General features: G+C 67.9%; 45 protein-coding genes (2 of these 45 running past the window's edge). 20 read left to right on the top strand and 25 right to left on the bottom strand.

All coding sequences use genetic code 11. The features are described from left to right. From ACFXNW_RS23300 to ACFXNW_RS23290, 3 genes are all read right to left on the bottom strand, one after another. Positions 1 to 257: the start of a lycopene cyclase family protein gene (locus tag ACFXNW_RS23300; RefSeq protein ID WP_379419879.1), read on the bottom strand. It extends 853 nt beyond the left edge of the window; only the first 257 of its 1,110 coding nucleotides appear in the window; it begins with the start codon at positions 255 to 257; the stop codon falls past the left edge of the window. A 248-nt stretch (positions 258 to 505) separates the two neighbouring features. Next, positions 506 to 1,486 (bottom strand): zinc-binding dehydrogenase, encoded by a 981-nt coding sequence (locus ACFXNW_RS23295; protein WP_379419878.1) that lies wholly within the window; start codon positions 1,484 to 1,486, stop codon positions 506 to 508. Positions 1,487 to 1,543: 57 nt separating this feature from the next. Further along, positions 1,544 to 2,230 carry a TetR/AcrR family transcriptional regulator gene (locus ACFXNW_RS23290; RefSeq protein ID WP_379419877.1) on the bottom strand — a complete coding sequence of 229 codons (687 nt, stop codon included), beginning with the start codon at positions 2,228 to 2,230 and terminating at the stop codon, positions 1,544 to 1,546. 91 nt (positions 2,231 to 2,321) lie between these two features. Here ACFXNW_RS23290 and ACFXNW_RS23285 point away from each other — a divergent pair, with 91 nt between their 5' ends. Continuing rightward, positions 2,322 to 3,797 (top strand): MFS transporter, encoded by a 1,476-nt coding sequence (locus ACFXNW_RS23285; protein ID WP_379419876.1) that lies wholly within the window; start codon positions 2,322 to 2,324, stop codon positions 3,795 to 3,797. A 61-nt stretch (positions 3,798 to 3,858) separates the two neighbouring features. On the opposite strand, the gene ACFXNW_RS23280 is transcribed toward ACFXNW_RS23285, so the two are convergent. Together ACFXNW_RS23280 and ACFXNW_RS23275 are read right to left on the bottom strand one after the other, a co-directional pair. Beyond that, complete coding sequence (locus ACFXNW_RS23280) at positions 3,859 to 4,731, bottom strand: hypothetical protein (protein ID WP_379419875.1); 873 nt, start codon at positions 4,729 to 4,731, stop codon at positions 3,859 to 3,861. Between the two features lie 109 nt (positions 4,732 to 4,840). Beyond that, on the bottom strand, positions 4,841 to 6,337 hold the full coding sequence (locus ACFXNW_RS23275) for an NAD(P)/FAD-dependent oxidoreductase (protein WP_379419874.1): 1,497 nt from the start codon (positions 6,335 to 6,337) through the stop codon (positions 4,841 to 4,843). Positions 6,338 to 6,564: 227 nt separating this feature from the next. Between ACFXNW_RS23275 and ACFXNW_RS23270 the strand changes: the two genes are divergently transcribed. Continuing rightward, positions 6,565 to 8,049: a cytochrome P450 gene (locus ACFXNW_RS23270; RefSeq protein WP_379419873.1), complete on the top strand. Its 1,485-nt coding sequence runs from the start codon at positions 6,565 to 6,567 to the stop codon at positions 8,047 to 8,049. Between the two features lie 87 nt (positions 8,050 to 8,136). Here ACFXNW_RS23270 and ACFXNW_RS23265 read toward each other — a convergent pair whose 3' ends face one another. Then, entirely contained in the window at positions 8,137 to 9,009 is an 873-nt protein-coding gene (locus tag ACFXNW_RS23265; protein ID WP_379419872.1) for a tat pathway signal sequence, read from the bottom strand. Between the two features lie 121 nt (positions 9,010 to 9,130). After that, positions 9,131 to 9,328, bottom strand: a complete 198-nt coding sequence (locus ACFXNW_RS23260; protein ID WP_379419871.1) for a hypothetical protein — start codon at positions 9,326 to 9,328, stop codon at positions 9,131 to 9,133. A gap of 274 nt (positions 9,329 to 9,602) precedes the next feature. Here ACFXNW_RS23260 and recC point away from each other — a divergent pair, with 274 nt between their 5' ends. The 6 genes from recC (at position 9,603) to ACFXNW_RS23230 (ending at position 21,549) form a co-directional block, all read left to right on the top strand. Continuing rightward, complete coding sequence (recC, locus tag ACFXNW_RS23255; protein WP_379419870.1) at positions 9,603 to 12,977, top strand: exodeoxyribonuclease V subunit gamma; 3,375 nt, start codon at positions 9,603 to 9,605, stop codon at positions 12,975 to 12,977. After that, positions 12,974 to 16,372, top strand: coding sequence for a UvrD-helicase domain-containing protein (locus ACFXNW_RS23250; RefSeq protein WP_379419869.1), 3,399 nt, complete (start codon positions 12,974 to 12,976; stop codon positions 16,370 to 16,372). Before recC ends, ACFXNW_RS23250 begins: the two co-directional genes overlap by 4 nt. A gap of 49 nt (positions 16,373 to 16,421) precedes the next feature. Further along, entirely contained in the window at positions 16,422 to 18,332 is a 1,911-nt protein-coding gene (gene recD, locus ACFXNW_RS23245) for an exodeoxyribonuclease V subunit alpha (protein ID WP_379419868.1), read from the top strand. Between the two features lie 249 nt (positions 18,333 to 18,581). After that, entirely contained in the window at positions 18,582 to 19,763 is a 1,182-nt protein-coding gene (locus ACFXNW_RS23240) for an NAD(P)/FAD-dependent oxidoreductase (protein ID WP_379419867.1), read from the top strand. Beyond that, the gene (locus ACFXNW_RS23235; protein WP_379419866.1) at positions 19,760 to 20,674 is read left to right on the top strand and encodes an RNA polymerase sigma-70 factor; all 915 of its coding nucleotides are present in this window, start codon (positions 19,760 to 19,762) and stop codon (positions 20,672 to 20,674) included. Before ACFXNW_RS23240 ends, ACFXNW_RS23235 begins: the two co-directional genes overlap by 4 nt. 377 nt (positions 20,675 to 21,051) lie before the next feature. Continuing rightward, a complete protein-coding gene (locus ACFXNW_RS23230; protein ID WP_379419865.1) occupies positions 21,052 to 21,549 on the top strand; it encodes an Rv3235 family protein in 498 nt (165 codons plus the stop codon). A gap of 71 nt (positions 21,550 to 21,620) precedes the next feature. Here the strand turns inward: ACFXNW_RS23230 and ACFXNW_RS23225 are convergent, their stop codons facing one another. The 8 genes from ACFXNW_RS23225 to ACFXNW_RS23190 all read right to left on the bottom strand — a co-directional run bounded on the left by ACFXNW_RS23225 (position 21,621) and on the right by ACFXNW_RS23190 (position 31,018). Further along, a complete protein-coding gene (locus ACFXNW_RS23225; RefSeq protein ID WP_379419864.1) occupies positions 21,621 to 23,759 on the bottom strand; it encodes an MMPL family transporter in 2,139 nt (712 codons plus the stop codon). Further along, positions 23,756 to 24,952 (bottom strand): peptide synthetase, encoded by a 1,197-nt coding sequence (locus ACFXNW_RS23220; RefSeq protein ID WP_379419862.1) that lies wholly within the window; start codon positions 24,950 to 24,952, stop codon positions 23,756 to 23,758. Before ACFXNW_RS23220 ends, ACFXNW_RS23225 begins: the two co-directional genes overlap by 4 nt. A gap of 35 nt (positions 24,953 to 24,987) precedes the next feature. After that, positions 24,988 to 26,034, bottom strand: a complete 1,047-nt coding sequence (locus ACFXNW_RS23215; protein ID WP_379419860.1) for an NAD-dependent epimerase/dehydratase family protein — start codon at positions 26,032 to 26,034, stop codon at positions 24,988 to 24,990. Beyond that, the gene (locus tag ACFXNW_RS23210; RefSeq protein WP_379419859.1) at positions 26,031 to 26,318 is read right to left on the bottom strand and encodes a hypothetical protein; all 288 of its coding nucleotides are present in this window, start codon (positions 26,316 to 26,318) and stop codon (positions 26,031 to 26,033) included. The genes ACFXNW_RS23215 and ACFXNW_RS23210 overlap by 4 nt, the downstream gene beginning before the upstream one ends. Next, the gene (locus ACFXNW_RS23205; protein WP_379419858.1) at positions 26,315 to 27,994 is read right to left on the bottom strand and encodes a fatty acid CoA ligase family protein; all 1,680 of its coding nucleotides are present in this window, start codon (positions 27,992 to 27,994) and stop codon (positions 26,315 to 26,317) included. The genes ACFXNW_RS23210 and ACFXNW_RS23205 overlap by 4 nt, the downstream gene beginning before the upstream one ends. After that, the gene (locus ACFXNW_RS23200; protein ID WP_379419857.1) at positions 27,991 to 28,914 is read right to left on the bottom strand and encodes a hypothetical protein; all 924 of its coding nucleotides are present in this window, start codon (positions 28,912 to 28,914) and stop codon (positions 27,991 to 27,993) included. The genes ACFXNW_RS23205 and ACFXNW_RS23200 overlap by 4 nt, the downstream gene beginning before the upstream one ends. 2 nt (positions 28,915 to 28,916) lie before the next feature. Continuing rightward, positions 28,917 to 29,966: a 3-oxoacyl-ACP synthase III family protein gene (locus ACFXNW_RS23195; RefSeq protein ID WP_379419856.1), complete on the bottom strand. Its 1,050-nt coding sequence runs from the start codon at positions 29,964 to 29,966 to the stop codon at positions 28,917 to 28,919. Between the two features lie 368 nt (positions 29,967 to 30,334). After that, positions 30,335 to 31,018, bottom strand: coding sequence for a TetR/AcrR family transcriptional regulator (locus ACFXNW_RS23190; RefSeq protein ID WP_379419855.1), 684 nt, complete (start codon positions 31,016 to 31,018; stop codon positions 30,335 to 30,337). A 130-nt stretch (positions 31,019 to 31,148) separates the two neighbouring features. On the opposite strand from ACFXNW_RS23190, the gene ACFXNW_RS23185 reads away from it, so the two are divergent. Continuing rightward, positions 31,149 to 32,717: a succinic semialdehyde dehydrogenase gene (locus ACFXNW_RS23185; RefSeq protein WP_379419854.1), complete on the top strand. Its 1,569-nt coding sequence runs from the start codon at positions 31,149 to 31,151 to the stop codon at positions 32,715 to 32,717. A gap of 37 nt (positions 32,718 to 32,754) precedes the next feature. Beyond that, positions 32,755 to 33,582: an SDR family NAD(P)-dependent oxidoreductase gene (locus ACFXNW_RS23180; RefSeq protein WP_379419852.1), complete on the top strand. Its 828-nt coding sequence runs from the start codon at positions 32,755 to 32,757 to the stop codon at positions 33,580 to 33,582. Between the two features lie 270 nt (positions 33,583 to 33,852). On the opposite strand, the gene ACFXNW_RS23175 is transcribed toward ACFXNW_RS23180, so the two are convergent. After that, the gene (locus ACFXNW_RS23175) at positions 33,853 to 34,650 is read right to left on the bottom strand and encodes a putative protein N(5)-glutamine methyltransferase (RefSeq protein ID WP_379419851.1); all 798 of its coding nucleotides are present in this window, start codon (positions 34,648 to 34,650) and stop codon (positions 33,853 to 33,855) included. Between the two features lie 135 nt (positions 34,651 to 34,785). Further along, positions 34,786 to 35,640 carry a YdcF family protein gene (locus tag ACFXNW_RS23170; protein WP_379420096.1) on the bottom strand — a complete coding sequence of 285 codons (855 nt, stop codon included), beginning with the start codon at positions 35,638 to 35,640 and terminating at the stop codon, positions 34,786 to 34,788. 204 nt (positions 35,641 to 35,844) lie between these two features. Between ACFXNW_RS23170 and ACFXNW_RS23165 the strand changes: the two genes are divergently transcribed. Further along, positions 35,845 to 36,699, top strand: a complete 855-nt coding sequence (locus ACFXNW_RS23165; protein ID WP_379419850.1) for a bifunctional 5,10-methylenetetrahydrofolate dehydrogenase/5,10-methenyltetrahydrofolate cyclohydrolase — start codon at positions 35,845 to 35,847, stop codon at positions 36,697 to 36,699. A gap of 143 nt (positions 36,700 to 36,842) precedes the next feature. Here the strand turns inward: ACFXNW_RS23165 and ACFXNW_RS23160 are convergent, their stop codons facing one another. Then, positions 36,843 to 37,607 (bottom strand): glycosyltransferase family 2 protein, encoded by a 765-nt coding sequence (locus tag ACFXNW_RS23160; protein WP_379419848.1) that lies wholly within the window; start codon positions 37,605 to 37,607, stop codon positions 36,843 to 36,845. A gap of 104 nt (positions 37,608 to 37,711) precedes the next feature. On the opposite strand from ACFXNW_RS23160, the gene ACFXNW_RS23155 reads away from it, so the two are divergent. After that, the gene (locus ACFXNW_RS23155; protein WP_379419847.1) at positions 37,712 to 38,923 is read left to right on the top strand and encodes a hypothetical protein; all 1,212 of its coding nucleotides are present in this window, start codon (positions 37,712 to 37,714) and stop codon (positions 38,921 to 38,923) included. A 35-nt stretch (positions 38,924 to 38,958) separates the two neighbouring features. Here the strand turns inward: ACFXNW_RS23155 and ACFXNW_RS23150 are convergent, their stop codons facing one another. Next, the gene (locus ACFXNW_RS23150) at positions 38,959 to 40,761 is read right to left on the bottom strand and encodes an SLC13 family permease (RefSeq protein ID WP_379419846.1); all 1,803 of its coding nucleotides are present in this window, start codon (positions 40,759 to 40,761) and stop codon (positions 38,959 to 38,961) included. A 165-nt stretch (positions 40,762 to 40,926) separates the two neighbouring features. On the opposite strand from ACFXNW_RS23150, the gene ACFXNW_RS23145 reads away from it, so the two are divergent. The 8 genes from ACFXNW_RS23145 to ACFXNW_RS23110 all read left to right on the top strand — a co-directional run bounded on the left by ACFXNW_RS23145 (position 40,927) and on the right by ACFXNW_RS23110 (position 49,451). After that, complete coding sequence (locus tag ACFXNW_RS23145; protein WP_379419845.1) at positions 40,927 to 42,315, top strand: M20/M25/M40 family metallo-hydrolase; 1,389 nt, start codon at positions 40,927 to 40,929, stop codon at positions 42,313 to 42,315. Further along, positions 42,312 to 43,877, top strand: coding sequence for a YfcC family protein (locus tag ACFXNW_RS23140; protein WP_379419844.1), 1,566 nt, complete (start codon positions 42,312 to 42,314; stop codon positions 43,875 to 43,877). Before ACFXNW_RS23145 ends, ACFXNW_RS23140 begins: the two co-directional genes overlap by 4 nt. A gap of 114 nt (positions 43,878 to 43,991) precedes the next feature. After that, positions 43,992 to 44,474, top strand: a complete 483-nt coding sequence (locus tag ACFXNW_RS23135; protein WP_379419843.1) for a cation:proton antiporter regulatory subunit — start codon at positions 43,992 to 43,994, stop codon at positions 44,472 to 44,474. A 9-nt stretch (positions 44,475 to 44,483) separates the two neighbouring features. Beyond that, on the top strand, positions 44,484 to 45,674 hold the full coding sequence (locus ACFXNW_RS23130) for a cation:proton antiporter (protein WP_379419842.1): 1,191 nt from the start codon (positions 44,484 to 44,486) through the stop codon (positions 45,672 to 45,674). 103 nt (positions 45,675 to 45,777) lie between these two features. Continuing rightward, complete coding sequence (locus ACFXNW_RS23125) at positions 45,778 to 46,560, top strand: ESX secretion-associated protein EspG (protein ID WP_379419841.1); 783 nt, start codon at positions 45,778 to 45,780, stop codon at positions 46,558 to 46,560. 138 nt (positions 46,561 to 46,698) lie between these two features. Next, positions 46,699 to 47,577, top strand: a complete 879-nt coding sequence (locus ACFXNW_RS23120) for a VOC family protein (protein WP_379419840.1) — start codon at positions 46,699 to 46,701, stop codon at positions 47,575 to 47,577. After that, complete coding sequence (locus tag ACFXNW_RS23115; protein ID WP_379419839.1) at positions 47,574 to 48,821, top strand: carboxylesterase/lipase family protein; 1,248 nt, start codon at positions 47,574 to 47,576, stop codon at positions 48,819 to 48,821. The genes ACFXNW_RS23120 and ACFXNW_RS23115 overlap by 4 nt, the downstream gene beginning before the upstream one ends. Before the next feature lie 6 nt (positions 48,822 to 48,827). Further along, positions 48,828 to 49,451, top strand: a complete 624-nt coding sequence (locus ACFXNW_RS23110; protein ID WP_379419837.1) for a GNAT family N-acetyltransferase — start codon at positions 48,828 to 48,830, stop codon at positions 49,449 to 49,451. Here ACFXNW_RS23110 and ACFXNW_RS23105 read toward each other — a convergent pair. The 6 genes from ACFXNW_RS23105 to ACFXNW_RS23080 all read right to left on the bottom strand — a co-directional run. Next, a complete protein-coding gene (locus ACFXNW_RS23105; RefSeq protein WP_379419836.1) occupies positions 49,440 to 50,390 on the bottom strand; it encodes an Lrp/AsnC family transcriptional regulator in 951 nt (316 codons plus the stop codon). The two genes, ACFXNW_RS23110 and ACFXNW_RS23105, sit on opposite strands and share 12 nt — an antisense overlap. A 294-nt stretch (positions 50,391 to 50,684) precedes the next feature. Further along, the gene (locus tag ACFXNW_RS23100; protein WP_379419835.1) at positions 50,685 to 51,815 is read right to left on the bottom strand and encodes a TerD family protein; all 1,131 of its coding nucleotides are present in this window, start codon (positions 51,813 to 51,815) and stop codon (positions 50,685 to 50,687) included. A 276-nt stretch (positions 51,816 to 52,091) separates the two neighbouring features. Further along, entirely contained in the window at positions 52,092 to 54,869 is a 2,778-nt protein-coding gene (locus ACFXNW_RS23095; RefSeq protein WP_379419834.1) for a DUF5682 family protein, read from the bottom strand. Continuing rightward, positions 54,866 to 55,978, bottom strand: coding sequence for an AAA family ATPase (locus ACFXNW_RS23090; RefSeq protein WP_379419833.1), 1,113 nt, complete (start codon positions 55,976 to 55,978; stop codon positions 54,866 to 54,868). Before ACFXNW_RS23090 ends, ACFXNW_RS23095 begins: the two co-directional genes overlap by 4 nt. Before the next feature lie 14 nt (positions 55,979 to 55,992). Further along, positions 55,993 to 57,441 carry a VWA domain-containing protein gene (locus tag ACFXNW_RS23085; RefSeq protein ID WP_379419832.1) on the bottom strand — a complete coding sequence of 483 codons (1,449 nt, stop codon included), beginning with the start codon at positions 57,439 to 57,441 and terminating at the stop codon, positions 55,993 to 55,995. Then, positions 57,438 to 57,671, bottom strand: the final stretch of a protein-coding gene (locus tag ACFXNW_RS23080; protein WP_379419831.1) for a hypothetical protein. The gene runs 1,158 nt beyond the window's last position; the window shows 234 of its 1,392 coding nt (coding positions 1,159–1,392); its start codon lies off the right edge, out of view; its stop codon occupies positions 57,438 to 57,440. Before ACFXNW_RS23080 ends, ACFXNW_RS23085 begins: the two co-directional genes overlap by 4 nt.

The raw sequence follows: 57,671 nt of genomic DNA, 5'->3' as shown, positions 1-57,671 counted from the left end.
TCGGTGTCGAGCACGGCGTAGCGGCGATCGATATGGTGCGTACGGATACCTCGAGCAATGGGGCGATCGACGGTTGCCGCGATGATCCGGCGATCGAGCCATACCGGCAGTTCGTCGGCCCAGGCGGCGTAGGTCGCAGTCCAGCTCCGCTTGGGCGCCGGATCCACTACCGCGACCGACAACCCCCGGATCAGGCACCGATGCGCCAGCGCCCGACCCGCCGGGCCCAACCCGCATACGAGAACATTCAGGGTCATCGCTGCACCCTGCCGGAGGTCGTGCAGTCGGACGCCGCATGCGGCGCCACTCGACGGTGCGCGCCATCCGGACACCATGCCGTGGTGAACCGGGCGGTGTCGGCGCGGACGGGCACGGCGGGTCCTTCCCTATCAGTGGCGATGGCAGCCTACTGAGCCGCGCGCACGCGGCGGGAGGTCGGGGCTCGGGCGCGACCTCCCGGTCGTGCGGTGAGCTTCCAGTACGCGTGCGCTCCCGCTGCGTCCGGTCAGGGTTCGAGCACAACCTTGCCGGTGGTGCCGCGTGTCTCCAACGCATGATGCGCTGCTGCCGCCTCCGCCAGAGGAAATCGGCTCACCGCCGGCGCCCATCGACCGGAGGCGGCCTCGGCCATCGCCCGCTTCTCGAGCACGCGGATGTCGCCACCGATCCGCTGGAGCATGGGCGGGCCGACGACCGTCTCGGAACGGATGCCGCGCCGGTCGGCCTCGACTTCGGAAACCTGCGGGGGTTCGCCGCTGGACCATCCGTAGATCAGGTGCTCGGCTCCGGGGCCGAGCAGGTCGAGCCCTGCCGCAGTGGTCGCCCCGCCGACCGAATCGAACAACACGGTCGCCGATCGGCCGCCGAGATGTTCACGGACCTGATCCGGCCAGCCAGGCTCGCGGTAGTCGATCGCGATATCGGCGCCGTTGTTCCGGACGAGCTCGGTTTTTGCCGGCCCGCCCGCGAGGCCGACGACCGTCGCGCCCGCATTCTTCGCGTATTGCACCAGCAGGGTGCCGATACCGCCGGCCGCGGCGGTGACGACCGCGAGGTCGTCCGGTCCGAGTTCGGTGAATTGCAGGATGCCCATGGTGGTGCGTCCGGTACCGATGATCGCCACGGCGGCGGCCGCATCGAGGTTCGCCGGGATGTCGTGCAGCCTGTCGACCTCGGTCACCGCGAGTTCGGCGTAGCCGCCCGGCACCATGCCCAGGTGCGCGACCACGGCCTTGCCCAGCCAGGCGGGATCGACCTCGGCGCCGACTCGGTCGACGATGCCCGCCACCTCGCGGCCGGGAATCGTCGGGAGGTCGGGCACGGGAAACGGCCCGGGCTCACCGCGACGCAGCGCGGTATCAACGAGATGCACGCCGGCGGCGGCGACCGCTATGCGCACCTGACCGGCGCCGGGCACCGGATCGGGAACGGTCTCGTAGCTCAGGTTCTCGGCCGGGCCGAAGGTGTGCAGACGGATGGCATGCATGGTGGCTCCCTGTTGATCGTGATCGGAACCAGCCTGCAACCTGAAGTGCCATTCAGGTCAATGCGGCGCGTCGCCCGCGGTTGCCGCGGCCCGTGCGGCGAAACCGTCGCAGAGGGCGTCCAGGCCGAGTTGCAGCAGATCGACCTGCGCGAACCGGCCGTCGTCGGCGCCTTCGAGATCGGCCAGCGCGGGCGGCACCGGATGTAGCGGGTTTCCGGCCAGCAGCGCGCGCAGTCCGTTCTCGTCGTCGGAGTCGAGCCCCTTACTGGTCAGCAGCGCCGAACTGATGTGCGGGAGGGTGGCGCCGGAGATGTAATTCCATACCGCGAACGACATCTGGGTGGCGGCATGGGTGGAGACGTTCAGTTCCCGGAATCCCTCGACCAGCCACGCCAGGCAGTCCATGCTGCTCGGCCCGAAGCTGTAGCGCGGCACCGCGAACGTCAGCAGTACCCACGGATGCTGCTGGTAGAGGTTCCAGTCGATCTCGGCGGCGATCCGGACGCGGTCGCGCCAGGTCCAGTTCCGTTCGGCCGTGGACGGGTACGGGTAGCGGCCGGCGACCTGGTCGGTCATCGCGGCGATGAGCTCGTCTTTGTTGGTGACATGCCGGTACAGCGACATGGCGCCGACGCCGAGGCGGTCGGCGATGCGGCGCATGGAGAGTGCGTCCAGGCCATCGCTATCGGCGAGTTCGATCGCGACGTCGACGATCGCATCTTTTGTGAGCTTCGGCTCGGTCATCCCATGACTGCCTTTCGATGTCCGGCCATGATGCGTACACTGTACCCGGACTTCATGCGTACGTCGTACGCGCCAGGGAGAGGAATCGTTGATGACGAACATGGAGGCGGTGCGGCCCGCCCCGGACGCGAGCCTGGGCTCGCGGCGGGCCTGGCTCGGCCTCGCGGTGCTGGTGTTGCCGGTGCTGCTGGTGTCGATGGACGTCTCGGTGCTGTTCCTTGCCCTGCCCACCTTGACCGTCGATCTGGACCCCTCGGCCTCCGAGCAGCTCTGGATTCTCGACATCTACGGGTTCCTGATCGCCGGACTCCTGATCACCATGGGCAATCTCGGCGACCGGATCGGCAGGCGTCGCATTCTGCTGGCCGGTGCGGCCGTCTTCGGTATCGCCTCGGTGATCGCGGCTTTCGCGCCCAGCGCCGCGGTGCTCATCGCGGCTCGCGCGCTCATGGGCATCGGCGGTGCGACTCTGCTGCCGTCGAGCCTGTCGCTGATCTCGACGCTGTTCGCCGATGCCAAACAGCGCGCCACCGCGATCGGCGTGTGGACAGCCTTCTTTGCCGGTGGTTCTGCGGTCGGACCGATCATCGGCGGGGTGCTGCTGCACCACTTCTGGTGGGGATCGGTGTTCCTGATCAACGTGCCGGTGCTGCTGATCCTGTTCGCGCTCGGCCCGATCCTGCTGCCCGAGCATCGCTCGACCTCGCTCGGCCCGCTGGACCTGCCGAGCGTGGCCTTGTCGATCGGCGGCATCCTGCCGCTGGTCTATGCGGTCAAGCATGCGGCCGAGCACGGCATCGACACCACGGCCCTGGTCATCGGGTTGATCGGTGTGGTCGTGCTGACCTTGTTCGTGCGCAGGCAGCGGCATCTGAAGGAACCGCTGCTGGATCTTGCGCTGTTCGGGCGTGGGCAGTTCTCGGTGGCTATCGGATCGAGCCTGGCCGGGATGATGTCGCTGGCCGCGATGAGCTATCTGGCCAGCATCTACCTGCAGTCGGTCACCGGCCGCGACCCGCTGATAGCTGCGCTGCTCGGGATTCCGATGGCGATCGCGGTGTTCATCTTCTCCATGACGGGTGCGCAGGTGGGGCACCGGTTCGGGGTCCGGCTCACCTTCGCGATGGCGTTGTTCGCCTCGGCGATCGGCAATCTGATGCTGCTCGGAGTCGGTGTCGACGGCGGGTTGGCGTGGTACGTCGCCGGATCAGCCATCGCCGGTATCGGCTACGGAATCACCTTCACACTGGTATCGGAGGTGGCCGTGTCCTCGGTGCCGCCGGAGCGGGCGGGTTCGGCCGTCGGCATCTCGGAGACCAGTTTCGAACTCGGCAATGCGCTGGGCCTGGCGCTGCTGGGGTCGCTGGCGGCGGTGGTGTTCCGGTCGGGCGGGAGCTTCGAATCGACATTGGGGGAGACGCTCGCGCGCGACGGTGATCAGCCCGCGATCGTCGACGCCGCGCGGGAGTCGTTCGTGAACGGGATGCACGCTGCGACGACGGTCGGCGCGGTGATCCTGGTGGCGATGGCGATCATCGTCCTGGTGGCGACACCCAAGGGTCGCTGACCGCATCGACAATCCAGCCCCTGGCATCGAAATGCCAGGGGCTGGATGTGTTTTCGCAGAGTCAGGAGTTGACGACCCCGCCCGGTGCGGGCTGGACCCCGGTCGGCTGACCGTGCGGCGGGGCCGCGAGCGCGTCGGCGGCACCGATCGCGGCACCGGCGGCGGCACCGATGGCGGCGGCGGGCACCGCGATCACCGCGGCACCGATGGCGGCACCGAGCATCGGTCCCGCGACGAGCCCGGCCGGCAGGAACGGCACACCGGCGACCAGGCCGGCGACGGCGCCGACTACGGCCGAGGTGGCGGCCAGCGGAGTGCTCGCGCTCGCACCGGCGACAGCGCCGACCGCGGCAGAGCCGATGGTCTGGCTCGCCACCCGGTCGGAGCGGCTGCGTTCCATTCCGACGGAGTCGAGGAACGTCGCCAAGCCGGCCTCGGCGGTGGCGGCACCATCGTTGACCTGAGCGGCCTGCTGCGAGTCGAGCCAGGCCGGCGATTCGATGGCGACGTCACCGAAACGCAGCTGGCCCGGCGGTGGTGCGATCGGCGCGACCGGCTGCACCTGGGTCGGTGCGTGCAGATCGCCCAGCGGTGCCAGGTAGGCCTTATCGGGCACCGGTCGCGACCAGGCGAGGGTGGTGTGCGCGCCGGGCGCGGCCGCGGACTGCTGTGCGGCACCTGGTGCTGCTGTCATCGCCTCGGGGGCTGTCGCGACGCCGGGCTCGGCGACCTCGGTCGCGACGACCTCTGCGGCGAGAGCGGAGAAGCCGAGAGACGCAGCAGGCGAGTGGTCGGTCACCGTCGCCGGCTGGTCGGTAGCCGTGGCGGTGCCCGTGCCGACGAGCGCCATGACGAGTGGAACCGCGCCCGCCACGACGATCGACCCGACCTTCTGCCGCTGCGGGTTCGTCATCCTGTGCTTGGCTGTGGCCATGATTGCCTTTCATCCGGAGTGAGTCCGATGTCTGTTCGACATTCGGACTCGGCGCATCCCCGGATGGGTGGATTCACGAGCCGTTCGGATCTGCGGCTATTGCCGAAAGTTAGCCGGTCGCGCTGGTCCTGTCCGCTTCGACCGCAGCGGCCTCGGGCTTCCCGTCGGTGGCGGCGTCGCTCTTGGTCGACGCGCCGCCGGCACCGGGCTTCCAGTTGTTCGCGGAGGGGTCGCCGAGTGCCGACATCACCACCTCGGCTTCGCCTTCGTCCTCGCCGTTCATGGCCTCCAATGCCAACCGGGCGAACACCCACTGTTCGGTGGCGGCCATCTGCCCGCGGGTGCGGCCGAGGAAGGTGACGAACCACTGGATGACGGTGATGATCCGGCTGCGGTAACCGACCAGGTAGTACAGGTGCAGGGCCAGCCAAGCCAGCCAGGCGATGAACCCACCGAACTCCAGCTTGCCGACCTGGCAGACGGCGCTGAACCGCGACACCGTGGCCATGCTGCCCTTGTTGAAGTATTTGAACGGCTTACGTTCTTCGGGCGCGTGCCCCTTCAGGCCGGCCTTGATCTGCTTAGCGGCGTACGTCGCGCCCTGGATCGCGCCCTGCGCCTGTCCCGGCACGTTCGGCACCGACATCAGGTCACCGACGACGAAGACGTTGGAATGACCCTTGATCGTGAGGTCCGGCTCCACCACGACGCGGCCCGCCCGGTCCACTTCGGTGCCGTCGGAGCGATCGGCGAGCATCTTGCCCAGCGGGCTGGCCTGCACACCGGCCGACCACACCTTGCACGCGGATTCGATGCGCCGGATCGTGCCGTCGGGGTCCTTCACCGAGACGCCGTGCGCGTCCACATCGGTGACCATGGCGTTGAGCTGGATCTCCACGCCCATCTTCTCCAGCCGCCGCTGCGCCTTGCCGCCCAGCTTGGGGCCCATCGGGCCGAGTACGGCGCCCGCGCCTTCGACGAGCACCACCCGAGCGTCGCGCGGGTCGATGTTGTGGAAGGTGCCTTCCAGGGTGCGGTCGGCCAATTCGGCGATCTGCCCGGCGAGTTCGACACCGGTGGGGCCCGCGCCGACGACGACGAAGGTCAGCAGGCGTTCGCGCTCCTCCTGGGTGGTCGCCAATTCCGCCTGCTCGAACGCGCCGAGGATGCGGCCGCGGAGCTCGAGCGCGTCATCGATGGTCTTCATGCCGGGGGCGAAGGTGGAGAACTGATCGTTGCCGAAGTAGGACTGCTGCGCGCCGGTGGCCACGATCAGGCTGTCGAATTGGGTGACCGTGTCCTGGTTGAGCAGTCGGGAGGTCACCGTCTTGGCTCGGAGGTCGATATCGATGACCTCGCCCATCAGGACCTGGGCGTTGTTCTGCTTGCGCAGCACCAGCCGGGTCGCGGGCGCGATCTCGCCGACCGAGAGGATGCCGGTGGCCACCTGGTAGAGCAGGGGCTGGAACAGATGCGTCGAAGTCTTGGAGATCAGGGTGACATCGACATCGGCGTTCTTGAGGTGCTTGGTCCCGAACAAGCCGCCGAAGCCGGAACCGATCACCACCACCTGGTGACGACGGTTCTCCACGGTTTCAGTGCTCATCGTCGCTGCTCCTCGACAGACTGGGGTTGACCCCGCCGAACGTTTCTGACATGGCACACGGTAGTCGGCGCCTACGCCATCGTCACGACGAGATCCCCGTTCGCCGCGCGTGTCGGCGCGATCTCACACCATTGTCCGCTGTACGAAGTGAAGCCGGATTCCGGTGAATCGCCCGGAGAACGCCGGAAAAGAATACGATGGAGGTTCCTCGCCCAGGGAGGTCTGCCATGGTCGCAGTGGACCGTAGCGCCGTCGAAAAAGCTCGCGTGCGTGTCGAATCGGAGAATTCCGGGCTGATCGAGATACCGCGCGCGCATCCGATCGATCGGGCGCTGAGCCTGGTGCCCGCGCGCCGCCGCGTACTCGCCAACCCGCCCAACGGCAGCACCGCGACCGCGGTGGACGGCGATGCCGGGCTGCCTTATCTCGGCCGGGCGCTGCAGTACATGCGCTGGGGCCCCGCCGAAATGATGGACCGCTATCGGCGGTACGGGCCGGTCACCCTGAACAGCTCACTCGGTATGGAGCGAGTGCTGGCGGCAGGGCCCGACGCCATCGATGAGGTGCTCGGCCGCCGTCGCCGCGATTTCGGCCAGGGCTGGGACTATTTCATCGGCCCGTTCTTCCGGCGCGGCCTGCTGCTGCTGGAATTCGATGAGCACATGTTCCACCGCCGGATCATGCAGCAGGCGTTCACCAGGGATCGGCTCGAGGCGCATCTGGCGTCGCTGACACCGGTGGTGCGCGAGGTCGTCGACCGCTGGGTGCCGCCCGGGCACGGGGCGAGCCGCACGATCAAGCTGTTCCCCTCGGTCAAGGAACTGACCCTCGATATCGCCGGTGAAACGTTCATGGCCGCCGATGTCGGCCCGCAGCGCCGCCGGTTGACCGATGCGTTCGTCGATTGCACCCATGCCGGGCTCGCCATCATTCGTCATCCCATGCCCGGCGGCCGCTGGCGGGCGGGTCTGCGCGGACGCAAGGTGCTCGAGGACTACTTCACCGCGATGCTGCCGCAGAAGCGGCGCAGCGAGGAGCCGGATTTCTTCTCGGGACTGTGCCACGCCCGCGACACCGACGGTTCGGTGTTCAGCGACGCCGACGTGGTCAACCACATGATCTTCCTGATCATGGCCGCCCACGACACCACCACGACGACCACCACCGCCGTCGCGTACTACCTGGGCAAACATCCCGAATGGCAGGAGCGGGTGCGCGCCGAGGTGCGCGCGGCCGACCGGGAGGGCGCGCCGCCGACTATTTCCGAACTGGAAAGCATGCGCGATCTGGACCTGGTGGTGAAGGAGAGCCTGCGGCTGATGCCGCCGGTGCCGGGCCTGGTGCGGCGCGCGGTGCGCGATACCGAGATCTGCGGGCGCTACATTCCGGCGGGCACCCCGGTCGACCTGGCATACCAGGTGAACCATCTGCTGCCGGAGCTGTGGACCGATCCGGAGATCTTCGATCCGGAACGCTTCGCCGAACCGCGCCGCGAGGACAAATCGCATCGGCTGGCCTGGATGCCGTTCGGTGCGGGCTCACACAAGTGCATCGGGATGCATTTCGGCACCTTCGAGGTGAAGACCGTCGTCGCGGCGCTGGTCCGTGACTACGAATGGTCGATCCCGGATCCGTATCGCATGCCGTGGGGGTTCACGACCATCCCATTCCCGCGCGACGACGCACCGATGCGATTGCGGCGAATCACCTGAGCTGTGCGCCCCGAGTCATTCGCCCGCGAGCTCGAGCCGCGTGCTCCGCGCGGTTCACCACCCGGAGCGCGCGCTCGACCGTTACCGCTAGCGTCCGGAGAGCAGCATTTCGGCGACCTTGGTGTCGGTGTCGGCACCGTCGGTGTAGCCGCCCGCGTCACCCATGGACGTCATGATCGACAGGCTGTAGCGCTCGCCCGGCCCGGCGAAGCCGACCGAGTTGACCACCCAGCCACCCTGTTCGGCCGACCATCCGTTCTTCAGGCCGGGCCGCATCGCCGAGCCCGCGCCCCACACGCCCCAGTGCTGGTTCATATCGACCTTGCGCATCCGGTCGATGAGGTAGTTGCGGTCGTCGGGGTGCATCCGGTCGAGCACATGCGACATGAGACGGTCCAGGTCGGCGGCGGTGCACTTCTGGAACGACCAGTCGGGGAACAGCGCGGTGCTGGTCGGCTGCGGAACCAGGGTGGTCATGCCGTTGGCGCGGAAAGCGTTGTTGTAGGCCATCCGGTCCAGGCCCGCGTATTTGTTCCACAGGATGTCGGTGGCCTGGTCGTTGGAGGTGGCCAGCATGGACTCCATCAGGGCGCGATCCTCAGGAGGCAGCCCGATCGCGCCCACGCGTGCGCGGTTGAGCAGGTCGGCGGCGATGGCGAGCTTGATCGTCGAGGCGGTCCACACCGCATTCTCGGCGTGCTCGTTGGCGTACACGCCGCCGGACACCCGGTCGCGCAGCACGTAGCCGGTGACGCCGGGCCGGTTCTTCAGATAAGCGTTCACGTTGGCGATCCGGCTGCTCATATCGCAGTCGAAGCCGGGCAGGCACGCTTGGGTATGTGCCGGTGGCGCGGCGGCGGCGGTCGGCAGGATGGCGGGCACACCGGGAAGCGCGATGGCGGCGGCGGCGAGGACACAGGCGGATGCGGCGACGCGGGGAACGGCCCCGGTAGCGGCCATGGGGAAACGCACGAGGGACCACACTGGCATATCCGTGCGCTCGACGCACGTCTTGAGCTCAGCGGCCGCTTGTGGTAGCGGATTCGTTGTTACTGTGCGGCAAGAGATTTCGCCGCGCTGATCAGCGCTGCAGGGCCTGCTGCTGCGCGGTGACACCCTGGTTGAGGCGATGGCAGTGCTCGAACGCCTCCGCATGCGCATCACGCGGCCATGAGTGTAGAACGACGGTGCGCCCGTAGCAGCGCGAGTTGACGAGCTCCCAGCGGTCACCGATGCGGCGGACGGTGAACCCGCCTCTCGGTACCAGGGGAATCACCATCGCATCCATGAAACGCGAACCAGCCTTTCGGTACAGTCTCCCGTTCCTCCCCGGGGAAGGACTGTGGCACAGCGTGCGGCCCATCCCTGGATGACACGGCCGAAAGTTCATCGTGTATGTGGCCTATGTCACGCAGGGGTGCGGCGGGCCCCTGCGGTTGCGCGTCGGTCGCTGGGCGTATAACGGGTGCACGAAGCGCCGAGGTGCTCGACCCGGGGCCGGTGGTGTGTGGCCGGGCGCGCCGAGGCGGACCGCATCGGAGGAGAGGGCGCGCATGCCGCTGCACATTCATCGCGGCGAACGCGCCGACGTGCTGGCCGACGCGCTGGCCACGCTGTTGTCGGACCCATTGCCCGATCCGTTCGCCACCGAGGTCGTTGCCGTACCCGCCAAGGGTGTGGAACGGTGGCTGACACAGCGGCTTTCGGGTGTTCTCGGGGTGTCGGCGCCGTCCGGGAGTGATGGGGTCGCCGCCAATATCGCGTTCCCGTCGCCGGCTGCGCTGGTGGCCGAGGCGCTGGCCGCGGCAGGTGGGATCGCGCCCGCGGACGATCCGTGGGCGCACGACCGGGTGGTGTGGACGTTGCTGCGGGTGATCGACGCGTCCCTGACCCAGCCGTGGTGTGCGGTGCTGGCCAGGCATCTCGGGGTGCGTGAGGGCGAATCGAGCCACCGTGCGGGCCGCCGCTACGCCACCGCGGCACATCTGGCGGCCTTGTTCGACAGCTACGGCGCGCAGCGGCCACAGCTCATCGCGGACTGGGTGGCAGGCGATGACACCGACGGTGCGGGCCGCCCGGTACCGGAGGACCTGCGCTGGCAGCCGGCGCTGTGGCGGCAGTTGCGGGCCGAGATCGGTACGCCGAGCCCGGCCGAGCGACTCGGGCCCGCGTGCGAGTTGCTGCGGGCCGAACCGGGCACCGTGCAGCTGCCGGAGCGGGTGTCGCTGTTCGGGCCCACCCGGTTGGCCGCCGACCAACTGGCGGTGGTGTCGGCGCTGGCCGAGCATCGCGACGTCCATCTGTGGCTGACGCATCCGAGCCCGGTGATGTGGACGGCATTGGGGAACATCGCCCCGGCGCTCTCCCGCGCCGAGGACCGCACCGCCGCCGCTGTTGCGCATCCCTTGCTGGCCGGTCTGGCTCGTGACGTTCGGGAGTTGCAGCAGCGGTTGCCCGTAGCGGCGACCGATCGGCGGCATGGTTCGGGCGGAGCCGCGGATGACGGCTCGTCGGGGCCGCGCCCATCAGGTCGAGCAACTTTGCTGCAGATGGTGCAGGACGGCATCCGTGCCGATCGGTGGCCGGCTGCGCCCGCCGCCGCCGACGGCACCGTCCAGATCCACGCCTGCCACGGCCCGGCTCGGCAGGTGGAGGTGCTGCGTGACTGCCTGCTCGCGATGTTCGCCGCTGATCCCACCCTCGAGCCGCGGGATGTGCTGATCATGTGTCCCGAGGTCGAGGCGTACGCTCCGCTGGTGCGTGCGGCGTTCGGTCAGCGTATGCCGGGATTGGTTGAGCCGGTGGATGATTCGGGGCATCCCGGTCACCCGGCGCATCGGTTGCGGGTGCGGCTTGCCGATCGGGGGCGTGCGGTCACCAATCCGCTGCTGGGGGTGATCTCGGTGCTGCTCGAACTGGCCGACGGGCGCGTCACAGTCACGCAGGTGCTGGATCTTGCCGCCTCCGAAACCGTCCGCCGTCGTTGTGGTTTCGATGACGACGATATCGAGCGGCTTCGTGAGTGGGCCGCTGAGACCGGCGCGCGCTGGGGGATCGGTCTGCGGCAGCGGCAGGCGTTCGGCCTCGCCGATTTCGCGCAGAACACGCTCAACAGCGCGGTCGACCGGATCCTGCTCGGTGTCACCGCGGGCGAGACCTCCGACGACTGGCTCGACCTGGCGTTACCGCTCGACGATGTGGACAGCAATGACGTCGACCTGGCCGGGCGGTTCGCCGAATTCGTCGACCGGCTCGCTGTCGCGCTGCGGGATCTGCGCGGTCCGCGTCCGGCCGACGACTGGGCGACGGTCCTGGCGCGCGCACTCGATCTGCTGACCGACGTGCCGGAGTCACAGGCCTGGATTCGCACCGAGGCGCGCCGCGAACTCGCCGCGGCCACCGCCTTCGCCGACGACGTCCCACTGCGGCTGGCCGACGTGGAGGTGCTGCTGGCCGGACGGCTCGCCGCCCGCCCCACCCGAGCCAACTTCCGTACCGGCGAGCTGACCGTGTGCACCATGGTCCCGATGCGTTCGGTGCCGCACCGCGTGGTGGTGCTGCTCGGCCTCGACGACGACGTGTTCCCGCGCGCCGGTGCGGTCGACGGCGACGATGTGCTTGCCCGCAACCCCCTGCTCGGCGAACGCGATCACCGGGCCGAGGACCGCCAGCTGCTGCTCGACGCGATCATGGCGGCGGGCGAGCGGCTGGTGCTGCTGCACACCGGCTCCGACCCGGTGTCCGGGTCGCATCGGCCGCCTGCGATCCCGGTGGCCGAGCTGCTGGACGTGCTACGCGCGCATGTCGGGCCCGAGGGGATGGCAGAGGTGGCGACGCGGCATCCGCTGCAGTCGTTCGACCGCAGGAACTTTCAGGCGCAGCGGCCGTTCAGCTTCGACACGGTGGCGCTGGCGGGCGCTCGGGCCGCGGGGAGTCCGCCGCATCCACGTCCGCCGTTCCTGCCCACACCTTTGCCCGTTGCGGAGCCGGTGGATATCGGCCTGGCCGAATTGATGTCGTTCGCTGAACATCCGGTACGCGGATTCCTATGGCAGCGGCTGGGATTACGGGTGCCCGATCAGGACGACGATATCGCCGACCGACTGCCCATCGAGCTGGACGGCCTCGCGAAATGGGATCTCGGCGAACGCATGCTGGCCGCCCGGCTCAACGGTTCCGATCCGGGCGGTCTGCGGGCCGCGGAGTGGCGCCGGGGGACGCTGCCACCATTCGGCCTCGGCGCCGCCGTCCTGCACGAGGTGGAGCACACGGTCGACACATTGGTGCGGGTCGCGTTGCCGGAATACGAGAGTGCGGCGCGGGCGGTCGATATCGCGCTCGATCTCGGCGGCGGGCGGCGGCTGACCGGAACGGTGCCCGAGGTGCGCGGCGACACCCTGGTGCGCACGACCTACTCCCGGCTGGCGCCCAAACACCGGATCGCGGCGTGGGTATCGCTGCTCGCTCTTGCGGCCTCCGAGGATCGGCCGTGGCGCGCGGTGAGCATCGGTCGTGGCCAATTCCGCCGTCCTGCTTGGCGTTCGGAGCTGACCGCCCCGTCTGCACCCGAGGCATTGGCCATCCTGCGCGAGCTGGTCGCGCTGCGTGATGCCGGGCTGACCGAACCACTTCCGATCGCCACCGCGGCCACCGCCGCGTATGCCGAGCGGCGCTACCGGGGCGGCACCGCCGAGGAGGGGCTGGCCGCCGCCGAACGTGAATTCTTCGGCGGCCCCAATGGTCCGGGCCCCTACGGCGAGCACACCGATCGTCATCTGCGCTACATCTGGGGGCAGGCACCGCGGCTCGACGATCTCACGGCCGCGCCCGCACCACCCGGCGAACCGAGCGAGAGCACCCGGTTCGGTGCGCTGGCACGGCGGCTGTGGGCGCCGCTGCTGCGGGCCGAGGAACAGGGCATGCCATGACCACACACACCCCGCCCGTCGCCGCGCCACAGCTCGATACAGCGTTCGATCCGGTCGGGCCGTTGCCCACCGGCACGACTGTCCTCGAGGCCAGCGCTGGTACCGGCAAGACGTATGCGATCGTCGGGCTCGCGGTCCGCTATGTCGCCGAGGCAGGCATCGACATTTCGCAGTTGCTGCTGGTGACATTCAGCCGGGCGGCCACCCAGGAGCTGCGGGAACGGACCAGGAACCGCTTCGTCGCAGTCGCGGCCGCGCTGGCCGATCCGGTGACGGCGCGCACCGACGGCGATGAACTGATCCGGCACCTCGCCTCCGTCGCCGAGGACGAGGTGTGGCGCAGGCGGGCCCGCTTACTGGCGGCCCTGTCGGATTTCGACGCGGGCGCCATCGCGACCACACACAGCTTCTGCCAGCGCATGCTCGACGAACTGGGCCTGGCGGGGGAACACGATCTGCGTTCACGTCTGGTCGAGAATGTCGACGAACTCGTGGCGACGGTCGCCGACGACCTTTACCTGCACAGATACGCGCGCACCGAACCGCCGTTCGCCATCAAAGAGGCGCACACGCTGGCGTTGGCCGCGGTGCGAGACAGACACGCCCAGCTGGTCCCGGACACCGAGGATCTGGCCGGGGAGCGGGTGGCGTTCGCGTCGGCGGTCCGCACCGAAACCGAACGCCGCAAACGCCTGGCGGGCCTGCGTGATTTCGACGATCTGCTGGTGCTGCTGCATGAGGTCCTTACCGATCCCGAGCACGGACCGCGGGCCTGCCTGCGTATCCGGGAACGATTCCGGGTGGCGTTGGTCGACGAATTCCAGGACACCGACCCGCTGCAGTGGGACATTCTGCGGCGGGCATTCCACGGCCACACCACCATGGTGCTGGTCGGTGACCCGAAACAAGCCATCTACGCCTTCCGCGGCGCCGAGGTGCTGAGCTATCTCGACGCTGTCGGCCACGCCGGGTCCCGCCGGGAACTGAGCGTCAACTGGCGCAGTGACGCCGGGTTACTCGCCGCGGTCGACCAGGTGATGGGTGGCGCGGCACTCGGGCACGAGGCCATCACGGTGTACCCGGTCGCCGCGACCCGGCCGTGGTCGCGATTGTCCGGGTCCGGTGACATGCTCACGCCGTTGCGGTTGCGGGTCATGCCGCGCACCGGCGCCGGGCCGCTGAACAAGACGGGCTTTCCGACGGTGGGCCGGATGCGGGCCAAGGTCGCCACCGACCTCGCAGCCGACATCGTGAAGTTGCTGGAATCCGGGGCGATGATCGATACCGGGGCGGGGACGGTGGTGAAACCGATCGTTGCGCAGGACTGCGGCAACACCGGCGCCGCCGGGCACGCGGCGATGAGCACTGCGCCGGGCGTGCGGCAGATCAATCCTGGTGATATCGCGGTGCTGGTTCGCACTCGATCTCAGATCGACGTCGTCCGCGCAGCTCTCGACAGCGTCGGTGTGGCGTCGGTATTGGCAGGTGGCACAAGCGTATTCGCGACCGAGAGCGCCACCGACTGGCTGTGGGTGCTACGTGCACTGGAACAGCCGCATCGCAGCGATCGGGTGCGGTTGGCGGCCTGCACGCCGTTGCTTGGTATCACCGCGAGCGACATCGATAGCGGTGGCGCTGATCTGGTTGGCCGCATCAGTGCGCAGTTGCGTGACGCGGCGCGCCTGTTCACCCGCGCGGGGTTCGCGGCCGTCTTCGAGAAGCTTTCCGCCGAAGCCGAGCTGGCGCCGAGGCTGCTGGCGGTGGAGAACGGCGAACGCAGGCTCACCGATCTGCGCCATATCGCCCAATTGCTCGATCAGCTGGCGCTGACCGAAGGCTACGGCCTGACCGCCCTGACCCGGTGGCTGGCTGATCGGGTGCGCGATCCGGCGTCCGGCGCCGTCGCCGACCGCAGCAGACGGCTGGATCGAGACGCGGCGGCGGTGCAGATCGCGACTGTGCATGCCAGCAAGGGACTCGAATTCCCCGTCGTCTACCTGCCGTTCGCGTGGGACAGCGCCAGGAATCCGAAGGCCGCGACCTTGTTGTTCCATGACGATGAGGTCCGCGTCCTCGATGTCGGCGGGCCGGACGCCGCGGGCTATGGCGAGCGCAAGCGTCGCGCTGAAGCCGAGGAATCGGGGGAGGAGCTGCGACTGCTGTACGTCGCCCTGACCCGCGCCATGTGCCAGGTGGTGGCCTGGTGGGCACCGGCGTTCACCACCGATAACGCGCCGCTGCACCGGATGCTGCTCGGTCGTTCCGGCGGCACGGAGCAGGTGGCGCTTCGGGTTCCGGTGCCACCGGATGCCGCTGTCGTGGAACGGCTCACGGCGTGGGCCGGTGCGGCGGGGCCATCGGTGGCGGTGGAGGTCGTCGACGGCGAGCAGCAGGTGCGACCGAGGCGGGTGCGGGTCGAAACGATGACCGGTGAACTCGCCGCCGCCACGTTCGGCCGCACTCTCGACCAACAGTGGCGCCGCACCTCCTACTCTGCGTTGACCGCCGCCGGGCACGCTGTCGTACCCGACAGCGAGCCCGAAGACGGTCGCGGACCCGACGACGAGCCGACCGGAGTCCCGGTGACCGCGTCCGAACCCGAGTCGGGTGCCCTGTCGCTGATGAACGAGCTGCCCTACGGCGCCGAATTCGGCACCCTGGTGCACGGCGTGCTCGAACGCATCGACACCGATGCACCCGACCTCGCCGCCGAAGTCGACACGCGCTGCCGGGAGACGATCGAGGAGATGATGGCCGCCGCCGATCCGGCGCAGCTGGCCACCGCGCTGCTCGCGGTGCTGCGGACACCGATGCCGTTCGGTGCGCTCGCCGATATCGCGAGTCGTGATCGGTTGTGCGAGCTGGAATTCGAACTGCCGCTGGCAGGCGGCGATACCGCGAGTGACCGGTCCGCGACCCTGCGTGCGGTCGCCGCGCTATTGCGTGAGCACTTACCGCCCACCGATGACTTCGCGCCCTACGCCGACCATCTCGACGCTCTCGACGACAACCCACTGCGCGGCTATCTGACCGGCAGCATCGATGCAGTGCTGCGGGCGGCCGACGGTCGATTCGTCATTGTCGACTACAAGACCAACCGGCTCGGTACGGGCGATCTGACCGTGGAGCACTACACAAGGGACCGGATGGCGACAGAGATGATGCGGTCGCACTACCCGCTGCAAGCCCTGTTGTATTCCGTTGCGCTGCACCGCTATCTGCGTTGGCGGATGCCCGGATACGATCCTGAACGCCATCTGGGCGGTGCGGCGTATCTGTTCGTTCGCGGCATGGTCGGCCCGCACACGCCTCCCGGGCGCGGGGTCTTCGACTGGACTCCGCCCGCCGCGCTGGTGGTCGCGCTATCGGATCTGCTGGCCGGGGGTGCACGATGAGGGCGCGACGGCCACAGCGTGGCGAGGTCCGCATGTGGGAGGCGCTGTCGTGACATCCATTCAGATCGCCCAGCGCGGTACGGGACTATTGCGGGCGTTCAACGAGGCCGGGGTGCTGTCGGCCGCCGACGTGCATGTCGCCGTGCGGTTGGGCCGGCTCGGTCGCGAGGAATCCGAGTCCGCGTTGTTCGCCGCGGCGTTGGCGGTGCGTGCGGTGCGATCCGGTTCGGTATGCCTCGAACTGGCCCGGATGCGGGAGATCGGTATCGACGCCGACGAAACCTGGGACACCACCGTCGATCCGGCCTCGTTGCCGTGGCCGGAGTTCGATGATGTGATCGCGGCGCTGCGCGTCAGCCCGCTCGTGCTCGGCGGGGCGGCCGGGCCTTTGCGGCCGCTGCGCCTGGTCGAGGACCACCGCGAGGGTGGCCCGCTGCTCTATCTCGACCGCTATTACCAGCAGGAACAGATCATCCGGCGGGTGCTGACGGAACGATCGGACCGGCATCCGGTGGTCGATCCGAGCGTGGTGCGCCGTGAACTCGATCGGCTGTTCGCCACGCTGGACGGGGAGCCGGCATCGACGGCGCCCGACCGGCAGCGCCTGGCTGCCGCGCTCGCCGCGACTCACTGGACGACCGTCGTCGCCGGCGGCCCCGGCACCGGCAAAACCCACACCATCGCTCGGATCATCGCGCTACTCGACGCACATCAGCGCGCGAATCCGAAGGCGCCTGCCCTGCGGATCGCGCTGGCCGCACCCACCGGTAAGGCAGCGGCGCGGCTGCAGGAGGCGGTCCGCGACCAGGCCGTCGAACTCGGGCTGCCCGAACTGAGCGCCTCCACCCTGCATCGGCTGCTCGGCTGGCAGCGTGGGCGCGGCACCAGATTCCGATACCACGAGTTCAATCGGCTGCCCTACGACGTCATCGTGGTCGACGAGACCTCGATGGTGTCGCTCACCATGATGAGCAGGCTGATGGCGGCGCTGCGCCCCGACACCCGGCTGGTGCTCGTCGGCGACCCGGACCAGCTGGCCTCGGTCGATGCCGGTGCCGTGCTCGCCGACCTGGTGGCCGGACCGATCGTCGGGGCTCCGAATCCGGTGCTGGAACAGATCATCGGACCCGGACCCGGACCCGGACCCGGATCCGGGTCGGCAGCCGAACCGGAAGCGTTGACCGCGCTCGAACAGGCGCGTCTGCGCGGCGGTATCGTCCGGCTCACTCGGGGTCGCCGCTTCGGTGGACGGATCGCCGATCTGGCCGTCGCGGTCCGTGCCGGTGACGCCGATACCGCGCTGGAGTTGTTGCGGGCGGGCGGTGACGCGCTGTCGCTGTGCGAACCCGATGACACCGCCGCGGTCCGCGCCGATGTGATCGCCGCCGCCCGCCGGGTCACCGACGCAGCACTGGCCGGTGACGCCGCCGGCGCGCTCATCGCACTCGAATCCCATCGGCTGCTGTGCGCGCACCGCCAGGGCCCGTTCGGTGTCGAACGCTGGGACCGCATGGCCGCCGAATGGGCTGCGGCCGCGGGCGCGGGCCCCGAGTCAGGGCAGGCGACCTGGTATCCGGGACAGCCACTGCTTGTCACCGCCAACGATCACGAGGCCCGCATCTACAACGGCGACACCGGCGTTGTGATCCGCCAACCCGACGGATCGTTGCGCGCCGCCCTGCAGCGCGGCAGCGAACCGTACCTGGTGCACCCAACCCAGTTCCCGTCCGTGGTGACGGTCTTCGCGATGACGATCCACCGCAGCCAGGGCAGCCAGTACGACGCCGTCACCATCGTCCTGCCCGAACCCGAATCCACCCTGCTCACCCGCGAACTGCTCTACACCGCCATCACCCGCGCCCGCAGCCACGTCCGCATCATCGGCACCGACGCCGCCATACGCGCCGCCACCGCCCGCCGTGTGCTGCGGGCGAGTGGGCTGAGCCGTCGGGCGGACTGAGCCGCGGTTGGGTCCGGAACTCGGAACGCCCGTGCCGTAGCCGACGGGCAGCCGTCGCGTGGGGCTGAGCCACCATCAGGCCTGGCCCACCGCTCAACCGCAGGTCAGCGGGGTGCGCCACCGCACTGAGCGGTCATGTGATGCAGACCACTCATTCGGATGTCACGATCGGCCCGCGAACTTCCGTCTCGGGTGCATCGACTGACGACGAGAAGGGACGCGACGATGCGCGAGCACAAGGACACGGACGTGAGGAACAAGCGGGAGATTCTGATCCTCGGCGCCGGATATGCGGGGATGTCGGCGGCGGTCAACCTCGGGGCGCGGGTGAAGCGGCGCGATGATGTGCGGGTGACCGTGGTCAACGCCGGGGAGCGCTTTGTGGAGCGGTTGCGGCTGCATCAGACGGCCACCGGGCAGCAGCTCGCCGAGTTCGATATCCCGGAACTGCTGGAAAGCATCGGGGTCGGATTCATCCGTGGCCGGGTGCGCGAGATCGATCCGGAGGCGAACACCGTCCGTCTCGACGACCAGCGGCTGCTGCGCTACGACCACTTGGTCTACGCCCTGGGCGGGGTTGCCGACACTGCCCGCGTGCCCGGAGCCGACGAGCACGCCTTCACCCTCGACAGCGCCGCCGACGCCGCGAGCCTCGCCGGGCGGCTGGACCGGCTCGCTGCCGGAACTGTGGTCGTGGGCGGTGCCGGGCTCACCGGCATCGAGTCGGCCGCCGAGATCGCCGAACGGTATCCGCAGCTGCGGGTGCTGCTGCTCGGTCGCGACGAGCCCGGAGCCGCCATGACCGATAAACCCCGCGCGTATCTGCGGGCCGGTCTGGATCGGTTGGGCGTCGAGGTGCGCGGTGGCGTCGACGTGGTGAAGATCCTGGCGGATTCGGTCGAGCTCGCCGCCGGCGAGAGCATCACCGCCGATGCAGTCCTCTGGACCAGCGGCGTCCGCGCGGCGCCGGTGGCGGCCGCGGCGGGACTGACCGTCGACGACCTCGGCCGCATCGTCACCGATCCCACACTGCGTTCCATCTCGCACCCGAACGTGTACGCCGTCGGCGACGCGGCCGCCATCGAGCAGGGCTACGGCCTCATGCACGGCACATGCCAGAGCGGTATGCCGACCGGCGTGCACGCGGCGGTGTCGCTGACCCGGGAACTGAAAGGCAAGCAGCCCAAGCCTTTCCGTTTCGGCTACTACCACACGCCGGTCAGCCTCGGCCGCGCCGATGCGATCGTCCAGTTCACCAAGCCGGACGGCTCACCGCGCCGCTGGTACCTGACCGGAAAGCGCGCGACCTGGTACAAGGAGACCGTGAACGCTGCACCATGGCCCACCTTCCTCCGCATGACCAGGTTCCCCGGATCGGGCGCCATCTGGCCCAGCGGCGGCCGCTACACCCGCCGGGCCGGTGCGCGATGACCTCTCCAGATGACGGCCAGCAAGTGTTCGACGAGCACCGCAATCTGCTCTTCGCCGTCGCCTACCGCATCCTCGGCTCGGCCGCCGACGCCGAGGACGCGGTGCAGGATGCCTGGTTGAAGTGGTCGGCCGTCGATCGTTCACGCGTGAGCGACTCCAAGGGCTACCTCGCGCGGATCGTGTCGAATCTGGCCATGGACCGGCTGCGCTCCACGCGCCACCAGCGCGAAACCTATGTCGGCCCGTGGCTGCCCGAACCCATCCTGACCAGCGGTGACATCGTCGACGATGTCACCGGCGCGGAATCGGTCTCGATGGCGATGCTCGTGGTGCTGGAAACGCTGAGCCCGATCGAGCGGGCGGTGTTCGTGCTGAAGGAGGTCTTCGACTTCAGCTATGTCGAGATCGCCGCCGCAGTCGACCGTTCCGAGGAGGCGGTGCGTCAAGCCGCCCACCGCGCCCGCGGGCACGTCCAGGCGCGGCGGCCGCGGTTCAGCGCGGACCGGACCAAGCAGCGCGATGTCACCACGAAGTTCGTCGCGGCGGCGTCCGGCGGTGACATCAACACCCTCATGGACCTGCTGGCCCCAGACGTGACGCTGTGGACCGACGGTGGCGGCAAGGTCCGCCAGGCCTTGCGCCCGGTGAGCGGCGCCGAGACTGTCGCGGCCTGGTTCGCCCGGCTCGGCGACAGCGCCTACCAGGGCGTCGAACCGGCGGACATGCGGGTCGAACTGGTCGAGATCAACGGCGCCGCCGGCCTGCTGTTCCGCGGACCGGACCGCGTCATCGCCACCATCACCCTGACGCTCGACCCCGAGGGCCGGATCATCGCCATCCATAACGTCGCCAACCCGGACAAGCTGCACGCGATCGTGGAGGGCGCGGTGCACGACCTCGGAGACCGCTGACGTCGCCGGGCGCATCCGGCGCTGCTCCACCGGCGGGTTCGTCGATGACGCGGCGGCCCTGGCCGTCGACGAGAACGGCGGCGGTGAACACGCTCGGCGGCCGGCTGCTGTGCGGTGCCTGCCAACCGGCCGGGCGCCGCAGCGGTATGGCAGGCGGTTCTCGGCGCCGATGTTCGCGTGCGAAACGATCCACGCTCGTCAGATGGTCGAACGTGTGCACACCGCCACTCGGATCGGTCCGGCATCACCCGATGTGGAACAGGTAGCGCGCTACTCGTGGCAGTCACATTGTGCGCCAGCAGAATCGGCGCGTGCGACGCCATCGTGTCGCGCGCGGCGGTTCCATCGGCCGATCGACACGAGTCAGGGGATGGTGCATGGCTGAAGATCAGATGCGGTTGGCGGCTACAGCGAATGAGGCGCCGACGCGCGTCTGTGGTTCGGGAATCCGGACGCGACGAAGCGGGAATCCGGCGGCATCGGCGTGCGGGACCCGTCGTGCGACATCGGACCCTCGCGCACACATTCCTCCGAAGCCGTCGGCCGATCGAACACCGGACGCCGCACAGGCTTTCGCCGAGCAAGCGGTCCGCGCTGCCCTGGAGATCCTCGACCGCCGCCGTCCGATCGCCCAGCTGAGAGCCTTCGCGAGTCCCGACGTGGACGCTCGTATTCGCACGCTCGCTACCGGCGGCCTGCCGGGCCGTTCGCTGGGGCTCGCAGTTCCGGTGAGGGTCAGGATTACTATGACCGACGGCCCTGCGGCTGAGGTCTGCGCCCGATACCGGCGCGGCCCGCGGAATTTCGCCCTGGCCGCCCAGGTAACGCACACCCGGCGGCACGGGTGGAGACTGACCGCCATACGAGTCGCCTAGCCGTGGCGCCCCGACTGGTATCGCCGGCCTCGGGACTGGTGGCCGGATCAGCTCGCCGGTCGTGTGCCTGATCAGCTGGTGCTGCTCCCGCTGGAGATCCGATCCCGGGCACCCGGTGGCGGAAGCTCCCGTTCGGTCTCGGCACCCCGCCCCGGCCACGGCGTCCACCAATTGAGCGGCCCCATCAGCTGAACGAGCACGGGCACGAGCAACATTCGCACCAGGGTCGCGTCGATGATGAGGGCGAGGATCATGCCGATGCCGAGGAACCTCATCGGTGTCAGCGGGGACAGGGTGAACGCGCCGGTGACGACGATGAGCAGCACGGCTGCGGCGGTGATGACCCGCGCGGTCCGCAGGGTGCCGGTGCGTACCGATGCGGCGGTGTCGGCGCCGGCGTGATGGGCTTCCACCATCCGTGACAGCAGGAATACCTCGTAGTCGGTGGACAGCCCGAACACCACCGCGATGATCAGCACGACCATGCCCGCGGCGAGCGGCCCCGGTGTTACGCCGAGCATTCCGGAGAGGTGTCCGTCGTGGAAGATCCAGGTCAGGATGCCGAAGGTGGCGGCGAGGCTCACGAACGCCATGGCGACCGCCTTGATCGGCAGCACGATCGAGCGGAATGCCACACCCAGCAGCACCAGCGTCGCCGCGACCATGACCGCGATCATCCACGGCATGGCGGCGGTAATCGAATCGACGCTGTCCACGGTGGCCGCGGTATCACCGCCGATCCGTAGTTCGGTGCCGACCGGCGGATCGAGCGCACGTAAGGCCGCGACGACGGCGATGGCGTCATCGCTGCGGTCCGCGCTGTCGAGCATCGCGTGCATGACGACGAAATCCGCTGCGCGCCCGGCCTGGAACACCGGACCGACACCTGGCAACGCGCCGATATCGCGCACTACAGACGCCACCGTCACAGCGTCCGGTGCCGCGCCGGAGGGTCCGCGCAGGACGGCGGTGACACCGCTGTTCGCCGCTGGGAAACGCTCGGTGAGTTCGTCGACCGCGGTACGCATCGGGTTGTCGGCCGGCAGCGCCCGATGGTCGATATCGCCGAGCCGGACGCCCAACAGCGGTGTCGCCAGTAACAACAGGATCGCGGTGACCCCGACCGCGACGATTCCGGGCCTGCGCAGCACCGCGTCGACGACCCGGCCCCAGAACCGCTCGGTCCGTCCACGTTCCCGCGACGCGCCGATTCGCTTACCGAACAGGGCGAGCATCGCGGGCAGTACCGTCAGCGACAGCGCGGCCGCAAGGGCGACGGCGGCGATCGCGCCGAACCCGAGCGATTTGAGCACCGGCTGCGGGAACACGAACGTTCCGGCGAAGGCACAGATCAGTAGTGCCGCCGAGAACATTACGGTACGGCCAGCCGTCGCGCAGGTCCGTTCTATGGCGGCGGGGACGCTGTGGCCACCGGCGATCTCCTCGCGGAATCGGGTGACCAGGAACAGTCCGTAGTCGATCGCCATGCCGAGCCCGATCAGTGACGCGATATTCACCGCGAACGTGGTGACCTCGGTGATCTCGGTGAGAGCCCGGATCGCGGCCAGTGATCCGCCCACCGCCAGCGCCCCGACGAGCACCGGCAGCGATGCCGCCGCGAACCCGCCGAACACCAGCACCAGAATGAGCAGAGTGACGGGGATGGAGATGGATTCGGCGAGGATCAGATCGTGCTGGGACCGGGTGGTGATCTCATCGGCCAGCGCGCTGTAACCGGCCAGCTGGGTGCGGATTCCGGGAACTCGCAGGTCCGCCTCGACATCACCGAATGCGGTGATGCGCTGGTTCTCATCACCTGCCAGGTAGACCACCGCGAGTGCTTGTCTGCCGTCGGCCGAGCGCAGGAACTGGGTGCGGGGCGGCGCACTGTTCCAATAGGTTTCGACGGGCCGCTCCAGCAGGGCCGGATCGATGCGGTCGATCGCGGCGCCGACCTGCGGGCCGATCGCGTCGAGTGCCTGCCCCTCCGGCGCGGTGTAGACGGCGACGATATCGGCGGTCGTCGGGCCGATATGTTCCCGGACCAGCGCGTCGACCTGACTGGATTCGCTACCGGGATCGGTGAATCCGGCTGCGCCGACCTTCTCGGCCGCGCTCGCGCCGTAGGCCGCGCACAACAGCATCAACCCGATCACGACCGCCGAAACGGTGCGCGGGCGGTTGACGACGAAACGCGCCCACGCCGTCATCGCAGGCTCTCGTGGTGGGCGGCCGGCTCGGATTCCAGCGTGGCAACGATCCGGTCGAGCAGAGTATCCAGACGCCCGGCGACGCCGCGTCCGTTGCGGGCCGAGACCGTCAATTCGATGTGTCCACCGGATTCCATCAGCCCGAACAACAACGGCATCGCGACACTGTGCTGCGGCAGGATCAGCACCGAGGTCGGCCGGAACTCAGGGGTGGCGAGTTCGTCCAGATCGAACCGGCCCATATGCGACACCGTCGCCGAGGCCAGATTCCGGCCGAACCTGGCGCCCAGCCAGTTGAGGGTGCGCAGCAAGGCGCGGCCCGCGGGCTGCGGGATCTCGGCGAGTCCGCTGTTGTCCATCTGATTCAGCTCGAGCCGCTGCTCCAGGCCAGACCGCTTCAGCGCGTTGATCTCGGTCCAGGTCGTCCCCGCCGTGATATCGAAGAACAAAGGGAGAGCAAGATTTCCGGTGGAGCGCAGCTGCGGATCGTGACGGCGCAGATCGACCGGCATCATGATCCGGGAAGTGCCCTGAGTCTGTTCGGCCAGCAGCGCCGCGACCCTGGCCACCGCACGCGGGCCGCTCGCCGCGATCGTGCGTCGGCGCAGCAGATGCCGTGGTTCGCCTCGAGTCTGGCGACCGTGACCGACGGCTGTCCGATACTTCGGCAGCATCATGGTGGGCTTTCCCGGTGCGCCGACGCGGTGCACCAGCTCCTGATCGGCGACCGGATCCGGCATGGCTTCCGGTTCCTGCCCGCGCAGGGCCGCAAACACGGCCAGCGCCCACGTCACCAAGCCCATACCGTCCATCACCCCGTGGAAGACCCGGAAGATCAGCGTGACCGGCTGTGTGGTCAGCAGCAGCACTTCACAGGTCACCTCGTCGGTCGGCCCGATCGGGCTGTGCAGCACCCGATCACCGTCGAGAGCGTCGTAGACGATCGCCCAATCGTCGACGACCCGCACCGCCGCAGGCACACCGCTGTCGACCCAGTCGCGGCCGCGGCGCACCAGCCGCGACCCAGGGCAGGCCGCTGACGCGACGGCGACCGCCTGCCGCAGCCGCTCCGGATCAACCGCGCCCTCGCCAGGGAAGACGAGCTGCATGAGGAACGGCGGAGCCAGATCACGCATCGGGAAATACATGCGTTCGGTGGGGGAGATCCGGCGGAAGACGGTGCCGGGAGCCATATCTACCTCGCTGATCGGTGAGTCGGTTCGCGCGGCTAGCGCAGCGTCCGGGTGAGTTCGGTGATGCCGCCGTTGGCGGTGAGCCACGAGGTGAACGACGCGAGGCCCGTGTCACGATCGACAACGGGGTGGTAGCCCAGATCACGGGCGGCCGCGGCGGTGTCGTAGGTGGCCGACCGGGTGAGCAATGCGACCACATACCGCGACAGTGGTGGTGACCAGCGGGTCGCCACCGGCGGGAGCAGCCATATCGCCTCGATCACCGCGACCGCCGCACGCACCACACGTGGATTCGGGGTGCGATTCGGCGGAGAGTAGCCGAGATCGGTGGCGACAGCGGCGAGGAACCGCCAGACATCGGTGCGTTCACCATCAGCGATGAAATACGCCTTACCGCCCATCGCGTCACCGTCGACGGTGGCGGCTTTCACGCAGGCGTCGACGATATTGTCCACATGGCACAGTGACGCGTAGACGGACCGGCCGAACGACAGGTCCGGCAGGGCACCCGCCGCGGTCCGGCCGAGCAGTCGCACGATGGGGCCGGAGCGGTCCCCTGCGCCCCAGATCGCCCGCGGACGCAATGCGCAGGTGCGGAATCCGGGTGCGTCGGCGGCCAGCACCGCCCGTTCGGCCGCCGCCTTGGTCTCCGAATACAGGTTCAGGTAGCGCCGCGGATACGGCAGCGACTCGTCGACGTCGAGCTGATCGCCGCCATCACGGTCCATCAGCGCACTCGGGCTGGAGATGAACACGAAGCGTGAGACACCGTGCCGCCGAGCGGATTCGAGAAGCACCTCGGTCGCGCGGACGTTCTCGGCCCAGAACTGGCGACGCGTGCCCCGTTCATCCACCCGCGCCGCACTGTGGAACACCACGTCCACACCCTCGGTGGCGCCGCGCAACGAGGCTTCGTCGGTCAGATCTCCGGTCACCACCCGTACGCCGTCGAGACCGTCGAGGTCACCGAGGCTGCTGGTGCGGCGCACGAGAATCGACACCTCGTGGCCGCCCTCGCGGACCAGGCGCCGCACCAGTGCGCCGCCGAGAAAGCCGGAGGCACCGGTCACCAGAACCTTCATCGCGTTTCCTCTCGATCCCCGTCATCGATCGTGCGCCACCAGGTGAGCCCGAAAATTTGTGTCATCACCGCGATTTCGACGCTCGATCGTCCGCTGTGCCGCGCGGCGCGCAGGGCAACGGGAATCTGGGCTGCGTGCACCACGGTGCTGAGGAACGCATCGATCCACCACAGGACGCGCAACGCCCGATTCGCCGGCGCCCGGCCCGTGGCCGCGGCGACCAGTCCGGCCACCAGGTACAGCCAGCCTGCGATCGGAATCGCCCGCAATGCCGTCGTCCTCATCGCGCCGAACTCCCGCGTAGCTGCTTCGCCGCCCAGACCGCGAGTTTCTCCCGGCCGATCTTGGCGTTGTGCCGGATATCCACCGGAAACGCCGGATGTATCAGGAAGTCGTCGACCGCGGCGGTGAGTTCGGAGCCCGGGGCTTCGGACCGCAGCGCCGACACCACGGCTGCGGTATCGGCGCCGGGTTCCGGTTCCACACACAGCACCGGACGCTGTGCTCCCGCCTTGCCCACGCCGACCAGCGCGGTACGGGCCACACCCGTCACAGAATTGAACATCTGCTCCACCTGAACGGTGAACATCGGGCCGGACGCCGTCTCCAGCCGCTGACTCTTGCGCCCGCAGAACCAGATTCGGCCCAGCTCATCGATCCACGCCAAGTCTCCGGTCCGATGCCAGATCCGCGCACCCTCGGCGATCTTCCCGGCGGCATTGGCCTTGTCGGGCCAGTAGTAGCGGGTGCTGACATTCGGGCCGGCGACCACGAGTTCACCGACCCCGCGCGAGGAGTTCGGTTCGTTCGCGCACAGCGCCGCATCGTCCCAGGTCGGCAGCGGATCGTCGGTGATGGCGACGATGCGGGCCTCGACCCCCTCCGACGGCCGTCCGATGCAGATGCCTTCTCCGCGCCGGGTTCGCTCGACGAGTCCGTCCAGCAGTTCCCGCGATTCGATGGTCGACATGGGAAGCGCTTCGGTGGAGCCGTACCCGGCGTAGACCCTGGCTTCGTCGTGGAGGGCCTCGCGCAGCCCGGCGATGCACCAATGTGGCACCGGCGCACCACCGGAGAAGACGCTGTCCAGTGTCGGCAGCTGGGTCGATTGTCGGCGCAGCTCGCGCAGCAGCGGAATCAGCACCGCCGGGGAGGCGAACATGGTGCGCACCCCGAAACGGTTGATCGCGTCGACCACATGCGCCGGATCGGTGGAACCGACCTTGCTCGGGATCAGCGGTGGCAGCACACAGCGCGCGCCGAGCAGCAGATCGAGGATTCCGACCAGTGGCAGCGTGATCAGCGAGGTTTCCGGCGCGACGCCATCGCGCGCGGCGTGGACCTGGTCGACCATCGCCGCCAGATTGCCGTGGGTGAGTTCGACCGCTTTGGCAGGGCCGGTGCTACCGGTGGTGAAGGCGATCAGCAGCACCTCGCCCGGGTCGGCCGGTGCGCGATCAGGCTGATCGCCACCCTGCTCGCGACCCCAGTCGGCGAGGCTGTCCCCACCCCAGCCCCACCTCCTGCCGACGGTGACGCTGGCGCGTACGCGCCGGAAGCTGCGCCGGAACAGCACCCGGACCGCATGCGCCTGCGGTATCCCGATGAACGCCTCGGCCTCGACCGCGCGCAGGCAGTGCACCATCTTCCGCAAGCCCATACCTGGATCGATGACCACCGGCACCGCGCCGATCTTCAACAGGCCCAGCATGATCGCGTACAGCTCGGCGCTGGGCAGCACCAGCACGATCGTGCGGGTGCCGGCCACGACGCCGCTCGCGGTGAGGCGCTCGGCAATCGTGTCGGACCAGCGGTCCAACTCGCGATAGCTCAGTGTCCGGTACTCGGGGGTCCCGCTGTCGGGGACGTGGGCGGGGAAGATGACCGCGTCGCGGGCTGGGTCGGCCTGCGCGACCTCCCGGAACCGGTCGATCGCCTGCCAGTACGTCGCCGTCCTCACGCGGCGGCTCCGGCGGCTGCCGAACGGCCGGGCAGCCCGTACAGCACTGCCGACGCCGACGGCCCAGCTCCCGCCGCTACGAACAGCACGTGTGTGTGCCCGTCCAGACCGTCGCGCGCAGCCGCCAGATCGTATGCCTGGGTGAGCGTCGCGGTGTGCGGGTCGCCGTCGGTGAGATCGGGTAGCAGGACCGATTCAGCGGCGATACCGAGCGATTCGGCCAGGCGTGCCGGGAATGCCTCGCTCGGTGTCGAGGCGATGAGAGCGGTGCCGGTCAGGTCGGCATGGCCGGAGTCGGTGAGTGCGGCCAGTGCCGCCTCGGTCGCCAGGGCCAGCAACCGCTGCTCGGCATCCGGCTCCCGCACCACCGTCATCAGGCCACGGCCCGCGGTGCCCATGGTCGCGGTGTCGACATACGCCTCGACCGCGGGACCGCCGGCACCGGCGAGGCTGTGAACCCGGCCGAAACCTTCGGGGCCGTCGGTGGATTCGAGTAGCAGCGCCGCGCCTGAACTCGCGTACGGGAAGTCGTCGGTGGCGGCGGTGCGGGTCATCGACGGGTGGGTGTCGCCGGAGACGATCAGCACATGGCTCGCGCTGCCGGTCTCCAGGATCGCCGACCCGACTCGGACCGCGTCGAGCACCCCGATCGCCCCGTTCATCAGGTCGAAGGAGAACGTCCGAGGATCGTCCACGCCGTACTCGAGCCCGATACCGGCGGCCTTCTGGATCAGTGCCGAGACCGCGGGCTCCACGGTATTGGAATCGCGGAAGACGCCCGCGTTGATCAGCACCCCGACCTGTTCCGGCCGAACTCCGGCCCGTTCCAGGCAATGCCGCGCGGCCCGGCCACTGTTCTCGACGACGCTGCGGGTCTCGTCGGCACGGCTGACTGCGGTGGCGGTGATACGCACGCCCATGATCACACCTTCAGGGAGGAGATGGTGGTGGACAGGAAACCGGTGACGACCCCGGAGGCCGCCGGGATCATCAAGATCTTCGATCCGGCCGGAATGTTGTCATCGCCGAGCTGATCGTGCAGCACGATGAAATGCGATGTGGTGGAAGTGTTTCCGTACTTGTGAATGACATTGAGATCCGGTGGCATCGGCGTGCCGAACTCCCGCTCGCCGATCGCGTTCATATACGGGACCGCGGCGGCGCCGAACTGGTGGTGGATGATGTAGTCGAATTCCTCGTCGGTGAAGGTGCGCCCGCGGGCGGCGAGGAACTCGCGCTGGGTGTCGGTCCACAGCAGGAACCGGGACTCGTTGTGCATCTTGCGGTTATCGGTGTAGAGCGCGACGCCCTGGGTCTTGTCGCTCGGCATGCCGAGGCACAGATGCGAGTACTCCGAGGCGGTCATCATCTCGATGTAATGGATCTTGTCGGCGTCGTCGACGGCCTGATCGAGTACGAGCGCGCATCCGGAATCGCCGACAGTGAGCGAAGCGAATTGCAGATCATACTTTTCCGAAATTTCATTCACGGCGGTATCGGAAATGGGTGTGATGGCCTCGCCGCTGACCACGAGGCCATTGCGAACGGCGCCGGACCGAATCATGCGATCGAGAATGTATGTGCCGGTGAGCATTCCCGCACAAGCATTGGAGATATCGAAAGTGATGGCCTGTGTCGCGCCGATCGCCCGTCCGATCGAAGAGGCGAACGACGGCTCCATATACATGCGAGTCGCGTTCTTGCTGCGGGTGATCGACGTGGAGATGATGACGTCGAGTTCCGCTGCCGCATATCGTGACCTGGATAAACAGTCGGTTGCCGCGGCGATGGCGAGGGTGAACGAATCCTCATGACTGTCCGGGCGAGTGTCGCGGACACGGCGTTGTTCGACGCCCGTGATCCGTTCGAGATCGAATGACGGCGGAATCGCCAACTGGGACAACACCTCATCGGTGGTCACACTGTTCGAAGGCAGATAAGCGCCGATGGATTCGAATCGAGAATGCAGCACGTGTGCTCCTGAAATCGATGACGAATGCGTTCGGGGGATCGTTCCTGAAGATCGACGCCGCGGACATTACCCGACAGTAACTACGTCCGTGATCCGATGAAGTGGCGAACTGCGCTGCGACGCCGGGGGATTGGATTGCCTGTATCGTGCAGTATCACTAAACTGGTCACCGATTGGCTATGGCGCCCTGGTGGTTCGACACCCTGCTGAAGGGAACGATACAGTTCCTCACTTGGGCATGCGCAGGTCGCTGGCAAATGACTGGCTAACACCGCGGAAGGCTATGGGTGGCCCACGGATTCATGGCTCGCTGTGAGTGACTTCACTGTGCCCGAAGGGGTTCAGGCCTGCGGGGGAAGCTCACGCGCTCACTGCGGCGCGGCCGGAAAAATGCCGGGCAGTTCCATCGCGTAGTTGAGGTCATCGGTATTGCCCAGGGTTGCCAGCACGACGCGGATCATGGTGACGCGGGCCGCGGCAACCGTTTCCGGATCCGGCTCCGAGCCGGGATCGGCGCCGGCCGAAATGCGATAGACCACGTACTCGCAGACCTGTAGCGCCGCGTCCAGGTCCAAGGGGGAGGGCACAGGGCGGCCGAGTTCGGTGAACTTCTCTCGGACGATGGCGCGGATGTCGTCGAGTGCGCGTTCCCGGTAGCCCGAGACCGGGGATCCCGGATCGTGCAGTTCGGCGAACAGCGGGCGGAGCATGGCGCCGTGCCCGCGGGCCCAGTCGAGGAAGGCATCGATGAGGCGGATGCCGAGCTCGACGCCCTCGGTGGTGACGGTCAGCGCGTTGCGGATGCCATCGACGAGGCCGTCATTGGAGGTGTCGAGCACGACCAGCAGCGGTTCGGTCGCATTGGCGAAATAGCGATAGAACGTCGGCCGGGCCAGTCCGGCCTGCTCGATGATCTGGGCGACGCTCAATCCGCGCGTGCCCGTCCGGCTGAACACCTCGGCGGTGGCCAGCACGATCCGGGCCCGCACCTCTTCGGCTTGCTGCTTGGTCTGGCGCGGCCTGCCGCGGCGCGCGGTGGTGGTCTCAGGCATGGCCGACCTTCACGCTGCGGACCGGTACATGGCTCTCGTGCACACCCGAGAGCTTGACACGGAGCTCGTCACGCATATTAATCTAACACCAGTGTTCAATTAATCCACCGAACCCAGGAGATGGCCGATCATGACGACTGCCCGGCATGCCGACGCCGAAGCGCTGTCCCCGGCGCTGGTGAAACCGCTGCTCGCCCGTGCCGCCGCGGGTGGCGCGCCGTCGGTGGAGGTCTTCGCCCCCGCGACCGGCCGCAAGATCGCCGACCTGCCGCAGTCCTCGACCGCTGATATCGATGCCGCCTTCGAACGCGCCCGCCACGCGCAGCGGGCCTGGGCGGCGCGCCCGATCCGGGAGCGAGCCGCGGTGCTGCGCCGCTTCCACGACATCGTGTTGAAGGAACAGGACGCGATCCTCGACATCGTGCAGACCGAGACCGGCAAGTCGCGCGTGCACGCCTTCGACGAGGTCGGCGACGTCGCCGTCAACTCCCGCTACTACGCCTCGGTCGCGGACAAACTGCTGGCCTCCCGCAAGCCGCGCGGCGTGCTGCCGGTGCTGACCAAAGTCGACGTGCGTAATCGGCCCAAGGGCGTCGTCGCGGTCATCTCGCCGTGGAACTATCCGCTCGCGCTCGCCGTCTCCGACGCGCTGCCCGCTCTCGTCGCAGGCAACGCCGTGGTCGGACGTCCCGACAACCAGACCGCGCTGACCGCGCTGTGGGCCGTGGACGCCGCCGAACGCGCCGGACTGCCCGCCGACCTGTGGCAGATCGTGCTGGGCCGCGGTTCGGTCATCGGTGGCGAGGTCATCGGCCGCGCCGACTACGTCGACTACACCGGCTCCAGCGCCACCGGCCGCACCATCGCAAAGCAGGCAGGCGAACGCCTGATCGGCTATTCGCTCGAACTCGGCGGCAAGAACCCGCTGCTGGTGCTGTCGGACGCCGATGTGTCCGCCGCCGCCAAGACCGCGGTGCGGGCCTGCTTCTCCTCGGCCGGTCAGCTGTGTGAATCCATGGAGCGCATCTACGTCCACGACGCGGTCTACGACCGGTTCGTGCGCGAATTCGTCGCCAATGTGGAGGCCTTGAAGCTCGGTGCCGACCTCGACTACCGCAACGATATGGGCTCGCTGACCTTCCAGCGTCAGCTCGACACGGTGCGCGCGCACGTCGACGACGCGGTCGCCAAGGGCGCAACGGTGCTCGCAGGCGGTCAGCATCGTCCCGATCTCGGCCCGTACTTCTACGAGCCGACGGTGCTCGCGAATGTGGCGCCAGGGATGACGGTCCACCGCGAGGAAACCTTCGGCCCGGTCGTCTCGGTGTACCGCGTCGCCAGCGACGACGAAGCCGTCGAACAGGCCAATGACACCGTCTACGGGCTCAATGCCAGCGTCTGGACCAAGGACACCGCACACGGACGTGCGGTCGCCGCGCGGATCAATGCCGGTTCGGTCAACGTCAACGAAGGCTTCATCGCCGCGTGGGGCAGCGCCGACGCACCGTCCGGCGGCCTCGGCATCTCCGGCACCGGCCGCAGGCACGGCCCCGAAGGCCTGCTCAAATACATCGACACCCAGACGATCGCGGTGCAGCGGGTGCTGCCGATCGGGCCGCTGCCAGGGATGTCGGAAGAGCTGTGGTCCAAGACCATGACGCTGTACTTCGGTCTGATGAAGACACTGCGCCAGAAGTGACGGGCACCAACCACACGTCGAACAAGGGATGGGATTGATGACACTGGAAACGGTCGCGGGCAAGAAGGTCCTCGTCACCGGCGCCGCGATGGGCCTGGGCAAACTGTTCGCCGAGCGCGCCGTGCGCGAGGGTGCCGCGGCAGTGGTGCTGTGGGATATCAACGAGGCCGCGCTGAAGGACACCGCCGCCGAACTGACCGCCATCGGCGGCACCATCCACCACTATGTGGTCGACGTTTCCGCCGCCGAAGCCATCGCTGAGTCCGCGGCGGCGGTGCGTTCCGAGGTCGGCGATATCGATATCCTGGTCAACAATGCCGGAATCGTGCGCGGCAACACCTACTTCTGGGAAACCAGCGACCGCGCCGATATCGACAAGACCATGGCGATCAACTCGCTGGCCCCGATGTATGTGACCCTCGAATTCCTGCCCGCCATGGTCGCGGGCAGCGGCGAGGCGCGTGTGCTGACCATCGCTTCCTCGGCGGGCCTGGTGTCGAACCCCCGGATGAGCGTCTACGCCGCCTCCAAGTGGGCGGCGCTGGGCTGGTCGGACTCGGTGCGCATCGAGCTCGAGCAGGCAGGCCACGACCACGTCAAGGTGACGACGGTCTGTCCGACCTACATCGACACCGGAATGTTCGACGGCGCCAAGGGTTTCCTGTTCACCCCGATCCTCAAGCCGGACGAGGTCGTGGAGACTTCCTGGAATGAGATGAAAAGCGGTGGGGCGCTGGTCATCCTGCCGTGGACCTCGCGACTGAACAAGGCCCTGTCGGGCCTGCTGCCGATCAAGGTCCGCGACCTGTTCCTGAACGCGGTGGGCGTGTACCACTCGATGGACGATTTCACCGGGCGCAAGTAGTCCCATGCCCGGAACGGCTCGATTGCGCCGTGCCGTGGCGTGCGTGGTGGGGCGGCTGGTGTCGATGGCCCGCTGTCGACGAGCCCGCCACCACGGGAGACCAGAGCGGGCGCGCGGGGGCGTCGTCGTGGACGCGCGCACGGGCTCGTCGTCGATCGAGTGCCGCTGTGGACGACGGTCCACTGAATACGGCGGACGGTCGGGACGAACGAGGCCGGCCGCACGATGTCGAGCCGCACATGATGTCGAGCCGCGCGCGCGGACGGCGAATCAGCGGGTGCAGATGATGGCGGTCGCGTAGAGGTCGGGGGAGTGGGCGATCGCCGGCGTGAGTCCCGCTTCGGTGGCGATCGAAGTGGCGGTGGTTGCCTGCTCCTCGCTGATCTCGACCAGCAGATGACCGCCGGGAGCCAGCCATTCGGTGGCTTCGGCGGCGACGCGGCGGAAGATGTCGAGCCCGTCTTCGCCACCGTCCAGCGCGGTCGCCGGTTCATGATCGCGGGCCTCGGGTGGCATTCGCGCGATCTCACCCGACGGCACATATGGCGTATTGCAGAGCAGGATGTCGATCCGGCCGCGCAAGCGCGACGGTAGCGCCGCGAACAGATCACCTTCGTGGGCGCGGCCACCGACCGATGTCAGGTTTTCGCGCGCGCATGCCACTGCGACCGGCTCGATATCGGCGGCGTCCAGCTCGATCCGCGCCACCTCGTTCGCCAGTTCGGTCACCAGCGCGAGTCCGAGCGCGCCCGACCCGCAGCACAAATCCACGACTACGAATTCGTCGCGCCCCTCGGCGCGTGCCAGGGCCGCCGCCTCGTCCACCAGAAATGCCGTGCGCTGCCGTGGCACGAACACCCCGGCCTGCACGCCGACCCGAATGCCGCGGAACTCCACCCAGCCGAGCAGATACTCGAGCGGGACACCCTCGACACGCTGTGCGACGAGCCGATCCAGTTCTTCGGCCGAGTCGGTCGCCTCGGTCAGCAGACGTGCCTCGTCCTCGGCGAAGACGCAGCCTGCCGCGCGTAGGCGGGTGACGATCTCGTTGGTATCTACCGTGCTCACCGGCACAGTCTGCCCTGGCGTGCGCCTGAGCCGCACCCCGATTATCGAGTCGGGTCCGTGAGGAGCTCACGAACGAGCGCTGTGTCACTGCCGCGGGTGAGCCTCGGTGTGAACGGCGTGCGTGCAAGCCGTGCCTCAGCGCGCCCCGGCGAGCTGGAACGTACGAGTGGCGTCGAGGTAGATGCCGCGCTGGCCTTGCCTGCTCGGCGGCGGCAGCTGCGAGACCAGCTGTTCCAGTGAGGTCGTCGCACCGACCACCCGGGTGCCCGCGACGATGAAATCGGCGACGGCGCGGCGGATATGGTTCGGCGAAGTGACCACGACCGCGCTGGTGGCGCCGAGATCGCGCAGCATCCGGGTGCTGAACAGCGCGTTCTGCACCGTGGACCCGGCCCGGTTCTCCACATGGATACGCGAGGCGGGCAGACCACGCCCGACCAGCCAATGGAACATCGCATCGGCCTCGGCGATCCCATTCTGCGGGTTGCCGCCGGTGACGACGACCGGGGAGAACGGTGAGGCGATCGCTTGGATCCACGCCGCCGTCAGCCGATTCACCAGCTCCGGCCGCAACGAGCCGTCGGGCAGCAGCCCGTAGCCGAGCACCACGATCCCGGTCTGCGGCCCGACCAGCGCGGGCAGCGGATTGGGCAACGTCGCCACGGCCGCACCGATCGCGTTCACCACGTTGTCGGTTCCCGCCGCCATCCCCGGGTCGATCCCGCGCAACCTCGCCATCGCTTCAGCGAACGCTGGGATATCGCCCGCGTAATGCGACCAGATGGCCTGCAGCGACAACGCCTCCGCGTCGTTGGGGTCGGCGCCGATGAGCCTGCGCAGTTCATCGCGGCCCGCGGCGTCGTTGCCTGCGGTGAAGTGGCGCTGCGCGGAGTTGTAGAGGGCGTCGGTTTCCGGGCTGGCCTGGGCGGGTGCGGTGGCCAGTCCGGCAATGGTTGTCGCGGCGAACATGGCCGCGACCAGATGTTTCATATGCCTCGAGATCTTCACTACAGTCGACACCTTTCCACGTGTGACACGGGTTTTCGGTAGGTCAGCTGGCAGTTAGCCGGTGGCAAACACCCACCACGATACGACCGCCACCGCCGGATCAGGCGCAATTACGGCGGGAACGCCCGGCGCGGCGTCCGGTCCGGCGCACGAGAGGCCGCACTCGCCGCGCTAAGCTCAGGCCCCGTGGATACCGTTTCGCTGACCGGCAAGGAACTTGCCGCCGCCATCAATGCCGATACCAAGCAACGCGCCGCGGCACTGGCCGAGAGCGGGTCCGCACCCACGCTCGCGCTGGTGGTCGCGAACGCCGACCCGGCCAGCGCCTGGTACGTGAACTCGCTGCGTAAGGCCGCCGAACGGCTCGGAATCAGCTGCGACACCGTCGACCTCGGCGCCGACGCCTCCGCCGATGAGATCCGATCGGAGCTGTCCACCCGCAGCGCCGACAACGCCACCGACGCCATCATGTTGCAGACCCCGCTGCCGGCAGGCGTCACCCTCGACGACGTCAGCCCCGCCATCGCCGCCGCCAAGGACGTCGACGGTGTCAGCCCGCTGTCGCTGGGCCTGCTCGCCACCGGCCTGGACGGCTTCGTTCCGGCAACCTCCGAAGCAGTGGTCGAACTGCTGAAGCAGCACCAGATCCCGCTGTCGGGCAGGCATGTCGCAGTAGTCGGCCGCTCCAATGTGGTCGGCAAGCCGCTGGCGCAGCTGCTGCTGGCCGAGAACGCCACCGTCACCGTCTGCCATTCCCGCACCACCGACCTGCCCGCGGTCACCTCCGCGGCCGATATCGTCGTCGCCGCGGCGGGCCGCATCGGCCTGGTCGCCGGCGACCACGTCGGTTCCGGCGCCGTCGTCATCGACGTGGGCACCAATGAGGCCGCCGATGGCGGCATCGTCGGCGATGTGGACGCCGAGTCGGTCCGCGGCAAGGCATCCGCTCTCAGCCCCGTCCCCGGTGGCGTCGGCCCCGTCACCACCGCCCTGCTCATGCGCCACGTGGTCGTCGCCGCCGAGAAGGCGCGCGTCGTCTGACCCGCCAGTGGTACCTGACTGCGGGCGCCACTCGACGTTTGCCGCAGCCAGGTACCACTCATGGGTGGGCTGACAGCGAGAATCGCCCGGCTGAACTCGACCTACCGGAGCTCCGAACTGATCAGGTCGGCAGGGGCGTGCGGTCAGCCGACCAGTTGTGGACCCCACCCGGGACCGGCCAACAACGCCGCCGCGCGTTGACGAACGAGTGAAATCTGCTCCCCCCCCCCCTCGAAGTTTGTCGTTTGTGTCGAACGCTGGTTGCGGTGACGGCGATAGCGCAGCGTCACCTCCTCCACGACGATCCCCGGTGCCAGCGCCGACGCGGTCATCAGCAGTCCGGTGTCTTCCATGTTGTAGAGCGCCGACCAGCCGCCCGCTGCGAGGAGGAGGTCCCGCCGCCACATGACGCCTGCGGGATGCACTGGCAGGAGGTATCTGCCAGGCTCGGTCTCCCAATGACTCACAAGTGCGCCTCGAGCGATCGGGCCGGGAGTGAACGGCAGTGGAAACTCCACCAGATCGCCGGATCCGAGCAGGTCCCGTGCTTGACCCACGGCGAAACCTGCCACCGGATGCGTGTCGAGCGCGGTGGCGAGTGCGGTGAGGGCGCCCGGCTCCAGTTCGTCGTCGGCGTCCAGATTCTGAATGAAGGGCGCGGTGGTGCGACCCAATGCGACATTTCGAGTAACCGCAGGCCCTTCCCGGGTGCCGTTGGTGGCGATCCGTACGCGTGCGTCTTCGGCCGCACCGCAGCCGACGAGTGCGGTGCGCACCGCACTCGCCGGACCGTCGATCTGCACCAGCCAGGCCCACGCTGTGTGAGTCTGGGCCCGCAGCGACTCCCATGCGGCAGGAAGGAAGCGGGCATAATCCGCATGCACCGCCGTCACAACCTCTACCCTCATGGCCGAAAGTGTGCCATTGCAGTCGATCTGGCGCCCATGTGGTAGGCATGCACGAAGGTTGATCTGGTGCCGTTCGGGAGGCAGGGGCAGGTATGGATCATGCGGTGATCGAAGCCGAATTGGCGAGTCTGGTGGCCGCGTCGACTCCGGGGACACGTGAACTCGAGCGTGAATGCGACGCCTTCGCGCGGCACTACCTCAGCCAGGGTGTCGAGCCGCAATTCGACGTCGCCTCATCGAATTTCGTATCAGACCCGTTTCTCATCTGCGCGGACCGGTACTGGAACCTGCGGTTCACGGCCGCGCCGACGCTGGCTACCGCTGTGGAATGCGCCGGATGGGCGACCGAGCGGATCGAGAACGCACACCGGCAGCCGATCCTGGAGAAGTGGGCGATCGGTTATGCCTTCATCACCCGTGGCACCGTCGAGTCGCTCCCCGAGATCGCCGACGCCACGGCGGACATCATCGCCAACGACGATTCCGATTGCAGTCGCGCCTATTTCGCCACTATGTATCACGCGGGAAAGCTACGGGCGAACCTGTCGTTCGACGAGCTGAGCCAGTTTCTCGAGTCGTCGCCGCTGGCCACAGCGGCTGGTGCGCACCGCGAAGCACCAATCTTTGTGGCGCTTAGGTCGTTTGCCGGATTCGGTAGCCGCCGGATCACCACCGAGTACGCGATGAGCCTGTTCGAGAAGTCGTGGACGGCACCGGATCGGACGCACGCATCGGTCGACATCGCCTTGCACGCACTCGAGGCCGCGGTGCCATTCGATGAGCAGGGCACTCTGCTGCGCGCCAAGGCCGCCGAGGCCATCGCGGAGCACCCGGACAACTGCCTGTTCCATTTCCGGCTAGCGCTCGGCGCCTTCCTGTGCGATGACCATGACGCCGCACTCACGAGTATCGACGACGCGCTGCGGCTGCTGCCCGCGACGGGCTGGCGCAGCAGCCATGGACTGCTGTCCGAACAGTTTCTGCAGGTCCGCCGCTCGATCCTGCTGGCGCGCAGCGATGCCCGCCGCGTCACCGAACAGCAGCGGCGCCTGGACCGGCACGAACAAGCGGTCGCCGAGACCGCCGAGCTCGCGCGCCGCTCGGTGATCCGGGCGGTGGAACTCGTCGCGGTCTTCGCCGCCGTGATCGCGTTCGCGGTCGGATCCCTGAATGTCACCTTGAACAACAACCTCGACCTGGCCTCCCGGTTGTGGCTGCTGGTGTTGTTCGGTGGCGGGCTGCTGGTGTTCGCTCTGCTGATCATCGGCGGGACCTGGTGGTTGACGCGCAGTTCGGCCCATCGCCGTCGCGAATGACCCGCGCGCAGTGCGCTGCCGAAGAAAGCGCCGACTCAGAAACTCCAGATCACCGGCACCACCGTGACCGCGACCAGCAGAAACCACACCATCATTGCCGAGCCGAGTTTCCAGTAGTCGCCGAATCGGTAGCCGCCGGGGCCCATGATCATCATGTTGGCGGGGGTTGCCACGGGGGTGAAGAACGACGCCGCGGCGGCAACGGTCACCGTCATCAGCAGGGGGAGCGGGGAGACGCCGAGGTCGGCGGCGATGACGACGGCGATCGGGGCGATGATCAGAGTGGTGGCGGTGTTGCTGATGAGCTGGCCGAGCGTCACCGTCACCAGGAATAGGCCGACGAGCACCAGATGGCGGTCGGCGTCACCGAGGACGGCCAGGAAGACCGAGGCGAGCTGGTCGGCGGCGCCGGTTTCGCGGATGGCGGTCGACAACGGGATCATCGCGCCGACCAGGATCAAGGTGGTCCAGGAGATCGATCGGTGGGCCTGCTCGACTGTCAGCACCCGGCACACCACCATCGCGCAAGCGGCGAGCAGTGCGGCCACCGCGGCAGGCACCAGGCCCGTCGCCAGCAGTACCACCATCACAGCCAGGATCCCGAGCGCGGGTTTCGAACCGGGGCCCATCGGGAGGGTTTGGCGGCGAATGAGTTCCGGCTCGTGCACCACGCGAACTTCGGGGGCGGCGATGTGCTGATCGAGTGCGCTCCAGCTGCCGCGCAGCAGCAGTGTGTCACCGGGCTCGAGCCGCTGCGGCCGGGAACCGAGATCGCGTCCGCCGCGTTGGGCCGCGAGCACCACCAGGTCGCCTTTGCTCGTGGCCATGCCGGGAAAGACCATATGCCCCACGAACTCCGAGCGCGGCGGAATGATCACCTCGGCGACGCCGTACTCGGAGCCGATCAGTTCGTCAGGGTGGGGGCCGTCGAAACTGCGACACGGGGTGAGCGCATTGTCGTCGACGAAATCGGCGAGCTGCGTGTCTTCGGCGTCGACGACCAGCACATCGCCTGCACGGACCTGCGGGTCGTCGGGATCCTGGCCTGCGCGTTCGACACCGCGCAGCTGCGCTCCCTCCGGCAGGGCGTCGATCACCGCGTCGCGCGTGGTGCCGGCAACGCCCGACTCCGCGCCCACGCGTAGCCGCACCAGTCCCCGACGGATCGTGTACTGCTTGGCCAGCGTCGTCGCCAGCCTGCTCAGGTCGGGCGGCATCACGGCCGCGGTTCGGTCGGGCAGCAGCTTGTCGCCGAACAGCACCGCGATGGCGATGGTTCCGATGACCAAAGGCACGCCCACCCAAGCGAATTCGATGAACCCGATCTGCCGGGCGCCCGCATCGGCGGCGGTTTCGGAAATGATGATGTTGACCGGGGTGCCGGTCAGCAACAGTAATGACCCGGCGTGCGCGGCGAAGGCCAGCGGCATCAGCAACTGCGACGGCGACCGGCCCAGCCGCACCGCGAGCACCACAACCATCGGGATCAATGCCGCCACCGCGCCGTTGACGGAAATGATCGCGGTCAACACCGCGCACAACAGCATCATCGATACGAGCAACCGCGTGCGGCTGGTACCGACACGGGCCATCAATTGCTGTCCGGCCCAGGTGGTAACGCCGGTCGCGTCGAGCGCCTCGCTGACCACGAACAGTGCGGCAATGAACGCGACGGTCGGATCGCCGAAGCCCGACAGCGCCTGGTCGACGGTCAGCACGCCGGTCGCGTACAGGCTCAGCGCCACCGCGAGCGCGACGATTCCGACCGGGAGCCGATTCCAGACGAACAGGGCGACGGCCGCACCGGTGATGATGAAGGTAATGGTGGATTCGGCCATCACACCCCCTGACGTCACTGGTCCGGCATACCGTTGGCTACGCGCATTAGATCACGTTCCAGCGCGTCACCACGCGAATTCGGTTCGCGAGAACGAAGTTTGTGCAACTATCGGGCAAGCAGATGTAGGCCTACATGAGTACCCAGCGAGTGGCGAGGGAATGCGATGTCCGTGCCTGTATTTCGTCCTGTCGGTGAGGTGGAGGACGCTGTGTCCGCCTTGCTGCCCGATCTGAAGTCCGCGCTGAACCGACTGGTGAGCATCCCGTCGATCGCCCTGGACGGATACCCCACCGAACCGTTGATGCGCGCCCACGATGCGGTAGTGGAACTGTTGCGCGACAGTGGGATAACCCAAGTGGAGGAGCTGGTGATCCCGGGTAAGACCGCTCCGGTGGTGCTGGCGACCGTTCCCGGCCCGCCCGGCGCGCCCACGGTGCTGTTCTACACCCACTACGACGTCGTCCCCGCGGACGACGTCGATTTATGGGAGTCACCGCCGTTCGAGCCGCAGGAACGTGACGGCGCGATCTACGGCCGCGGCACCGCGGACTCGAAGGCCAATCTGGTCGGCATCATTGGTGCGCTACGCGTTTTCGACGCCCAGCCCCCGGTGACGGTCAAGCTCGTGTTCGAAGGCCAGGAAGAGTTCGGCAGCCCGTTCGACTTCTACCCGGCCACCCATCCCGAACCCTTCCGCGCCGACGCGATGGTGATCGCCGACGTCGGCAACGTCCGTCCCGGTGCTCCGACACTGACGGTGGCGTTGCGTGGTTCGGCGCAGGTCACGGTCTCGGTGGACACTCTGAAGGCCGATAAGCACAGTGGTCTCTATGGCGGCGCCGCACCCGATGCCCGCCTTGCTCTCATTCGCGCGCTCGCCTCACTGCACGACGACGCGGGCGATGTCGCGGTGGAGGGGTTGCGGCGCGAGGAATGGACCGGAACCTCCTACACCGAGCAGGAGTTCCGTGATCTGGCCGAAGTACTCGAAGGTAAAGCGCTGATGGGGACAGGCGGTCTGGGAGAGCGGATCTGGTCCGGCCCCGCGATCACCGTCATCGGATTCGACGCACCGGCGGTGGACGGGCCGGTGAACGCCGTCGCCGGATCGGCGCGCGCGGTGTTGAACGTGCGAGTCCATCCCGCGCAGGACGCCGCCGAGGCACAGGCTGAGGTCATTCGTCATCTGCAGGCCCAGCGGCCCTTCGGTCTCGAGGTGACCGCGACCGCGGGTGAAGTCGGCAACGGGTTCGCCGCCGAGACCGGCGGACCGGGCTTCGAGGCCGCCGTCGCCGCACTCGGCGCGGCGTGGGACGCGACGACTGGCGAGATGGCAGGCGGTGGTTCGATTCCGCTGGTCATGGCGTTGCATACCGGTATCCCGGAGGCGGAGAAACTGCTGTTCGGCGCCACCGACGGCTACGCCAATATCCACGGACCCAACGAGCGGGTCCTCATCGACGAAATGCGCCGGGCGACGGTGGCCAAGGCGCTTTTCCTGCAGAACTATGCCGCGAAATCCGCGGCAGGCAGATCGGGGACATCGCGATGAGTGAGACAGCGCAGCAGACTGCGGAGACGAACGGGAAGCCACGGAAGAAGTTCGAATTCCCCGGCGCCGTCACGGTCCTGGCGATCGTCATGGTGCTGGTCTGGCTGGCAGCGCTGTTCATACCGGCAGGTAAATACCGCACCGACGCCGACGGCGCTCCGATCCCCGGTTCCTTCGAACGCGTCGATTCGCCGCTGACGTTCTGGGAGCGGGTGCAGCAGCTCATCCTCGCTCCCGTCAACGGCCTCTACGGTATCCAGGACACCACCACCGGGTTCGTCGATACCGAGAATCTGGGCAGGTTGTTCGGGTCGGTCGGTGTGGTGCTGTTCATCATGGCGCTCGGTGCGTTCATCTCCGTCAGCTTCGCCACCCGCAGCCTCGAAGTCGCCGTCGGCGGTCTCGGCGCCAAGCTCCAGGACAAGGGCTGGATGCTGATCGCGGTCATCATGGTGCTGTTCTCGGTGCTCGGCACCACGATGGGCTTCTCGGTGGAGACCTTCGGCTTCTACGCGCTGATCATCCCGCTGATGCTCGCCATGGGCTATGACCGCATGGTCGCGGCCGCGACGATCATCATCGGCGCGCTGACCGGAACCATGGCCTCCACGGTCAATCCGTTTTCCATCGGTGTGGCCTCCGGTGAAGCGGGCGTGTCCATCGGTGACGGCATCGTGTTGCGGTTCGTACTGTGGGTCGTACTCACCGCCGTCGCGGTCGTGTTCGTGGTCCGATATGCCCGGCGGGTGCAGCGGGACAAGTCCCGGTCCCTGGTCGGCTTCGCCACCGCGGAAGACGACGCGGACGCCGCCGCCGAAACGCCGGAGGGCGAGGGACGGTTGACGGGCATCCAGAAATGGGTGCTCGCTATCACCGCGTTCACCTTCGGCCTGATGATCTTCTCGGTCATCCCGTGGTCGGCCATCTTCGGCGCCACCACCACACCGGCCGAATACGACGTCTACCACGAGACCGCCACCGAACCGTACTGGTTCGAACTCAACTGGTGGTTCCCGCAGCTGGCGATGCTGTTCATCATCGCGGCGATCGTGGTCGGTGTGGTGGCCAGGATGGGGGAGAAGGACATCGTCTCCCTGATCACCAGGGGCGCAGGCGATATGGTCGGCCCCGCTATCGTGATCCTGCTGGCACGCGGTGTCTCGGTGATCATGACCAACACCCAGACCCTGGATACCGTGCTCAATGCGATGGAGGAACTGGTCAGCGGTGCGTCGGCGGGAATCTTCGCCATCCTGGTGATGGTGGTCAATATTCCGCTGGCCGTGCTGATTCCATCCTCGTCCGGGCATGCCACGCTGGCGATGCCGCTGCTCGCGCCGCTGGGCGACTTCGCCGGGGTCAGCCGGTCGCTGGTGATCACCGCGTTCCAGATGGGCCATGGTTGGACCATGCTGATCGCACCGACCAACGTCGTTGTGGTCGGTGGTCTCGCGATGGCGAAGGTGGGCTACGACAAGTTTCTGCGATTCATCTGGCCGTTGATGCTGATCAACCTCGTCATCATCTGCGTCGTGCTCGGGGGCGCGGCACTGCTCGAGTGATACCGGGGTAGACGGCGACCTGGCCATCGCGGCACGGCGGTGGTCAGGCCATTTACCATCCACGAACCTGCTGAGCCCGGCGGTCGTGCGGCCGCGCCCGTTAGGGTTGATGGTGTGAACGTGGATGTGACCCCGCTCCCGGGAATCGGTGTGCGCAAGGATTTTCAGCTGACGGGTGTCCGTCGCCGGATCGGTGTGATCGACCACAAGGACGGCAGTATCGACCTGATCTTCACCAAGGTCGGCGATCCCGACACCACCGTGCAGATCCCGTTGAGCGAAGCCGAGGCCGGTGTGCTGGCCAATCTGCTCGGTGCGCCGCAGCTGGTTGCGCAGCTGCGCGAGGAACACCGCGATATGGACGGCGTCAACACCCGGCAGCTGCCGGTCTTGGACGGCTCGCCCTACGACGGGCGGACCCTGGGTGAGACCGGGATGCGCACCAGGACCACCTCGTCGATCGTCGCGGTGATGCGGGCCGGTCAGGTGATCGCTTCACCGGGGCCTGACTTCGCGTTCACCGCGGGAGATCTGCTTGTCGTAGTCGGTACCGGCGAGGGCCTCGATGCCGCCGCCCGGATCCTGACCGACGGCTGACCGGTGCAGGTGAGTGCAACCGCGCTGGCATTGATCCAGCTGGGGGCGGTGTTCTTCGGGCTGGGTGTGCTCGGGCGAATCGCGGCGAAGATCGGTATGTCTCCGATTCCGCTGTATCTGATCGGTGGTCTGGTCTTCGGCGAGGGGGGATTCGTCGAACTGCACGAGGTGGACGAATTCATCCACCTGGCCAGCGAAATCGGTGTGGTGCTGTTGTTGCTGCTGCTCGGGCTCGAGTACAGCGCCTCGGAGCTGGTGACCGGGATGCGAAGATCCTGGCCCGCCGGTCTGCTCGATATCGCCCTGAACGCCACACCGGGCGTGATCGTCGCACTGATGCTGGGTCTCGGGCCGACCGGCGCCATCGCGATGGCGGGCGTCACCTATATCTCCTCCTCCGGCATCGTCGCCAAGGTCCTCAACGATCTGGGGCGGCTCGGCAACCGGGAAACGCCGGTCGTGCTGTCGATTCTGGTGTTCGAGGACCTGGCCATGGCCGGCTATTTGCCGGTGCTGACGGCGGTGCTGGCAGGTGTCGGATTCGTCGCGGGGTTGAAGACCCTTGGTATCGCGTTGATCGCGATCACCGTCGTGCTCGTCGTCGCACTGCGCTACGGCAAATATGTCTCGGCCGTGGTGGCCAGCGACGATCGCGAGATCTTCCTGCTCAAACTGCTGGGTGCCGCGCTGCTGGTGGCCGGGATCGCCTCGGCGGTGCAGGTCTCGGCGGCGGTCGGCGCGTTCCTGCTCGGCATCGCCATCTCCGATTCCACCGCACACAATGCCACCAAGATCCTGGAGCCGCTGCGCGATCTGTTCGCGGCGATGTTCTTCGTGCTGTTCGGGCTCAGCACGAATCCGGCCAGCATCCCGCCGGTGCTCGGCTGGGCGATCCTGCTGGCTGTGGTCACCACCGCGACCAAGATCGCGACCGGCTGGTGGGCGGCCAAGCGCGCCGGCGCCACCAGCCTCGGTAGGGCGCGAGCTGGTGCCGCTTTGGTGGCGCGTGGCGAATTCTCCATCGTCATCGCGGGACTCGCGGTCTCGGCCGGTGCGGTGCCCACCGGGTTCGCCGCCCTGGCCACGACGTATGTGTTGTTGATGGCCGTGCTCGGGCCGGTCGCCGCCCGCGTGGTGGAACCGGTGGTCGGGCTCATCACGCAGCGGCCGAAGCCGGCCAAAGACCTCATCGACGAATGAACCGGAGCCGCCCGGCAACGTCGATGAGCCCGCACGCGGGACTGTTGCCGGGCCAGGAGCCGGGCGGTAGGGTGCCCTGAAGGTCAGCTGGGGAGGTGAGCGAATGGCTACCTGGCGGTTCACCGGCCTGGAGTTCGAGATTCTCTGGTCCGCGTACGGCCATGACCGGCTGCCGTACCCGCTGCGCTACCGACCGGTCGCCGACGATTTCGAGGATCTGCGGCGCCAACGCGAAGCAGCGGTCGACGTGCTGCTGGAGAAGTACTACTCGGTCGAGCTGGTCGATGTGCTCACGATCCTGCGTGAGCCCGAGGTGCGCGTCGAGGTCAAGGGTTACGGCGGCCGGAATATGGCTCGTACCTACCGCTTCCACGGCGCGATGAGCGGCTCCGCTGGTGTGACACTGGTGCAGCTGCCCGGCACGTCCGCCGATATCGGTGGCGATGTGATCGTCACCAACTGTGCGGCCGACCAGGTACCCGCGCAGGCCGTCGCCGCTCTGCCACCCGCACCCGCGGGTACCCGCCCGGCCGTGGAGGTCCGTCGCGCCGACCTGAGCGCGGACCGTTCCCGCTACGTGCGCAACGTCGACGAACTCAGCCTCACCCAGCAGTTGGACCGCGTCTTCAAACGGCAACGGCAATCGCTGGGCGAGATCATGATCTTCCCCGGCCCCGCCGTCGATGCCAGGCCCACCTTCGGGCGCAGCTTCTGGTGGATGGACTACGAGGACGGCCGCTACTACGTCAAAACCGGCGACCCCATCGTCGCCAAACCGGCAGGCCCCACCGCGCTCAGCAATGAGATCGCCCGGCTGGCCGGGCTGACCCGGCGCTTCTACCGCGAAGATCGCGAGCACGACGAATACCTGCACGTGCACCGCTGATCGGGGCGGCCAACCCCGGCTGCCGCTATACGTCGAGTGATGTCGGAATCCGCCGTGACACCGTCGTACGGTGTCGGATCGAGGCGTCCGAATGCCGGCGACGAGACAGCGGGTAGGTCGACGCCGACCATCGTGACCATGGCACACGACATCACCGGGTTCCACCACGTAGGCATCGTCAACCGCGACCTGGACACCATGGAGGCGCGATATCGGTCCTTCGGCTTCACGCTCAGCCCGCGATCGCGGCACATGCTCGCCGAGCGGCCAGGTGCGCCACTCACCGCGGGCGGCACCGCGAATATGTGCGCGCTGTTCGGTGATTCGTATATCGAACTGCTCGGCATCGTCGATGAATCCGCTCCTGACCCGTGGCATACGAAGCAGATGGTGGCGCAGTTCGAAGGGCTGCGGATCCTGAGCCTGGATACCGACGACGCGTCGGGCGCCGATGCGAGGCTCGGCGCGGCGGGGCTGCGGACGTCGGGAGTGTTGGAACTCGAGCGACCGGTCGATACCGAGGACGGTCCCGCGACGCTGCGCGCTCGGTCTGTGCATCTCGATCCGCGGTCGACGGTCGAGGGCTATATCGGCGTCGCGCAGCACCTCACCCGCGAGTATGTCTTGCAGCCGCGCTACCTGACCCACCCCAACGGCGCTCTCGGCATCGTGGCGGTCCTGATCGTCGCCGCGGACACGGAGTTGGGCGCGATTACTCAGCGGTACCGCGACATTCTCGGCACCGAGCCCGACGCGGCGGGACCCACGACCGTGCTGGAATGCGGCCGAGCACGGATCGAGATCGTGCCTGCGTCAGCGGCGGCGCAGGTGCTTCCTGGTGAAAAGGCGCCGGCGTCATCGTATCTGGCGGCGCTGACAATTCTCGTCGACGACATCGATCACGCGCGGAACTTCATCACCGACGCGGGTGTCGAAACCCGGACCACCGACGCCGGCTTCTTCGTATCCGGCCACGACGCGTGCGGCGCGGGCCTGTTCTTCACCGCGGTCCGATGATCGTCGACACTCACAGTGGAAAGGTTCGCGGAACTGAAGTCGGCGCCGTCACCGCGTTCCGCGGGATCCCCTACGCACGGGCCGCCCGATTCGAGGACCCGGAGGCAGTGATCCCGTGGGTGGGGGTCCTCGACGCCGAGTGCAACGGTCCCGCCGCACCGCAAACCCGCTCTCGACTGTCCGCGGTGATGGGCGAGTTCGATATTTCCCAGTCGGAGGACTGCCTTTCGGTGAATGTGTGGGCCCCATCGGGTTCCGGACTGCCGGTGCTCGTGTTTCTGCATGGCGGCGGTTTCATCAGCGGCGCAGGTGATCTGCCCTGGTATGACGGCGCCGAACTTGCCGCGCGCGGAAACATCGTCGTGGTGACCGCCAACTATCGCCTGGGTGCCCTGGGATTCCTGCGCCTGGACGGGGTGAGCCCCGGCAATCTCGGTCTGCTCGACCAGTTGGCCGCGCTGCGCTGGGTCCGCGACAATATCGCCGGGTTCGGTGGCGACCCCAGCGGCGTCACGGTGGCGGGCCAGTCTGCTGGAGCGCTATCGATCCTCGCTGCGCTGTCCAGCCATCGCGCGGACGGACTGTTCAGGCGGGCGATCCTGCAGAGTGCCCCAGCGGGAATGGACCCCCAAACACCGGCGGCGGCCGAACGTGTCGGCGCCGCTTTACTGGACGAATTGGGCATCGAACCGGGTGCGGCGAGCAGCCTCATAGATGTGCCGGTCTCCGATCTGCTCGCCGCCCAGACCGCGGTGATGCGGCGAACTACCGGCCCGATGAACCCGGTGCCGCCGTTTCACCTGGTCGCTGACGGTGATCTGGTCCCCTCCGATCCGGTCGGTGTCGTCGGGATGACCTGTCGTGAGGTCGACCTGACGGTCGGCACGACACGGGACGAAGCGGCTGCGTTCGCGCCCGGCGAACCGGACGTGATTCGAGCGGTCACCGAACGGATGTTCGCCGCACCGGCGCGACGGCTCGCGCTATTGCTCGGCACGGGTGAACGCGCACCGTGGCTGTACCGATTCGACTGGTCACCCACCGACAGCCCGTTCGGTGCCTGCCACTGCATCGAGCTGCCCTTCGTTTTCGGCAACCCCGCGGCCTGGCGCGATGCGCCTATGCTTGGTGGCCAGTACCCGGACCGCCTCGCCGCTCGCGTCATGCGGGCGTGGATCGGGTTCATCCGGGGCGGCGCCCCGGGCTGGGCTCGTGGAACCACCCATCTCTTCGACGAGAGTTAGGACACGATGTCGACTCCCCCTGACGTGCGCCCGGCGCGGCGCGACGAAATCGCCCCGCTGTCACGTACTTTGGCTGCCGCCTTCCAAGAAGACCCGGTCTCGGTATGGCTGTGGCCCGACCCCGAACGGCGGGCCGCGGGATTGCCGCGCTTCTTCGGGGCGATGACGCGCCACCATCACTTCGCCACCGGGGGCGTCGACCTCGCGGTCGATGCTTCCGGCGCCATCGGCGCTGCCGCACTGTGGAATCCGCCCGGACGATGGCATCACTCGACGCTGTCGGAACTGATGATGTTGCCGCAGTTCGCGCGGGCCATGGGCGCCCGATTGCTCGCGGGCAAACGGCTGGGCGACACCCTGACAGCGCGGCACCCCGACGAACCGCACTGGTATCTCGCGGTCATAGGCAGCGACCCGGCCCAGCGCGGCAGCGGATACGGGCACGCCTTGCTGCGCAAGCGCCTGGACCACTGCGACAGAGACCAGGTGCCCGCCTATCTGGAATCGAGCAATGAATCCAATATCGGCTACTACGAGCGGTTCGGATTCGAAGTCACCGACACCATCACCACCCCCGATGACGGGCCGACGCTGTGGGCGATGTGGCGTGCACCCCGCTCACGCGGATGAGCCGCCGCGCTTGGCTATTCGCGAGACCGCCGCGGTGTCGACCCGATCGATGCCGGGTAGCGCGCCGACGCGCCCGGCGACGTAATCGAACAGCGCACCCGCGTCCCGGCAGACGGTGAAGACCAGCAGGTTGTGGGTGCCTGTAGTGGCGCCTATGAAGGCGACCTCCGGGTCGTCGGCCAGCTCGGCGGCCACCGCGGCGAGGCGAGCCGGAGCGACCGTCAGCCAGAGCAGGCATTGGAAGGTGTAGCCGAGCATGGCCGCATCGACCTCGACGTCGAAACGCAGCACGTCGGCACGGCGGAGTTCGTCCAAGCGCCTGCGCACGGCGGACTCCGACCATCCGAGCGCCCCCGCCAGCCGCGGATACGCCGCGCGGCCGTCGACGGCGAGTGTCGGGAGCAGACGCCGATCCAGGTCCGTCAGCGCGACCCGGCCGGACCGATCACCGGCCAGAGGGTTCAGGGCAGCGACCTGATCGGCCGACAGCGCTGATGTACGGCCGCGCCACGGCTGGGCCATGAGGTTGCGCAGCAGCCGATGCGCCTCGACATCGAGGATGTCGCGGTGACGAGCCAATGACGCCATCGGTGCCGGTTGGGCAGCGTCGGTGCGGAACATACAGACGATCTCGGTGCCACTGGACAGGACCGTGACCCATGCGGCGTCTAGGCGGCGCACCAGCGCCTGGGTGACGGTTTCGGCCCCATCCGGCCGCACCCTGATCCGGACCACCCATTCCGCGTCGCCGGTACGCCTGCTGTCGACCACACCGGTCACCCGGACCAGCCCGCTCGCGCGCAGGCGGGCGAAACGTCGGGCTACGGTGCGATCGGAAACATCGAGCACTTCCGCAATCCGGCTGAACGGCGCCCGCCCATCCACCTGGAGCGCATGCAGCAACCTCAGGTCGATGGCATCGAAGGCGATCGAATTCACCACAACAGAATAGGCAGATGCCGCAATCCGCCGCATGCGGCGCGATGCCGTGACCGGCGCTCGGTGGCCAGCGGGTTCGGCCTGCTCACGACATTCACCAACCCTCCCGAGGAAGCAACATGTTCGATACGCTGTCGCTCCTGCTTGTGCCGTAGTTCCGCATCCCGGAGCAGATCGTGTTCGTCGCCGCTGCTCTTATCGCCGTCATGGCGGCACCTAACGGGTCCGTTCGCCATGTAGTCGTCAGGCGATCCGGCGGTGGAGACCTCAGGCGGCTGAGCTGCCGCGGGGCGATCAGGCCAGGTGGTGGGTGAGCTGGTGGACGGCCTCGCCCGGGTGGGTGGCGTAGATGGGCTCGCCGATGGCCTGCAACTTCCAGCCGGTGGCTGCGAGGTACAGCTTGGCCATCACCATGCCGGTGTGTGGGCCGCCGCCGTGTAGATCTAGGTGAGCCAGTTGGGCGCCGGTGGCCGCGTCGACCAGACGGCAGAAGGCATTGCGGATGGTGTCGAAGCTGTGGCCGTGGTAGCTGGTGACCACCAGGACGACGGTCGCCACCTGCGGATGGATCCGGGACAGATCGACCGTGATGACCTCGTTCTCGCCGCCACCCTCACCGGTCATGCTGTCGCCGAGATGGCGCACCGACCCGTCATTGGAATTGAGCTGGGCGAAGTAGACCGCATCGAGCAGATGGTGGTCGTGGTCGAAGAGCAGCGCGGCGGCGTCGAGGTCGGCGGGCGTGGCCGCGCCACCGACGTGGGTGTGGCCGGGCACGGGATCCCAGCCGAGCCCCAGCCGCACCAGATCGAGTGTGGGGCCGGTGCTGGTGCGCAGGCGCACGACCTGACCCGGCACGAGTCCGAGCGGGCGCCCCTTGGGGAGCTCCGCCGCGTCCACTTGCTCACGAGTGGCGGGGCGACGACCGACCTGGACGTGGCTCTCGGCAAGCACGGCCGCGAAACCGCCGGCATGGCCGCGCCCGACGGTGGCGACACCCCAGCCGGCACCGGTGCGTTCGATATCGATGGCTACCACCGCCGAAGCGGTGCCCACCCCGTCGAATACGGTGCGGTACAGGCTGTCACCGTGACCGTCAGCGATCTCGATGGCGGGAGCGTCCGCCTCGGCGAAGCTGCGGTGCGGATTGTCGAGGGCAACGACGATCCGAACGGTGGTCGCCGCGTGCGGAATCGAGGACAGGTCGACGTGCAGGGTCGGCGCGGGCGCGACTCCCGGCCCGGCCAGCCGCAAGCCCCGTGCCTCGGACTGACTACCGAAGACGAAGTCGGTCTCGTCGTGGATGGCGCCGTCGGGGCCCAGCAGAATCGCCGCGAGATGCGCGGGCAGCGCCGTCCGCGCGGTAACGACCAGGCTGTCGGCGGCTATCGGAACGAGCCGTTGCTGTTGGAGCCCTTCTGTCACGCGCATCCCTTCGTCGTGTGCCGGTGAACATGCGGTGCGCCAACGCATTTGCTGCGAACATGCACCGTGTGCCGATCCGGCCGGTTCCGGCCGACGGTTCCCACTGTAGGTGCCGGCCGTTTGCGGACAAGCGATTCGGGTGGATGTGGGTCGACCGCCGCCGGTAGTTTCGTCGCACCTCGCAAGCCGAGTCCACCAGGCTGAACTGCTCAGCACCGCATTTACCCGGCCCAACGCGCGGGTAGAGGACGAGCCGTTGGCCGATGCCTCAGCGGCTCATGAACCCGCCGTTGGTGGCAGCAGACCGGCCAGCGATTCGGCCGACTCCGGGTAGCGCTCGACGAGGGCGCTGACCTCGGCGCACGGGCCGTTGTGCGAACCCGGCTCGAGCTCTTGCCACGTGGTGTCGTGCCCGAGCATCGCAGCGAGTGCGGTGCACGTATCGGGATGTGCGAACAGCAGATCGGTCGCCGGGCCGGTCGCAGGCACCGATGCCGGCGCGGCGACCGCAGCGGTAGCCGACCATGGCGGCGTCCAGGATTCGATCGCGGGCAATGTCGCAGGAAAGGTGCGTCCGGCCTCGGCCACCAACCCGGGAACGAAGTCCGCCGCCTCCGACCGCAACGTCTTGATCAGTGTCGGCAACCACGGCAGCAGCACCGCATCCGGTAGTCGGCCGAACGCCTTGGACAGCAACTCCACCACGAACGGTTTCAACGCCGGTGCGGACTCCAATGCCTGGATGAAGCCGCTGAGGTAGCGCGGGAAGGAGGGCACGACGAGGGGGTTGCCAAGCATCTCGTCGCATCGAGTGCGCAACTCGGCCAAGGTGACCAGTCCGAGCTGGAATTGAGCCGCCCACAGCAGCGCCACCTTGTCCGGCGATTCCGGATGCGATTGACGCACGGCCAGTTCGAGCTGGGTATGGTCGCATCCCAGCGACAGTGCGAGGTTCTCCATGCCGAACAGGAATCCGAGCATGGCGCCCACCTGCCGGACACCGGTGTCGTCGTCGGTGAAGGCGATCGGCAGCAAGGTGCAGTAGTGGGCGTAGCCCTCGGTGACGAAGCGGCGGCTCCATTCCGGCAGCTCGGGGCCGGTGCTGCGGAAGTGATTGAGCAGCCGCCGGATCCGGCGCAGCACCTCCGGCGCGTCGTCGACGGTGCGTTCGGCTGAGAGCAATGCGACTGCTCGGGTGCCGAGCTCATCGGCCAACCGCACCTGCTCGAGATAGACAAGCGCATCCTCGACCGCTGCCAGTGCGACGGCGGCGGTGGCGTCCGCGGCGACGACCTCTCGGCGCAGTCGATGTTCGAGAACCTGCTCGACGGTCACACCTTCGTACCCGAGTTCGACCAGTCTGCGCTGGTGCCGGCCCAGCGCCAGATCCCAGCTCTCCTGGATCGAACGTTCACCAAGCCCCCGCGAACCCATGATCGGCCGAGCAGCGTCGGGTGGCAGCAATCTGCGCAGTACCCACAGCAGATCCGAGCACGGCCGCAGCTGCGGATCGGCGCGCAGGTCGAGCAATGTGCGCTGGATGGTGCGCTTGGTCTGATCCAGTCCGAGCGGGGCCAGCCGGTCCAGTACGTCGCGCGCCAACGGCGGCAACGCGTCATAGCCCACCTGGCCGATGCGGTCGCCACCGAGCAGGATCTCGCACAGATGCCGCACGTCGCGGCGCCCAGGCACGCGATCCTTCTCGATACAGGTGATCGCGGCATCCTGGAAGTCGTACGGCGTCGGTCGCGCCCGATTACGCATGCCCGCCAGCAGGATCGACGTCTCGAATACCGCGATGGCGTCCGCGGTGGATGCCAGATAGCCGTTGCGCCGCGCCAGCCGCACGATATCGACCGACCACTCCAGCAGTTCGGCTTCGTCGAGCTCGTCCAGCGGCGGCGGGCTCGACAGGAAGCCGGACAGCCGGTCGGTGACTCCGGCGCTCACGGGCGTGATCGCCTTGCGTTTGGCGCGCGAGCCTGTCGTCTTCGCGCCGAGCCGGAATGCCGCCAGCCCACTGCGCCGCAACCCCTTCGACCACGTCGCCGCCGCGATGGAGACCGAGCCCGGAGCGGAACCGAACTGGGCTTCGATGGCGGAATGGCTGGACGGGATCAGCCCGTAACGCCATTCGGTGCCGGTGCGCGGCTCGATCGCATACGGCTCGCCGTCATATCCCACGCCGAACTCCGCGACCCGGCTGGCCGCATGGAAGGCACCGCAGATGTAGAGGCAATTCGCCGGATCCGTGCCGGTCGCCGCCAGATGTTCGCGCATCCGCGTCCACATATAGCGCTCGCGGTCCTCGTCGCGGTCGTGATCGCGGGTGGGCCGCAGCCGGCGGAACAGGCTGCCGATCATCACCATGACCTGGCGGTAGGTGTCGTAGTCGGAGCCGGTCAACGGCTGTTCGACATACTGGTCCCACCACTCCGACCAGTGCCTGACCTTGCCGTGATGGAGTAGGTACTGCTCCAGGTCGCCGAAACGTGGCCGCAGATCACCGATCTCGATACCGACTGCGTCGCCGTGCAGGGCCACTTCCTCGTCGGTGTCAGCAGGCTCGCCCGGCGGGCCCGAGTCCTGCGGCGACCATTGGAACACGTGATCAGTGGACCGGTCGACCAGCACCAGCTCCACACCGGGTGTGCCGAGTGCATAGGCGATGGCCTGGTATTCGGCCGATGCCTCGGTGATCGGCGCGACCACCGACAGCGGCGCCCACTGTGCCGGAAATCCGTCGAGCTCACCGGCGAAGGCCTGCAACGCTACCGGGAGCTTGCAGTTGTGCAGTTCATCCAGCAAGGGCCGCAGATCTTCGCACAGTTCGAGATAGATGACCGCGGGGCGTTTCTCGTGCAGCCGTCGCACCATCGCCAGCCCGGAGGCAGGCGAATGATGACAGACCGGGAAGATCTCCAGCTCTTCGCGCAGGGCACGGTCGACGTCGTCGACCATCCCGGCCAGAATCTCGCCGAGCACGCCCGGCCCGGTGGTGAACTCGTTGGCCGCGTCGGCGAGCTGCTCGCGCAGCGCCGCGAAGGTGCTCACGACAGCCTCGCGATGGCGTCCCGCCCACCCTCCAGGAACTGCGTCCAGGCGCCGCCCTGGTCCTTGCTGCGCGGTTCGACGACACCATGCCAGTACTTGTTGAGAATGGTGAGGTCCTCCGGGCTGCGCCGGGCCAGTGAACCGACAAGCGAACCCGCCAGGGTCTCGGCGCCAAGGGTGGTGTCGCCGAAGAACTGGCTGTGCAGGATCGCATCCTCCAGCACACCGATCTGCTCGGCGGTCGACAGCGCCGATTCCAGCTTGTCGTCATCAGTGGTCGCGGCGGCGGCCGCTGCCCGCAGGTCGGCGAAGCTGTCGAGCAGGATATCGAGCAGGGTCGGTGGCAGCTCGAGTTCGATGCGGTGGCGGCGCAGCAATTCGGTGGTGCGGAAGCGCACGATCTCGGCCTCGCTGCGCTTGCTGGTGACCACCGGGATACGGACGAAGTTGAACCGCCGCTTGAGCGCCGAGGACAGATCGTTGACACCACGGTCGCGGCTGTTGGCGGTGGCGATGATGGAGAAGCCCGGCTGGGCGAAAACGATATTGTCGTCGTCGAGTTCGGGAATCGAGACGTACTTCTCCGACAGGATCGAGATCAACGCGTCCTGCACATCGCTGGTGGAGCGGGTCAGCTCCTCGAAACGGCCGATGGTGCCCTGCTCCATCGCGGTCATGATGGGGGAGGGGATCATCGACTCGCGTGACTGCCCCTTAGCGATGACCATCGAGATGTTCCACGAGTACTTGATGTGGTCCTCGGTGGTGCCCGCGGTGCCCTGCACCACCAGCGTCGAGTTGCGGCTGATCGCGGCCGAGAGCAGCTCGGCGAGCCAGCTCTTACCGGTGCCGGGATCGCCGATCAGCAACAAGCCGCGATCGGAGGCGAGGGTGACGATGCTCCGTTCGACGAAACTGCGGTCGCCGAACCACTTCTGCTCGATATCGCGGTCGAGGCCGTCGGCGCGTTCGGAGCCGAGGATGAACAGGCGCACCATCTTCGGGCTCAGTCGCCAGGCGAACGGCTTCGGGCCGTCATCGATCGATTCCAGCCAATCCAGCTCATCGGCGTACTTGACCTCGGCGGGAGCGCGCAGCGCATCGGACATGGTCGGGGTCTCCTTCAGTCGAGAAAGTTCTTCAGCTCGGCGACGAGCTTGCGGATATGGCCGGAGATGACGGGGGTGCCCATGGCTTTGAACCGTTGCCGGAACCACGGATTGACGCTCTGGTGACCGGAGGAGTTCACCGAACCCACCGGGATGAACTTCACCCCGGATCGGTGCACCGACTCCATCGCTTCGAACAGCGGCTGGGACCGGTCGAACTCGTAAAAGTCCGAGATCCACACCAGCACCGTGTTCTTCGGGTCGGCGATCTTCGGCTGGGCCATCGCCATGGCCACCGGGCCGTCGTTGCCGCCACCGAGGTTGGTGCGCAGCAGTACTTCGAACGGGTCGTGCACCCAGGGGGTGAGGTCGAGGGCGCGGGTGTCATAGGCGATCAGATGAACGTCCACCTTGGGTAGGCCCGCGAAGATCGAGGCCAGGATCGTGCAGTTGACCATCGAATCCACCATCGAACCGGATTGGTCGACCACCACGATCATCCGAGCCGGTGTGGTGCGCTTGGCGGTCTGCCGGTAGAACAGCCGGTCGACGTAGAGCCGTTCGTCCTCGGGGTTCCAGTTGGTGAGATTCTTCCAAATGGTGCGGTCGACATCGAGATTGCGCAGGATGCGCTTGGGTGGCACCGAGCGGTCCACCGTCGCCGCGGTGGTCTGCTGGACCTGGGTGCGCAGCACTTCGGCCACTTGATCGACGTAGCGCCGGATCAGCGCCTTCGCATTCGCCAGTGCCACACCCGACAGGTTCGCCTTATCGCGCAATAGTTGTTCGATCAGCGACATACTCGGCGTCAGCTTCGCGGCCAGCGCCGGATCGGCGAGCACCTCACGCAGCCGCATCCGCGACACCAGTTCACCCTCGAGTTCGGACAGCACGCCGTTCATCTCACCGCTGCCCTCACCACCGAGCGCGCGCCGGAACCAGTCCGCATCGCGTTGCCAATCGGCGAGCTGCCCGGCGCTGACACTGCCGCTGCCGGTGGCGAACACATTGAGCAGCAGTTTGGAGACCAGCGCCGCCGAGCGGACCTGCTCGCGATCGACGGTGTTCGACGAATCCAGCTCAGTCGCCGCGGATTCAGTGTGCTCGGTCGAATCACGTTCCTCCGCACCGCCATCGCGCCCGGAACCACCGGCGGTGCCACCTGCCGGTAGTGCTGCCGGCTTCGCAGCAGCCACCGCGGGCAGTGGCTCGGGACCCGGTGCAGGCGTGATGCGCAACGCGTCGAACTCGGCGGCGAGCTCCGGGAAACGCTGAACGACATTATCGACGGAGACGCCGGGATCCAGAAGCACGGGCGGCAGACCGAGATCTCCGACAACGGCGACACTGCCCGATTCCAGCGCCGGTTGTGGCTCGTTGCCGAAAATGGTGGCGAGCATGCGCCAGTACAGGATCTGACGACGGGTTTCGTCGGCATCGGCGGACGTGGGTATCTCGCTCATGTGCGCAACAACCGTCCCGCCCGCTCGCGCAGCACCGCGACGGCATCACCCGATTTGGCTTGCTCCTTCACCACTTTCGGGTCCGTAGGTCCGCAGGCCCAGTCGCCGCCGTGGACATCGACGATCTTGCCCTTCACCTTCCGCTGCACCGCCAGCGGACGCAGCGACCATCGACCGGCCTCCCAGCGAAGCAGGCCGATACAAGCGGACGAGCCCCGCACCGCAGCGGC

This window comes from Nocardia sp. NPDC059180, assembly GCF_042754945.1.
Lineage (GTDB): Bacteria > Actinomycetota > Actinomycetes > Mycobacteriales > Mycobacteriaceae > Nocardia.
This window is presented reverse-complemented; position numbering and strand designations above follow the sequence as displayed.

Excerpts from the sequence above, each read along its gene's own strand:
- recC (WP_379419870.1), top strand. The coding sequence starts at position 9,603 with ATGCCGCTGCACATTCATCGCGGCGAACGCGCCGACGTGCTGGCCGAC.
- ACFXNW_RS23190 (WP_379419855.1), bottom strand. The coding sequence starts at position 31,018 with ATGCCTGAGACCACCACCGCGCGCCGCGGCAGGCCGCGCCAGACCAAG.
- ACFXNW_RS23145 (WP_379419845.1), top strand. The coding sequence starts at position 40,927 with ATGTCCGTGCCTGTATTTCGTCCTGTCGGTGAGGTGGAGGACGCTGTG.
- ACFXNW_RS23280 (WP_379419875.1), bottom strand. The coding sequence starts at position 4,731 with ATGGCCACAGCCAAGCACAGGATGACGAACCCGCAGCGGCAGAAGGTC.
- ACFXNW_RS23215 (WP_379419860.1), bottom strand. The coding sequence starts at position 26,034 with ATGAAGGTTCTGGTGACCGGTGCCTCCGGCTTTCTCGGCGGCGCACTG.
- ACFXNW_RS23250 (WP_379419869.1), top strand. The coding sequence starts at position 12,974 with ATGACCACACACACCCCGCCCGTCGCCGCGCCACAGCTCGATACAGCG.
- ACFXNW_RS23170 (WP_379420096.1), bottom strand. The coding sequence starts at position 35,640 with ATGAAACATCTGGTCGCGGCCATGTTCGCCGCGACAACCATTGCCGGA.
- ACFXNW_RS23295 (WP_379419878.1), bottom strand. The coding sequence starts at position 1,486 with ATGCATGCCATCCGTCTGCACACCTTCGGCCCGGCCGAGAACCTGAGC.
- ACFXNW_RS23225 (WP_379419864.1), bottom strand. The coding sequence starts at position 23,759 with ATGACGGCGTGGGCGCGTTTCGTCGTCAACCGCCCGCGCACCGTTTCG.
- ACFXNW_RS23265 (WP_379419872.1), bottom strand. The coding sequence starts at position 9,009 with ATGGCCGCTACCGGGGCCGTTCCCCGCGTCGCCGCATCCGCCTGTGTC.
- ACFXNW_RS23285 (WP_379419876.1), top strand. The coding sequence starts at position 2,322 with ATGACGAACATGGAGGCGGTGCGGCCCGCCCCGGACGCGAGCCTGGGC.
- ACFXNW_RS23210 (WP_379419859.1), bottom strand. The coding sequence starts at position 26,318 with ATGAGGACGACGGCATTGCGGGCGATTCCGATCGCAGGCTGGCTGTAC.
- ACFXNW_RS23185 (WP_379419854.1), top strand. The coding sequence starts at position 31,149 with ATGACGACTGCCCGGCATGCCGACGCCGAAGCGCTGTCCCCGGCGCTG.
- ACFXNW_RS23160 (WP_379419848.1), bottom strand. The coding sequence starts at position 37,607 with ATGAGGGTAGAGGTTGTGACGGCGGTGCATGCGGATTATGCCCGCTTC.
- ACFXNW_RS23275 (WP_379419874.1), bottom strand. The coding sequence starts at position 6,337 with ATGAGCACTGAAACCGTGGAGAACCGTCGTCACCAGGTGGTGGTGATC.
- ACFXNW_RS23150 (WP_379419846.1), bottom strand. The coding sequence starts at position 40,761 with ATGGCCGAATCCACCATTACCTTCATCATCACCGGTGCGGCCGTCGCC.
- ACFXNW_RS23200 (WP_379419857.1), bottom strand. The coding sequence starts at position 28,914 with ATGGGCGTGCGTATCACCGCCACCGCAGTCAGCCGTGCCGACGAGACC.
- ACFXNW_RS23085 (WP_379419832.1), bottom strand. The coding sequence starts at position 57,441 with ATGAGCGAGATACCCACGTCCGCCGATGCCGACGAAACCCGTCGTCAG.
- ACFXNW_RS23110 (WP_379419837.1), top strand. The coding sequence starts at position 48,828 with ATGTCGACTCCCCCTGACGTGCGCCCGGCGCGGCGCGACGAAATCGCC.
- ACFXNW_RS23230 (WP_379419865.1), top strand. The coding sequence starts at position 21,052 with ATGGCTGAAGATCAGATGCGGTTGGCGGCTACAGCGAATGAGGCGCCG.
- ACFXNW_RS23290 (WP_379419877.1), bottom strand. The coding sequence starts at position 2,230 with ATGACCGAGCCGAAGCTCACAAAAGATGCGATCGTCGACGTCGCGATC.
- ACFXNW_RS23235 (WP_379419866.1), top strand. The coding sequence starts at position 19,760 with ATGACCTCTCCAGATGACGGCCAGCAAGTGTTCGACGAGCACCGCAAT.
- ACFXNW_RS23120 (WP_379419840.1), top strand. The coding sequence starts at position 46,699 with ATGGCACACGACATCACCGGGTTCCACCACGTAGGCATCGTCAACCGC.
- ACFXNW_RS23220 (WP_379419862.1), bottom strand. The coding sequence starts at position 24,952 with ATGGCTCCCGGCACCGTCTTCCGCCGGATCTCCCCCACCGAACGCATG.
- ACFXNW_RS23260 (WP_379419871.1), bottom strand. The coding sequence starts at position 9,328 with ATGGTGATTCCCCTGGTACCGAGAGGCGGGTTCACCGTCCGCCGCATC.
- ACFXNW_RS23180 (WP_379419852.1), top strand. The coding sequence starts at position 32,755 with ATGACACTGGAAACGGTCGCGGGCAAGAAGGTCCTCGTCACCGGCGCC.
- ACFXNW_RS23270 (WP_379419873.1), top strand. The coding sequence starts at position 6,565 with ATGGTCGCAGTGGACCGTAGCGCCGTCGAAAAAGCTCGCGTGCGTGTC.
- ACFXNW_RS23140 (WP_379419844.1), top strand. The coding sequence starts at position 42,312 with ATGAGTGAGACAGCGCAGCAGACTGCGGAGACGAACGGGAAGCCACGG.
- ACFXNW_RS23090 (WP_379419833.1), bottom strand. The coding sequence starts at position 55,978 with ATGTCCGATGCGCTGCGCGCTCCCGCCGAGGTCAAGTACGCCGATGAG.
- ACFXNW_RS23115 (WP_379419839.1), top strand. The coding sequence starts at position 47,574 with ATGATCGTCGACACTCACAGTGGAAAGGTTCGCGGAACTGAAGTCGGC.
- ACFXNW_RS23125 (WP_379419841.1), top strand. The coding sequence starts at position 45,778 with ATGGCTACCTGGCGGTTCACCGGCCTGGAGTTCGAGATTCTCTGGTCC.